Source organism: Mesorhizobium sp. PUT5, from assembly GCF_052216645.1.
Classification (GTDB): Bacteria; Pseudomonadota; Alphaproteobacteria; order Rhizobiales; family Rhizobiaceae; genus Mesorhizobium.
In genome coordinates this window covers 3,957,874-4,002,500 of record NZ_JBQOSO010000003.1, presented here as the reverse complement: position 1 = coordinate 4,002,500, position 44,627 = coordinate 3,957,874, and the positions used below count along the sequence as shown (strand labels likewise).

At 67.0% G+C, this 44,627-nt stretch carries 41 protein-coding genes, 1 tRNA gene, 2 rRNA genes and 1 riboswitch (2 of these 45 only partly in view); of the genes, 23 read left to right on the top strand and 21 right to left on the bottom strand.

Annotated features, from left to right (window positions below; translation table 11 throughout):
• The 3 genes from ACTDI4_RS21085 to ACTDI4_RS21075 form a co-directional block, all read left to right on the top strand.
• Window positions 1–1,026, top strand: a 23S ribosomal RNA gene (locus tag ACTDI4_RS21085) (it extends 1,772 nt beyond the left edge of the window).
• Window positions 1,027–1,371: 345 nt separating this feature from the next.
• A 5S ribosomal RNA gene (gene rrf / locus ACTDI4_RS21080) occupies window positions 1,372–1,486 on the top strand.
• Window positions 1,487–1,633: 147 nt separating this feature from the next.
• A tRNA-Met gene (locus ACTDI4_RS21075) sits at window positions 1,634–1,710 on the top strand.
• A gap of 123 nt (window positions 1,711–1,833) precedes the next feature.
• Here the strand turns inward: ACTDI4_RS21075 and ACTDI4_RS21070 are convergent.
• A protein-coding gene (locus tag ACTDI4_RS21070) for an IS630 family transposase (RefSeq protein ID WP_442839650.1) occupies window positions 1,834–2,780 on the bottom strand; the annotation gives its coding sequence in 2 pieces (ribosomal slippage) (window positions 1,834–2,444 and window positions 2,444–2,780; 948 coding nt in all).
• Window positions 2,781–3,087: 307 nt separating this feature from the next.
• On the opposite strand from ACTDI4_RS21070, the gene ACTDI4_RS21065 reads away from it, so the two are divergent.
• The 3 genes from ACTDI4_RS21065 (at window position 3,088) to ACTDI4_RS21055 (ending at window position 5,152) form a co-directional block, all read left to right on the top strand.
• Entirely contained in the window at window positions 3,088–4,392 is a 1,305-nt protein-coding gene (locus tag ACTDI4_RS21065; protein WP_442843013.1) for a glucoamylase family protein, read from the top strand.
• A 126-nt stretch (window positions 4,393–4,518) separates the two neighbouring features.
• A complete protein-coding gene (locus tag ACTDI4_RS21060; RefSeq protein ID WP_442843012.1) occupies window positions 4,519–4,959 on the top strand; it encodes a hypothetical protein in 441 nt (146 codons plus the stop codon).
• Between the two features lie 4 nt (window positions 4,960–4,963).
• Complete coding sequence (locus tag ACTDI4_RS21055) at window positions 4,964–5,152, top strand: hypothetical protein (protein ID WP_442843011.1); 189 nt, start codon at window positions 4,964–4,966, stop codon at window positions 5,150–5,152.
• 29 nt (window positions 5,153–5,181) lie between these two features.
• On the opposite strand, the gene ACTDI4_RS21050 is transcribed toward ACTDI4_RS21055, so the two are convergent.
• Window positions 5,182–5,868 (bottom strand): winged helix-turn-helix domain-containing protein, encoded by a 687-nt coding sequence (locus ACTDI4_RS21050; RefSeq protein WP_442843010.1) that lies wholly within the window; start codon window positions 5,866–5,868, stop codon window positions 5,182–5,184.
• 42 nt (window positions 5,869–5,910) lie between these two features.
• Here ACTDI4_RS21050 and ACTDI4_RS21045 point away from each other — a divergent pair, with 42 nt between their 5' ends.
• From ACTDI4_RS21045 to ybaK, 5 genes are all read left to right on the top strand, one after another.
• Complete coding sequence (locus tag ACTDI4_RS21045) at window positions 5,911–6,708, top strand: response regulator transcription factor (RefSeq protein ID WP_442843009.1); 798 nt, start codon at window positions 5,911–5,913, stop codon at window positions 6,706–6,708.
• Between the two features lie 22 nt (window positions 6,709–6,730).
• On the top strand, window positions 6,731–8,845 hold the full coding sequence (locus ACTDI4_RS21040) for a hybrid sensor histidine kinase/response regulator (RefSeq protein WP_442843008.1): 2,115 nt from the start codon (window positions 6,731–6,733) through the stop codon (window positions 8,843–8,845).
• Between the two features lie 159 nt (window positions 8,846–9,004).
• Window positions 9,005–10,207: an aromatic ring-hydroxylating oxygenase subunit alpha gene (locus ACTDI4_RS21035; RefSeq protein ID WP_442843007.1), complete on the top strand. Its 1,203-nt coding sequence runs from the start codon at window positions 9,005–9,007 to the stop codon at window positions 10,205–10,207.
• 92 nt (window positions 10,208–10,299) lie between these two features.
• On the top strand, window positions 10,300–10,698 hold the full coding sequence (locus ACTDI4_RS21030) for a DUF1801 domain-containing protein (protein ID WP_442843006.1): 399 nt from the start codon (window positions 10,300–10,302) through the stop codon (window positions 10,696–10,698).
• Window positions 10,699–10,790: 92 nt separating this feature from the next.
• The gene (gene ybaK, locus ACTDI4_RS21025) at window positions 10,791–11,264 is read left to right on the top strand and encodes a Cys-tRNA(Pro) deacylase (RefSeq protein ID WP_442843005.1); all 474 of its coding nucleotides are present in this window, start codon (window positions 10,791–10,793) and stop codon (window positions 11,262–11,264) included.
• A 12-nt stretch (window positions 11,265–11,276) separates the two neighbouring features.
• On the opposite strand, the gene ACTDI4_RS21020 is transcribed toward ybaK, so the two are convergent.
• Complete coding sequence (locus tag ACTDI4_RS21020) at window positions 11,277–12,704, bottom strand: aminotransferase (protein ID WP_442843004.1); 1,428 nt, start codon at window positions 12,702–12,704, stop codon at window positions 11,277–11,279.
• 451 nt (window positions 12,705–13,155) lie between these two features.
• On the opposite strand from ACTDI4_RS21020, the gene ACTDI4_RS21015 reads away from it, so the two are divergent.
• The 3 genes from ACTDI4_RS21015 to ACTDI4_RS21005 all read left to right on the top strand — a co-directional run bounded on the left by ACTDI4_RS21015 (window position 13,156) and on the right by ACTDI4_RS21005 (window position 16,041).
• Window positions 13,156–14,076, top strand: coding sequence for an ABC transporter permease (locus tag ACTDI4_RS21015; RefSeq protein ID WP_442843003.1), 921 nt, complete (start codon window positions 13,156–13,158; stop codon window positions 14,074–14,076).
• Window positions 14,073–14,906, top strand: a complete 834-nt coding sequence (locus tag ACTDI4_RS21010; RefSeq protein ID WP_442843002.1) for an ABC transporter permease — start codon at window positions 14,073–14,075, stop codon at window positions 14,904–14,906. The genes ACTDI4_RS21015 and ACTDI4_RS21010 overlap by 4 nt, the downstream gene beginning before the upstream one ends.
• A 61-nt stretch (window positions 14,907–14,967) precedes the next feature.
• Window positions 14,968–16,041 carry an ABC transporter ATP-binding protein gene (locus ACTDI4_RS21005; protein WP_442843422.1) on the top strand — a complete coding sequence of 358 codons (1,074 nt, stop codon included), beginning with the start codon at window positions 14,968–14,970 and terminating at the stop codon, window positions 16,039–16,041.
• Here the strand turns inward: ACTDI4_RS21005 and ACTDI4_RS21000 are convergent, their stop codons facing one another.
• From ACTDI4_RS21000 to thiB, 4 genes are all read right to left on the bottom strand, one after another.
• Entirely contained in the window at window positions 16,042–17,511 is a 1,470-nt protein-coding gene (locus ACTDI4_RS21000) for a M48 family metalloprotease (protein WP_442843421.1), read from the bottom strand.
• Between the two features lie 159 nt (window positions 17,512–17,670).
• Window positions 17,671–18,459: a thiamine ABC transporter ATP-binding protein gene (thiQ, locus tag ACTDI4_RS20995; RefSeq protein WP_442843001.1), complete on the bottom strand. Its 789-nt coding sequence runs from the start codon at window positions 18,457–18,459 to the stop codon at window positions 17,671–17,673.
• A complete protein-coding gene (gene thiP / locus ACTDI4_RS20990) occupies window positions 18,456–20,087 on the bottom strand; it encodes a thiamine/thiamine pyrophosphate ABC transporter permease (protein ID WP_442843000.1) in 1,632 nt (543 codons plus the stop codon). The genes thiQ and thiP overlap by 4 nt, the downstream gene beginning before the upstream one ends.
• Window positions 20,088–20,185: 98 nt before the next feature.
• A complete protein-coding gene (gene thiB / locus ACTDI4_RS20985; RefSeq protein ID WP_442842999.1) occupies window positions 20,186–21,187 on the bottom strand; it encodes a thiamine ABC transporter substrate binding subunit in 1,002 nt (333 codons plus the stop codon).
• 41 nt (window positions 21,188–21,228) lie between these two features.
• A riboswitch (TPP riboswitch) is annotated at window positions 21,229–21,341 on the bottom strand.
• Between the two features lie 94 nt (window positions 21,342–21,435).
• Here thiB and ACTDI4_RS20980 point away from each other — a divergent pair.
• The 5 genes from ACTDI4_RS20980 to ACTDI4_RS20960 all read left to right on the top strand — a co-directional run bounded on the left by ACTDI4_RS20980 (window position 21,436) and on the right by ACTDI4_RS20960 (window position 25,333).
• Window positions 21,436–22,080 (top strand): thiamine diphosphokinase, encoded by a 645-nt coding sequence (locus tag ACTDI4_RS20980; RefSeq protein WP_442842998.1) that lies wholly within the window; start codon window positions 21,436–21,438, stop codon window positions 22,078–22,080.
• Window positions 22,081–22,182: 102 nt separating this feature from the next.
• The gene (locus ACTDI4_RS20975) at window positions 22,183–23,994 is read left to right on the top strand and encodes an ABC-F family ATP-binding cassette domain-containing protein (protein WP_442842997.1); all 1,812 of its coding nucleotides are present in this window, start codon (window positions 22,183–22,185) and stop codon (window positions 23,992–23,994) included.
• Window positions 23,995–24,082: 88 nt separating this feature from the next.
• Window positions 24,083–24,325, top strand: a complete 243-nt coding sequence (locus ACTDI4_RS20970; RefSeq protein WP_442842996.1) for a type II toxin-antitoxin system CcdA family antitoxin — start codon at window positions 24,083–24,085, stop codon at window positions 24,323–24,325.
• The gene (locus ACTDI4_RS20965) at window positions 24,325–24,624 is read left to right on the top strand and encodes a CcdB family protein (RefSeq protein WP_442842995.1); all 300 of its coding nucleotides are present in this window, start codon (window positions 24,325–24,327) and stop codon (window positions 24,622–24,624) included. The genes ACTDI4_RS20970 and ACTDI4_RS20965 overlap by 1 nt, the downstream gene beginning before the upstream one ends.
• Window positions 24,625–24,718: 94 nt before the next feature.
• Window positions 24,719–25,333, top strand: coding sequence for a DUF2239 family protein (locus tag ACTDI4_RS20960; RefSeq protein ID WP_442842994.1), 615 nt, complete (start codon window positions 24,719–24,721; stop codon window positions 25,331–25,333).
• Between the two features lie 30 nt (window positions 25,334–25,363).
• Here the strand turns inward: ACTDI4_RS20960 and ACTDI4_RS20955 are convergent, their stop codons facing one another.
• Both ACTDI4_RS20955 and ACTDI4_RS20950 read right to left on the bottom strand, forming a co-directional pair.
• Complete coding sequence (locus ACTDI4_RS20955) at window positions 25,364–27,043, bottom strand: hypothetical protein (protein ID WP_442842993.1); 1,680 nt, start codon at window positions 27,041–27,043, stop codon at window positions 25,364–25,366.
• A 70-nt stretch (window positions 27,044–27,113) separates the two neighbouring features.
• Window positions 27,114–28,412 (bottom strand): adenylosuccinate synthase, encoded by a 1,299-nt coding sequence (locus ACTDI4_RS20950; protein ID WP_442842992.1) that lies wholly within the window; start codon window positions 28,410–28,412, stop codon window positions 27,114–27,116.
• 263 nt (window positions 28,413–28,675) lie between these two features.
• Here ACTDI4_RS20950 and ACTDI4_RS20945 point away from each other — a divergent pair, with 263 nt between their 5' ends.
• On the top strand, window positions 28,676–29,575 hold the full coding sequence (locus tag ACTDI4_RS20945; protein ID WP_442842991.1) for a DMT family transporter: 900 nt from the start codon (window positions 28,676–28,678) through the stop codon (window positions 29,573–29,575).
• An 18-nt stretch (window positions 29,576–29,593) separates the two neighbouring features.
• Here ACTDI4_RS20945 and ACTDI4_RS20940 read toward each other — a convergent pair whose 3' ends face one another.
• The 8 genes from ACTDI4_RS20940 to ACTDI4_RS20905 all read right to left on the bottom strand — a co-directional run bounded on the left by ACTDI4_RS20940 (window position 29,594) and on the right by ACTDI4_RS20905 (window position 39,117).
• Entirely contained in the window at window positions 29,594–30,754 is a 1,161-nt protein-coding gene (locus tag ACTDI4_RS20940) for a fumarylacetoacetate hydrolase family protein (protein WP_442842990.1), read from the bottom strand.
• A 236-nt stretch (window positions 30,755–30,990) separates the two neighbouring features.
• Window positions 30,991–32,589 carry a phosphoglycerate dehydrogenase gene (gene serA, locus ACTDI4_RS20935; protein ID WP_442842989.1) on the bottom strand — a complete coding sequence of 533 codons (1,599 nt, stop codon included), beginning with the start codon at window positions 32,587–32,589 and terminating at the stop codon, window positions 30,991–30,993.
• Window positions 32,590–32,731: 142 nt separating this feature from the next.
• Complete coding sequence (locus ACTDI4_RS20930; protein ID WP_442842988.1) at window positions 32,732–33,907, bottom strand: phosphoserine transaminase; 1,176 nt, start codon at window positions 33,905–33,907, stop codon at window positions 32,732–32,734.
• 207 nt (window positions 33,908–34,114) lie between these two features.
• A complete protein-coding gene (locus tag ACTDI4_RS20925) occupies window positions 34,115–35,182 on the bottom strand; it encodes an outer membrane protein (protein WP_442842987.1) in 1,068 nt (355 codons plus the stop codon).
• 145 nt (window positions 35,183–35,327) lie between these two features.
• Entirely contained in the window at window positions 35,328–36,359 is a 1,032-nt protein-coding gene (locus ACTDI4_RS20920; RefSeq protein WP_442842986.1) for a peptidoglycan -binding protein, read from the bottom strand.
• A complete protein-coding gene (locus tag ACTDI4_RS20915) occupies window positions 36,359–37,381 on the bottom strand; it encodes a MotA/TolQ/ExbB proton channel family protein (protein WP_442842985.1) in 1,023 nt (340 codons plus the stop codon). Before ACTDI4_RS20915 ends, ACTDI4_RS20920 begins: the two co-directional genes overlap by 1 nt.
• Window positions 37,382–37,475: 94 nt before the next feature.
• Window positions 37,476–38,177, bottom strand: a complete 702-nt coding sequence (gene trhA / locus ACTDI4_RS20910) for a PAQR family membrane homeostasis protein TrhA (RefSeq protein WP_442842984.1) — start codon at window positions 38,175–38,177, stop codon at window positions 37,476–37,478.
• Between the two features lie 64 nt (window positions 38,178–38,241).
• Entirely contained in the window at window positions 38,242–39,117 is an 876-nt protein-coding gene (locus ACTDI4_RS20905; RefSeq protein WP_442842983.1) for a hypothetical protein, read from the bottom strand.
• 20 nt (window positions 39,118–39,137) lie between these two features.
• Between ACTDI4_RS20905 and ACTDI4_RS20900 the strand changes: the two genes are divergently transcribed.
• On the top strand, window positions 39,138–40,211 hold the full coding sequence (locus ACTDI4_RS20900) for a helix-turn-helix domain-containing protein (protein ID WP_442842982.1): 1,074 nt from the start codon (window positions 39,138–39,140) through the stop codon (window positions 40,209–40,211).
• Here the strand turns inward: ACTDI4_RS20900 and ACTDI4_RS20895 are convergent.
• The 4 genes from ACTDI4_RS20895 to ACTDI4_RS20880 form a co-directional block, all read right to left on the bottom strand.
• A complete protein-coding gene (locus ACTDI4_RS20895; protein ID WP_442842981.1) occupies window positions 40,177–40,977 on the bottom strand; it encodes an inositol monophosphatase family protein in 801 nt (266 codons plus the stop codon). The two genes, ACTDI4_RS20900 and ACTDI4_RS20895, sit on opposite strands and share 35 nt — an antisense overlap.
• A gap of 64 nt (window positions 40,978–41,041) precedes the next feature.
• Window positions 41,042–41,608 carry an elongation factor P gene (gene efp, locus ACTDI4_RS20890; protein ID WP_442842980.1) on the bottom strand — a complete coding sequence of 189 codons (567 nt, stop codon included), beginning with the start codon at window positions 41,606–41,608 and terminating at the stop codon, window positions 41,042–41,044.
• Between the two features lie 119 nt (window positions 41,609–41,727).
• Complete coding sequence (locus ACTDI4_RS20885; protein ID WP_442842979.1) at window positions 41,728–42,753, bottom strand: tetratricopeptide repeat protein; 1,026 nt, start codon at window positions 42,751–42,753, stop codon at window positions 41,728–41,730.
• 2 nt (window positions 42,754–42,755) lie between these two features.
• Window positions 42,756–43,403, bottom strand: a complete 648-nt coding sequence (locus tag ACTDI4_RS20880) for a thiamine phosphate synthase (RefSeq protein WP_442842978.1) — start codon at window positions 43,401–43,403, stop codon at window positions 42,756–42,758.
• A gap of 175 nt (window positions 43,404–43,578) precedes the next feature.
• Here ACTDI4_RS20880 and ACTDI4_RS20875 point away from each other — a divergent pair, with 175 nt between their 5' ends.
• Complete coding sequence (locus ACTDI4_RS20875; protein ID WP_442842977.1) at window positions 43,579–44,349, top strand: sulfite exporter TauE/SafE family protein; 771 nt, start codon at window positions 43,579–43,581, stop codon at window positions 44,347–44,349.
• Window positions 44,350–44,423: 74 nt separating this feature from the next.
• Window positions 44,424–44,627 carry the start of an acyl-CoA synthetase gene (locus ACTDI4_RS20870; RefSeq protein ID WP_442842976.1) on the top strand. The gene runs 1,449 nt beyond the window's last position, so only the first 204 of its 1,653 coding nucleotides appear in the window; it begins with the start codon at window positions 44,424–44,426; its stop codon lies beyond the right edge, outside the window.

The window sequence follows — 44,627 nt, the reverse complement described above, 5'->3', positions numbered from 1 at the left end:
TAAGAGGAGAGGTGCAAGCTTTGAATCGAAGCCCCAGTAAACGGCGGCCGTAACTATAACGGTCCTAAGGTAGCGAAATTCCTTGTCGGGTAAGTTCCGACCTGCACGAATGGCGTAACGACTTCCCCGCTGTCTCCAGCATAGACTCAGTGAAATTGAATTCCCCGTGAAGATGCGGGGTTCCTGCGGTTAGACGGAAAGACCCCGTGCACCTTTACTATAGCTTTACATTGGCATTCGTATCGGCATGTGTAGGATAGGTGGTAGGCTTTGAAGCAGGGACGCCAGTTTCTGTGGAGCCACCCTTGAAATACCACCCTTATCGTTATGGATGTCTAACCGCGGCCCGTCATCCGGGTCCGGGACAATGTATGGTGGGTAGTTTGACTGGGGCGGTCGCCTCCTAAAGAGTAACGGAGGCGCGCGATGGTGGGCTCAGAACGGTCGGAAATCGTTCGCTGAGTGCAATGGCATAAGCCTGCCTGACTGCGAGACTGACAAGTCGAGCAGAGACGAAAGTCGGTCATAGTGATCCGGTGGTCCCGCGTGGAAGGGCCATCGCTCAACGGATAAAAGGTACGCCGGGGATAACAGGCTGATGACCCCCAAGAGTCCATATCGACGGGGTTGTTTGGCACCTCGATGTCGACTCATCGCATCCTGGGGCTGGAGCAGGTCCCAAGGGTATGGCTGTTCGCCATTTAAAGCGGTACGTGAGTTGGGTTCAGAACGTCGTGAGACAGTTCGGTCCCTATCTGCCGTGGGTGTAGGAATATTGAAAGGATCTGTCCCTAGTACGAGAGGACCGGGATGGACGTATCTCTGGTGGACCTGTTGTGGCGCCAGCCGCATAGCAGGGTAGCTATATACGGACGGGATAACCGCTGAAGGCATCTAAGCGGGAAACCCACCTTGAAACGAGTATTCCCTGAGAACCGTGGAAGACGACCACGTTGATAGGCCGGGTGTGGAAGAGCGGCAACGCTTGAAGCTTACCGGTACTAATAGTTCGATCGGCTTGATCGTTCTCATTCTCAATGCTCATCGAAGATGAGCGTCCAGCTTTCCTGTCCTCACGGCCGTACCGGCTGGCATGCGCCAGCCTGGCCTCCGGACAGGGCGCGCCAAAAGGCGCGACGGCCCGTCGGCCTTGCGAAGCTGCGCTTCGTAGGCCGCAAGCCGGATGAAACAGGCGCAAACCAGCGCTCACGCATGAGCGGGCCTGACGGCCCTATGCTCCGCGAGGGCGCCGGAAAACCGGCGACACGCAGTCGCGCTTGCGGGCATTGGCCCGACGCGCAGGCTCCTTCGCCGAGGCACATAAGACAACTGGCTATGCCGGCAGCTTCTCGAAAACGTGCGCTTCGCCGACCTGGTGGTTATGGCGGGGCGGCTGCACCCGTTCCCATTCCGAACACGGCCGTGAAACGCCCCAGCGCTGATGGTACTTCGTCTCAAGACGCGGGAGAGTAAGTCGCTGCCAGGTCTGCAAAGCGCACGTTGTCAAATCTTCTCTTTTCGATAAAAGGCCCGCCAAACGGGAGCCCGGGCCGCGCATGCGGCCCTTTCGTTTGGCGGTCGTCATTTTGGCGGTTGTCATCAGGTCGGCGAATGCCTGCCTGCAAAACGGTGACGCGGGATGGAGCAGCCCGGTAGCTCGTCAGGCTCATAACCTGAAGGTCGCAGGTTCAAATCCTGCTCCCGCAACCAAATGTAAATACTCCCGGATGCCCAGATCCGGGAGTTTTTTCGTTTTAGAGCAATTCCAGCAAAAGTGCGAAGCGGTTTTGCGTTCAGAATTGCGTCAAAACAAAGGGTTAGAGCGGTTTTCGATCAGTCTGGCTCATAACCACATGAAGTGAAGTAGTTGGCGCATTCGTTAGGCTGGAAGATATCGACGAGCTTGCCGATCAGGCTCCAGAGGCCGCCGACGGTTCGCTCTCCCGCCTTGCGCAGCATGGCCTTGAGGCGGGAGAAGGCTTTCTCAATGGGGTTGAAGTCCGGGCTGTAGGGCGGAAGGAAGCGCAGTGTCGCGCCCGCTGCCTGGATGTGTTCGCGCACCGAGGCCCGCTTGTGGCTCGACAGATTATCCATGACGACAACGTCACCGGGGCGCAGTTCCGGCACGAGAACCTGAGTGACATAGGCTTCAAACCAGTCGCCGTTGATCGGCCGATCCAGCACCATCGGTGCGACCATGCCACTCATGCGCAGCCCGGCCACGAGCGTGGTGGTCTTGCGGTGGCCATGCGGGAAGCCCATCCGCAGCCGCTCGCCTTTTGGGCAGCGTCCATGGCTGCGGGTCATGTTGGTGGTGGTCCATGTTTCGTCGATGAACACAAGACGCTCCGGTTCCAGATCGATCTGGCCGTCGAACCAGGCCCGGCGCTGCTTCAGGATATCGGGACGGTCTTGCTCGACGGCATGGCCAGTCTTTTTTTGCGCGTCATGCCACGGCGCGCGAAGAAGCGGTGGAGCCCGGCGATCGAGACGTGCAAGCCGATCTCGATCAGCGCCAGGCGCAGTTCCTCAAGCGAGGTGTCCCTGCGCGCTTCCCAAATCGCCAGGATGTCCGCCCCACGCTCCTCGATCCGGCGTGACCGCATATCGCCGCCCTGTGGTTTGGGAGAAAAGTCGCCAGTTTCCCGGCGCTGCGCCTGCCAGCGGATCGCCGTCGATGGTGCAACGCCAAAGCGAGCGGCTGCCGCACGGCAGCTCATACCATCATCAACCGCCGCCAGAAGCCGCGAACGCAAATCCATCGAAAGAGGTTGGCCCATCCATGCCGGCCTCCATCACCAGCACGGATCCTGAATCAGAAATTACGCTCCGAGGGAATCCACTCTCGATTCATAACGGTCGAAATCCGCTCTAGAGCAATTCCGCGGCTCGGAGAAAAGCGGAAACCTCTAGCGCATCCAAAATCGCCGGGCCCGCCGAAGCCGAAAAGCCGCTCGCAAGGCAAGCGCCCGGTTCCTGCCCGGCCAACTGCGGCATCGACATCCGGCATTCGCGGCTGGTATCGCACCCGCTCCACAACTACCGTCAGGCTCCGATTCCGATCTTCCCGGCATGGTCGCGCAGCACATGAATGCACATACGAACCCGGCGCCGCTCGACGACGATCTGGTTGCGGCGCTCCAGCGCCGAAGTTTCGACTATTTCGTTCACGAGGCCAATCCGCACAACGGCCTCATCGCCGACCGCTCGGCAAGGGGATCGCCGGCGAGCATAGCGGCGGTCGGGCTTGCGCTGACGGCCTATCCGGTCGGCGTGGCCCGAGGCTTCGTGACACGCGAGCAGGCAAGGGCGCGCACGCTGGCCACGCTGCGCTTCTTCTGGAACAGCAGGCAGGGACCCGAACCCGACGCGACCGGCTACAAGGGCTTCTACTATCATTTCCTGGACATGGAGACCGGCCGGCGCGTGTGGCGAAGCGAATTGTCGACCATCGACACGGCGCTTTTGATGGCGGGGGTGCTGGTCGCCGGGGCCTATTTCCGCGAAGACGACGAGGACGAGCAGGAGATCCGCACGCTGTCCGAGGCGCTTTACCGGCGCGTCGACTGGGACTGGGCGCGCAACGGCGGCGCCGCGATCACGCATGGCTGGCGGCCGGAGCGCGGTTTTCTGCGGTATCGCTGGCAGGGCTACGACGAAGCGCTGATCCTTTATGTGCTCGGGCTCGGCTCGCCGACCCATCCGCTGCCGCCGGAAAGCTATGCCGCATGGCTGTCGTCCTATCGCTGGAAGAAGATCTACGGCCTGGAGTTCGCCTATGCCGGGCCGCTCTTCATCCACCAGCTCTCGCATGTCTGGCTCGATTTCCGCGGTATCCGGGACGCCTTCATGCGGGTCCGCGGCATCGACTATTTCGAGAACAGCCGCAGGGCGACGCTGATCCAGCGCGAATACGCGATCCGCAACCCGAAGGAGTTTGCCGGCTATGACGGCACGAGCTGGGGCATCACCGCCAGCGACGGGCCGGGCCGGCAGACCCTGCGCATCGACGGCACCGAGCGGCGCTTCTACGGCTATAGAGCGCGCGGGGTTCCCTACGGCCCGGACGACGGCACGCTGTCGCCCTGGGCGGCGGCGGCCTCGCTGCCCTTCGCGCCCGAGATCGTGCTGCCGGCGCTGCGCCATTTCCATGACCTGAAGCTGCATCTCGACAATCCGTACGGCTTCAAGGCCAGCTTCAATCCGACGCTGGCGCAGCCCGGCGGCGATCCCGCCGGCTGGGTCGCGTCCGACCATCTCGGGCTCGATCAGGGGCCGATCGTGCTGATGATCGAAAACCACCGTTCCGACTTCCTCTGGCGGCTGATGCGCGAATGCCCGCATATCTTAAGCGGGCTGCGCAGGGCCGGTTTTTCCGGCGGATGGCTTTGAGGCGCGTTTCGATATAAACCGAACGTAAAACGATAATAAACGAAACTGAATTGCAACATGAACCGCGCTGCGACGGCATGAAGCCGAAACAGGCGCGCGGCATATTCGCGGCAACGAAAACAGCCGATGTCGAAGTTCATGTCCATCCATCCGAAAACAGGCCGACTCATTCTCCTGGCGGGCGTTGCCGCCGCAGCCCTGGCGCTGGGCACCTGCAGCGGGGCTGCAGGCGCAACCGCAGCCCTGGCCATGACGGCTGCCGGGCGGATGACGAGCGGCGAGGCGTTGACATTGCACGCCGCATTGTTCTTCGTGTCGGTCTGGATCGTGTCCAGCCTGCGCATCCGCCGTCTGCGGGCCTTGTGGCGTGTCGGCCCCTGGCGGCTGGCGATGCGGGGCGCCTCGGGCGGCTTGCCGCCGCGGGGACCGAAGGCCCGCGCCGCGACGGGGGGCTCCGTCGCCGGCGCGGGTTTTTCGGGAGCTGTGCCGAATGGAACCGGCGGCAGGGCCGAGCTTGCGTGGGACGCGGGCCTGACGGGTCCTCTGTCGGAAAATTTCAGGAGTTGAGGAAATGGACAGGAAGCTTGCCGCAGCGATCCTATCGGCGCTGCTCTATGCGCACGGGCTGCTGGGCTTTGCCGCACTGGCCAGCGCGCTGCTGCACGGGCACGCAAACGACATCGCCGTTGCGCGTCACATGACCGCCGGCACCGGCGTTCCGGCCGCCACCGCGGACCGTGCTCCTCCGGCGTGGGGTTGAGGCCATGACCACCGGCTTTTCGAGCGGTTTTAGGCGGAAGCCGGTTCCGGCGGATCGAACCGGTAGCCGGTGCCCCGAATGGTCGCGATGCTTGCCGTGTTCAGCTTGCGGCGCAGGCGAACGATGCGCGAATCGATGGAGCGGTCGAAGGCTTCCGCATTCTCGGCCGGAGCGGCGGCGATGATGTCGTCACGCGTCAGCACCTTGCGGGGGCTCGTCACGAACAGACGCAGGAGAGCCACCTGGCCGGGCGAAAGCTGTTCTTCCTTGCCGCAATCGTGCATGACCATGGCCGACCTCAGATCGACGGTGGCGTTTTCCAGCACCACCAGCTCCAGCGCCTGGCGGCCGCGGCGCGCCAGGAGCCGGCCGATCCGCGCGGCCAGTTCGCGCACCACCAGCGGGCTTTCGACGGCGTCGGCGGCGCCCAGTTCCAGCGCCAGCACCTTGTCGAGCAGGTCGCGCGGGCGGCAGATCAGGATGAAATCGGCCCCGCTCCGGCCGCCATGGCGCCTGAGCAGGGCGCGGCCGTCCGCAGGGCTGAGTTCGTCGCCGATCACCACGACGTCGATGCCGCCGGCGCCAAGCAGCGGCTCGGCCTCCCAGGCCGTGCGCAGGTTGCGCACCTCGTTGCCGCGCCGCTCCAGATGGCCGGCCAGGTCGTCCGCCACCACATCGGCCACGCAGATCAGCGCGACGACCGGCCTCGCCGCCATTTTCCTTCTCCCCCTCCGCGCCGGAAACAGGCACTGGACATCATGTTTACACCCAATCTACCTTGTACGGAAAGCGGGGGCGAGACGACGCTGCGCGCGCGCATACTCATCGTGGAGGACGAGCCGGACCTCAGGGAGGCGGTGGCCGAGTATCTCGGCGCCAACGGCTATGACGTGTCTGCCGCCGAAAATGCCGCCATGGCGCGGCCGCTGCTGGAAACGCAATCCTTCCATCTGGCGATCCTCGACATCGCCATGCCGGGCGAGGACGGGCTTTCGCTCGGCCGCTGGCTGCGCGGCAGGATGCAGACCGGCATCATCTACGCCACCGCCGCCGGCACGGCGCTCGACCGCATCGTGGGGCTGGAGCTGGGCGCCGACGACTATGTCGTGAAGCCCTATGAATTGCGCGAGCTGCTGGCGCGCACGCGCAGCGTCCTGCGCCGCGTGCCGCCACCCGCAGCCGCAATGCCGCCGGGAGTTGCCGATGCAGGGGCCGGCACGGGCCGCCGCACATTGCGCTTCGGCGGCTTCAGCGCCGATCTCGACGGCCGCACCGTGAGCGGCCCGGACGGCGCGGCGGTGGAGATGACCAAGAGCGAGTTCGACGTGCTGGAGGTTTTCCTGACGCGGGCCAACCGGCTGCTGACCCGCGCCGCGATCTCGGAAGCGATCGGCGCCGCCGCGGACGCGGACGATTCCTCGCGCGCTGTCGACATCCGCGTCATGCGGCTGCGCAAGAAGATCGAGGCCGACCCTGCCAATCCGAAATTCCTGCGCACGGTGCGCGGCGAAGGCTATATCTTCTCGCTGCCGGCGGCGGATGCCGGCCGGGAATGACCACGGCGGAACGGGCTTTTTGATGGAAGCTCCCCTGCGCAGAACCGAAACCTCGCTGCCCAGCAGCGGCACGGCGCCGAGGGAGGCGAGCCTGGCGGTCGCGGCCGCGCGCATCGCGCGGCGCCTGCGCGAGGCGGCGGACTGGCGTCAGGAGATCGGCGAGCTGCTGGAACTGCTCGCCCGCTCCTGCATGGGGCACCGCGCCATCCTGTTCAGGCTGGAGGACGCGCCCGGCCAGGGCCTCACCCAGTCGGTGGCGGCCTATTGGGTCGACCGCTCCATCGCAGGCATCGCAGCCGCGCCCTCCATCATCCCGCAGGCCGTGGTGCATATGGACCCGCTGCTCGGCAAGGTCGCGCAGGAGGGGCGGCAGGGCAAGATGTTCGCAGGGCTCACCCGCGACATCGAAGGCTTCCTGCGGCAGGATTTCGAAAAGCAGCGCATCGTCTCCTTCCTCTCCGTGCCCGTGTGGGCCAACGGCACGCCCTGGGGCTCGCTCGCCGTCAACGATTGCGTCGACGAGCGCGTCTGGACCGACGAGGTCAGGGCGGCGATGGAGATCGTGGCGCTTGCGGTGGGCGATGCGATCGAGCGTTCGCAGTCGGAAGCGCATGTCAGCGAGGTCGTGCGCCGCACCATGATCCAGGCTTCGCTCGACGCCATCATCGTCATCGACGAGACCGGCTCGGTCATGGAATTCAACCCGGCGGCCGAGAAGATGTTCGGCTACCGGCGCAGCGAGATACTGGGCCGCGACCTGCTGCACATGATCGTGCCGCACTATTACCGCAAGGGCTATGCGACCGGGGCCGAATACATGGCCGGGCGCGGCGCGCCGATGATCGGTCAGCGGCTGGAGACGGTGACGCAGAACGCAGCCGGCGAGGTGTTCCCGATCGAGCTGACCGCGACCGAGATCAAGGTGGCCGACCGGCGGCTGATCTTCGGCTCGATCCGCGACCTGCGCGAGAGGCTGCGCGCGGAGGAGGAGATCCACCGCCAGCGCGAGAAGCTGCACCAGAACGAAAAGATGGCGGCGATGGGCTCGCTGCTGGCCGGCGTCTCGCACGAGCTGAACAATCCGCTGGCGGTGGTGGTGGCGCAATCGACGCTGCTGCACGAGTTCGCGCCCGACCAGCAGACCAAGGTCCGGGCCGAGAAGGTGCGTGCGGCGGCGGAACGCTGCGGGCGCATCGTCAAGAGCTTCCTGTCGATGGTGCGGCTGCATCCGGCGGCGGAGGCCGAGACGGACCTCAACCAGATGGTGCGGGCGGCGCTGGAACTGACCGCCTACGGCGCCCGTTCCAACGGCATCATCATCGACAGCGACTTTGCGGCCGGGCCGCTGCTGGTGCTGGCCGATGCCGACCACATCACCCAGGTCGCGGCCAATTTCCTCATCAACAGCCAGCATGCGCTGGCCGGCGTCGGCGGCGACAGGCTGATCAGGGTGCGCACCTACCGGGCCGCCGGCGGCGATCCCGGCTTCTTCGTGGAGGACAACGGGCCGGGCATCGACAAGGCGATCCGCCCGCGCATCTTCGAATCCTACTTCACCACCAAGCCGGCGGGCGCCGGCACCGGCATCGGCCTGTCGATCTCGAAATCGATCGTCGAGCGGCTGCGCGGCCGCATCTGGTTCGAGGAGGCGGTTCCGCGCGGCGCGCGCTTTCTGGTGGAGCTGCCTGCGATCGCCGCCGGCGCCGGCCATGTGCCGGCCGCGCAGGGCAGGGCGAAGCCGAGCGGGCTGCGCCGCGCGCTCATCGTCGACGACGAGCCGGACGTCGCCGCCTCGCTGTCGGACATATTGGAGCTGATGGGCATCAGGTCGCGCATCGTCGCGGGCTGGCAGTCGCCTGCCGTCACGCTCGCCGGTCACCGCGAGCCGGATATCGTGTTCTGCGACCTGCGCATGCCCGGCGTCAGCGGCATGGAGGTCCACCGGCAATTGCTCGCCGAACGGCCGGCCCTGGCACGGCGCTTCGTGCTGGTCACCGGCGACCTTGTCGGCGCCAGGGCCGAGGTGGAGGCGCTGCCGGCGGAGCGGCGGCCGCTCATGCTGGAAAAGCCGTTCTCGACGCTGGACGTGCGCGGCGCGCTGGCCGCGGTGGCCGAGCGCGGCGCACGGGAGGAATGAGCCGGCTTCCGGCTCTGCGGCAGGCAGCCCTAAGCGCCGGAAAAGATGGCGAAAATCGCTGCCGCAGCAGAGTCGAATCCCGTCAAATTTCGTCAAGCCGTTGCATTTGAATGGAAAATATGCTTTTATTGAATGTATATTCAATAAATGAGACCGTTCATGAACCCGCATTTTCGTGATGTGGCCGTCCCCAACGATTGGGACCGGCGGGGGCTGCCGGCTTGGAGCTACCACAGCGCGGCGCTGCTCGAACTGGAGAAGGAGCACCTGTTCCGCAGCCATTGGCAGATCGCGGGCCATGTTTCGGATATCCCGAACGAGGGCGATTATCTCGCCATGGACGCGGTGGGCGAGCGGGCGCTGATCCTGCGCGGCAAGGACGGCGTGGTGCGCGGCTTCCACAACATCTGCCGCCATCGCGGCGGCCGCGTCGTGGCCGACGACAAGGGCACCTGCAGGAACGCGCTGGTGTGCCCGTTCCACGGCTGGGTCTACAATCTCGACGGCACGCTGCGGGGCGCGGCCCGCCCGCGCACCTTCCCCGAACTCGACAAGGCCGAGTTCGGCCTGATGCCGCTCGACCTGGAAATCTGGATGGGTTTCATCTTCGTGCGCTTCCGCAGCGGCGGGCCGCAGCCTTCCGTGGCCGAACTGCTGGAGCCGATCGCGGCGGAGCTTTCGCACTACAATGCCGGGGCGATGGTGCCGGCCTGGGGCGTCTGGACCCAGACGACGCCGGTCAACTGGAAGTCGGTGCGCGACGTCGACAATGAAGGCTACCATGTCGCCATGGCGCATCCGGCGCTGCAGGATCTCTATGGCGCGACCTATTATGACGAGCCCTTCGTCAACGGGGTTTCGCGCTCCTTCGCCACCTACAATCCGCATGCTGGCCGCCGCTGGAGCGTGCGCAACTATATGCGCATCGCGCCGGAGGCGCGGCATCTGCCGGAAAATCTGCGGCGGGCCTGGGTCTATTACGGCATCTTCCCCAATGCGGTGATCGCCGCGACGCCGGAAACGGTGCAATTCTACCAGGAATTCCCGCTTTCGACCGGGCAGACGCTGCTGCGCGGCGCCATCTACCGCCACGCCGACGAGACGCGCGAGCAGGCGGCGGCGCGGTATCTGGCCCTACGCATCGACCGCGACACGCAGGCCGAGGATGTGCAGCTTTCGGTATGGTCGAACGAATCCATGCAGTCGAAAGCCTTTGCCGGCTTCTATCTGTCCGACCTCGAATATGGCGTGCGCACCCACCACGACCACCTGCGGGCGCAACTGCCGGTGCTGGCGCTGGAAACCGCCCCGGGCGAGGGGGAGATGGCCGGCGTCAACGCGGCGATGCGGGCGCAGGCATAGAACATTTGGCGCTCTGCAGGATCGCTATGCCGAAGCCGCATGTTTGGTGCTAGCATCGACTGCGCGAAGCGATCAGGCGAACAGGAACCGGCATGGCGGAAAGCACGACGAACGAGCAAAAATCCCCGTCCCAACTGATCGACGCCAGGATCGGCGAACTGGGCGACTGGCGGGGCAGGACGCTTGCGCATATGCGCGCCCTCATCAGGCAGGCGGATCCGGACGTGGTCGAGGAATGGAAGTGGCGAGGCGTTCCGGTGTGGTCCCATGACGGGATCATCTGCACCGGCGAGACCTACAAGAGCGTGGTCAAGCTGACCTTCGCCAGGGGGGCTTCGCTGGAAGACCCCTCGGGACTGTTCAACTCCAGCCTCGAAGGCAATGTGCGGCGCGCGATCGATCTGCATGAGGGGGACGAACTGGACGAGGGTGCGTTCAAGGCCCTCATAGGGGCTGCGGTGGCGCTGAACGGGACCAAGAGGAAGCGGTAGGCCAATGCCTGCCGCGCCCCCGGCGGCAACGGACATGGCGCTCCGCAAAGCATCCGCCTTGCAGGACGAAACGGCTCTGCTACAGGAAGGGCATGTCCAGGACCACGCCCGCCATGCTCGCGCTGACCAGAGCCGGCATCGCCTTTTCGCTTGCGACCTACGACTACGATCCCGGCGCCGAACGCGTCGGGCTGCAGGCGGCCGAGGCGATCGGGGTGCCGGCTTCCATCGTGTTCAAGACGCTGATGGTGGAGGTCGACGGCAAGCCGGCCTGCGTGGTCGTTCCCTCCGACCAGGAGATCAACATGAAGAAGGTGGCGAGCGCCTTCGGGGGCAAGTCGGCGCAGATGATGAAGCCGGCCGATGCCGAGCGGCTGACCGGCTACAAGGTCGGCGGCATCAGCCCCTTCGGGCAGCGCAAGCCGGTGCCAGCGGCCGTCGAGGAAATGGCGGTGCTGGAAGACGAGATCTACCTCAACGGCGGCCAGAGGGGATTGCAGATACGCATGCGTCCGGACGATCTCGTCCGGGCCCTGGGCGCCAGGGTGGCCGACCTCATTCGATAGAGCCCTTCGCGGTTATCCGCGCCACACGCCTTCGCTGCGCAGGTCGTCCATGGTGCGCGAGATGCCTTCGCGCAGGATCGCCACCATGTCGTCGATCTGGTCCTTGGTGATGGTGAGCGGCGGCGACATCACGCACATATTGATGAGTGGCCGCACCAGCAGGCCGAGGTCCTGGCAATGGGCATCGATGCGCTTGCCGACGTCCTTGTCGAGCTGCAGCGGGTTCTTGCTGTCGCGGTCGGCCACGCAGTCCACGCAGGCCATCAGGCCGAGCCCACGCACTTCGCCGACCAGCGGCAGTTCCTCCAGCGTCTTCAGCCGTGCCTGAAAATAGGGCGCCATCGCGCGGGCATGGGCGAGCACGCCGTCTTCCAGCAGGTCCAGGTTCTTCAGCGCCACCGCGCAGCCCACGGGATGGCTGGTGTAGGTCAGCCCATGCGCGAACATGGCCTCGGGATGGTTGGAGCGGCGCAGCGTCTCCAGCAGCCGGCCGGAGACGACGACCCCGCCGAGCGGGAAGTAGCCGGAGGTGACGCCCTTGGCGAAGGTGATCATGTCCGGGTCCAGCCCGAACACCTCGCCCGAGGCAAAGACATGGCCGAGCCGGCCGAAAGCGGTGACCACCTCATCGGAAACGTAGAGGATGTCGTTGGCGCGGCAGATCTCGCGGATGCGCGTCAGATAGGTGTCGGGCGGCACGATGACGCCGCCGGAGGCCTGCACCGGCTCGCCGACGAAGGCGCCTATGCGGTCGGCGCCGATCCTCTCGACCGTGGCGCGGAATTCCTCCACAAGCATGTCGGCGAAGGCTTCGAGGCCCATGCCTTGCGGCCTGCGGAAGGGATCGGGCGAGGAAAGCTTGACGACCAGCGCATCGGCGCCATCCATCCAGTCGCGGTCGCGCGGGCGGCCGTTCAGCGACGCCGACAGATAGGTCGAGCCGTGATAGGCGCCGCCCCGCGACAGGATCAGCTTCTTGTCCGGCCGGCCGCGCACATTGTTGTAGAACTGCATGAAGCGCAGCGCCGTCTCCACCGCCGACGAGCCGCCGGTGGTGAAGAAGACATGGGAAAGGTCGCCTCCCGCGTGGCCGGCGATGCGCCGGGCAAGCTCGGCCGAAGGCGCGTTCATCGTGTACCACGGGGTGTTGTAGGACAGCGCCATGGCCTGGTCGTACATGACCTGCGCGAGTTCCGCGCGGCGGTGGCCGACATTGACGCACCACATGCCGGCCGGCCCGTCGATCAGGCGCTTGCCGTCGGCGCCGGTGATGTAGATGCCGTCGCCCTCGCCGATCAGCATGCGCGCCTCGGCGCCGGCCTCGCCGGCCACCGGCCAGGGCTGCACCAGGTGCCGCTCGGCCAGCGCCGCCGCATCGGCGGCGTCCCGGGCAGGCGCCGCAGCCGTTTCCGCCGTCTTCAGGTCCTTGACCGCCGCCATGGTTCGCTTCGTCCTTCCCTGTCTGCCCGTGCAGTGCCCCGGGGTCGCTCCCCGGACCTTCCGTGTCAGGCCGTGCCGTTGCGGCAGCGGGCCTTTTCGCCGCGGGTCCGGGCGCCCTGCCACTGTGTCGCCGGTCGCCCGATCGCGCTTCATTTTGAATATCTGTTCAATCAATATCGCAGAAATAGCGCTTGCTTTCAATCCGCACATGCGCGCATGATGATGAAAGCCGGCAAGCGGAAAACGCCCGGCGCAAAGCTCGCGATCGCCGGGTGCGGCGGTGGCCGCTGCCGGGCGTTCCGGCGCAGGGCCGTGGCGTCGGGGGAACGGCGCCGGCCTGGAAACGGGATGGCAGCATGGCGGGATATTCCAGGCCAGCGACCGACATCGCCCCTGCAATCTTGCGAGGCACCCCGGGCCGGGGCATGCCGCGGCGATGCGGACCGGGACAATGACGGCGGCAGCGGAAGGAGCGGCTCCGCTTTCCGCGCGGCGCGGCCGCAACGGAAAGGCTCTTCTGCAGTCGGAATCCTTCCAGGGGCTGGCCCTGATCAGCCCAACACTGCTCTATGCGCTGGTGCTGCTGGTGACGCCGATCCTGGTGGTGATCGCGCATTCCTTCTGGACGCAGCACTATCTGACCATCGACCGCACCTTCACGCTGGAGAACTACCGCATCGCGCTGACCGAGCCGATCTATCGCGACCTGCTCTGGCGTTCGCTCACCATTTCGCTGCTGGTCAGCCTTTTCACCGTGGTGCTGGCCTATCCGATCGCCTATTTCATCTCCTTCCACGGCGGCCGCCGCAAGGGGCTGTGGCTGTTCCTCATCACCATCCCGTTCTGGACCAGCTATCTGCTGAGGGTGATGTCGTGGAAGGTGATCCTGGGCTACAACGGCGTGCTGAATTCGGCGCTCATGGGGCTCGGCATCACCAGCGAGCCGTCCACGGCGCTGCTTTACAATTCCAGCGCCGTCATCATCACGCTCACCCATGCCTGGGCGGCCTTCGCCATCCTGCCGATCTTCGTATCGCTGGAGAAGGTCGACCGCACGCTGGTCGAGGCCGCGACCGACCTGGGCGACGGGCCGCTGCGCTCCTTCCTGCGCGTGACGCTGCCGCTGTCGGTGCCCGGTGTCATCGCGGCGCTGCTGATCGTCATGATCCCGACCGTGGGCGACTACGTCACGCCCAAGCTGGTGGGCGGCAAGGACGGCGTCATGATCGCCAACGCCATACAGGCGCAGTTCGGCAAGGCGGCCAACTGGCCGCTGGGTGCCGCCCTTTCGGTCGCCACCATGGTGGTGGTGAGCCTGATGGCGGGGGCGGCCGTCTTCATCATCCGCTCGGCGGCGAGGCTGGCGCGATGAGCGGGCTCGGCCTGAAGCGGCTGCTGCCCGGCGGAAGCTGGCTGGCCACCTACGCCTTCGTCTATGTCGGCTTCCTGTACCTGCCAGTGGTGTTCCTGCCGATCTTTTCCGTCAACGTCGCCGCGACGCCGAAATTCCCGCTCTCCGGCTATACGCTGAAATGGTACGCGGGCCTGCCGCACACGCCCGAACTGCTCAGCGCGGCCTGGAACAGCCTCGTCGTCGGCGTCTCGGCCTCGGTGCTCTCGACCGCGTTCGGCATATTGGCCGCGCGCGCCATCACCCGCTACCGCTTCCCCGGCCGGCGGCCGATCAACGGCCTCATCATGGCGCCGCTGGTGCTGCCGGAAATCATCGTGGCCATCTCCATGCTGCTGGTGATGCTGCAACTGGGCCTGTCGCTGTCGCTGTTCACCGTGGTGCTCGGCCATGTGCTGGTGTGCATCCCCTATTCGATGACCGTGCTGACCTCGGGCTTCGAGGGCTTCGACCGCAGCCTGGAGGAGGCTTCCGCCGACCTCGGCGAGACCGCCTTCGGCACCTTCCGGCGGGTGACGCTGCCGATGATGACGCCGGCCATCATCTCCAGCCTGCTGGTGTCCTTCACCATCTCGCTGGACGAGTTCATCATCGCCTTCTTCCTCACCGGGACCGAAGCCACGCTGCCGATCTACATCTGGGGGCAGTTGCGCTTCGCCGCCAAGCTGCCCGGCGTGCTGGCGCTCGGCACGCTGCTTCTGGTCGGCTCCTTCCTCCTGCTGTCGCTCGCCGAAATCCTGCGCCGTCGCGCCGCGCGGCGCACGCAATCCGAAGGGGGTCTCTATGCCTGATGATTTGGGGCCTGATGATGTCGGACCTGATGATGTGGAGCCGGCGCGCTCCGGCCGGCCGATGATCGAGATCCGCGACGTCACGCGCAGCTACGGCGCCTTCAAGGCGCTGGACGATGCCAATGTGACGATCAACGAGGGCGAGTTCTTTTCGCTGCTCGGCCCTTCCGGCTGCGGCAAGACTACGCTCCTGCGCATGATCGCCGGCTTCGACAATCCCACCAGCGGCACGATCGCGGTGGACGGCCAGCCCATGGCGGGCATTGCAGCCAACCGGCGGCCGACCAACATGGTGTTCCAGAGCTACGCCATCTTCCCGCATCTCAATGTCGAGCAGAATGTCGGCTACGGGCTGAAGCGGCTGAAGCTGGGCGCTGCCGAGGAAAAGCGCCGGGTCGAGGAAGCGCTCGCGCAGGTGTCGCTCACGGGGCTCGGCAGGCGCGGCGCCACCGAACTGTCGGGCGGGCAGCGGCAGCGTGTGGCGCTGGCGCGCGCGCTGGTGATGCGGCCCAAGGTCCTGCTGCTCGACGAGCCGCTGTCGGCGCTGGACAAGAAGCTGCGCGAGCAGATGCAGGTCGAACTGCGCCGGCTGCAGCAGGCGGTGGGCATCACCTTCATCCTGGTCACCCACGACCAGTACGAGGCGCTGGCCATGTCCGACCGCATCGCGGTGATGTTCGGCGGTCGCATCGCGCAGGTGGCCTCGCCCAAGGAAATCTACCAGCGGCCGGTGAACCGGCAGGTGGCCGACTTTCTGGGCGGCATGAATTTCGTGCGGGCCGAGATCGTGGAGGAGAGCGGTGCCTCCATCACCGTCGACACGCTGGGCTTCGGCCGCGTGCGCACCGACAAGCCGAGCGCCTTCGTGCGCAGTGGCGGCGCGGCCACGCTGGGCATCCGGCCGGAACGGCTGCGCGTGCTGTGGGACGACGAGACCTCCGAGTTCCAGGTCGCCGGCAAGGTGGTGGAGCGCCATTATTTCGGCGAGATCACCCACCTCGTCGTGGAGATACCGGGGCTGGAAAAGCCGCTTTCGGTGACCGAGACCAACGATTTCGGCGCCGACGACATCCCGCTGGGCGCACGCATCCGGCTGGCCTACGACCCCGACGCGCTGGTGGCGCTGGCCGACTGACTATTTGTCGGTGACGATCTTGACCTTGTCGCCGGCCGAGACCGTGGCCACGGGAGCGAGCGCGTTCAACACCCGGAACAGATCGAGCTTGCGGTCGACCCCCACCATCATGGCGGCGAGCGAGCCGACCGTCTGGCCGGGCTGCACGGAGACCACGCGGATGTGCAGCGGCTTCAGCGCCGCCTTCTCCGATGCGCTGAGGAGGCGGAAGGAGCCGCTCACCGTGCGGGCGACCGAATCGAGGGCGTTGCTGGCCGCGGGCGCCGCGGTGAGCAGGCGGTAGACCCGGTCGCCGGCGCGAACGACGGCGATGTCGAACTGCCAGCCGTCGGCGCGGGCGTGGGCGACGGCCGCCTCGTTGCCGCTGATGGTTTCCTGGCGCACGCTGGCGTCGTCAAGCCCCGCCACCCAGCCGCTGCGGATGTAGTCGGTCAGCGAGCGCTTGCGGTCGAGGTCGACGCCGTCGAAGCGCACCGCCATGTCGCCGGGGCCGGTGGCGGTGACGGCGGCGCTCGAATTGTCGATGATGAAGCCGTCCGGCACGGAGAAGGACACGCCGAGCTTCGGATGCAGGAAGGTGTTGCCGCGCACATAGCCTTCCTCCGGCGTGTCGCCGTAGAGGATGCCGTCTATGCCGGCCAGGAAGGAATCGCGGTCGCGCGTGCCGACGCCGGGCGGGCCGAACTGGCGCGCCAGGCGCTGGGCCAGTTCGATGCGCTGGGGCGTGTTGGGGTGGGTGGCCAGGAAATCCAGGCTGGCGTCGGTGGCGCCGCTGATGGAGCGGAAGTCCGTATAGGCGGACATGGATTGCAGGAAGCGGCTGGCCGCATAAGGATCATAGCCGGCTTCGCCGACCGACTTGATGCCGATGGCGTCGGCTTCCAGTTCCTGGTTGCGCGAGAACTGTGCGAGCCTGAGCTTGCCGCGGATGAGCGCGACGCGCGCGGTCGGGCTGTCGCCCAGCACGTCCGACACCACCTTGGTCGCCAGCCCCTCCTCGGCCTCCAGCTTCTGGCGCGCCAGCCCGTGGTTGGCGGTGACGTGGCCCATCTCGTGGGCGATGACGGCGGCGACCTCGGAGGAATCATTGGCCAGCGCCAAAAGGCCCCGTGTGATGTAGAGATAGCCGCCCGGCAGCGCGAAGGCGTTGACGTTGGGCGAGTTCAGGATGGTGATGCGGTAGGCCTGCGTCGGGTTGGCCGACACGGTGGTCAGGTTGCCGACCACCTTGGCGACCATGCGCTCCAGTTTGGGATCGGAATATTCGCCGCCATAGGTGGCCAGGATGCGCGGATGCTGCGCCCGGGCAAGCTCGGCCAGCTTGTTGTTGGCGGTGACGGTGTCGACCGTGACCGGCTTGTCGGAGGGCTGGAAGCCGGATTCCTCCACGCTGCCCGGCATGACCGACTGGCAGGCGGCCAGCGACACGGCAAGGCCGGCCAGCGCGACAAGGCGCGCCAGCGGCTTCAGGGCGGCAATGTGCAGGCCGTCGAGCAGGTCGGCATCCTTTCAGTTTCGCCGGGGGCGAATCAGCCCGTAGCGATCATACCCTTCACCGTTCGAACCGAAAGCAGCCAACCCATGATGCCAAGCAAGCGCCCCGTTCAATGGAGAGGGTTTGACCGTAAATTATGTCCGCTTGCGGGCAACATCGCGTGATCCACCGTCATCGGCGCCGATATAGCGCCGAAATGCCGCCGGTCCAGCACCGGCGAAGAAATCGCCCGCAGGTCCGGCGGCGACAACCTTGCCGTCCTCCAGGAACACGACGCGGTGGGCGATGCGGCGCGCATCGTCGGGCTGGTGGGTGACGAACAGCACCGTCATGCCCTGCTCGGCCTGAAGGGCGTCCACCAGGTCCAGCATGTCGTCGCGCAGGGCCGGGCCCAGCGAGGCGAAAGGCTCGTCGAGCAGCAGCACCGGCCGGTCACGCACCAGCGCCCTTGCCAGGGCGACACGCTGGCGCTCGCCGCCGGAAAGCTCGCGCGGCAGGCGCTGCTCCTTGCCGGCCAGGCCGGTGCGGTGAAGCGCGTCGGCGATCGCGGCGCGATCGCCATGGGTGAGCTTCAGGGCGGGCGACCGGCCGAGGCCGACATTGTCGGCCACCGTCAGGTGGGCGAAGAGATTGTTTTCCTGAAACACCATGGACACGGGGCGTGCCGAAGGCGGCGCGGCGGTAAGGTCCCGGCCGCCGATCAGCACGCGGCCGGCGGCCGGCGTCTCGAAGCCGGCGACGAGATTGAGCAGGGTGGACTTGCCGGAGCCGCTGGCGCCCATCACCGCCGTTATCTCGCCCGCGGCGAAGGCCGTATCATAGACGAATTCGGTCGCGCCGTAGAGGAAGCGCACATCGTCCAGCCGCACCGGCAGGCCGGCGGTCGCACCTGTGGCGGCAGCGTCGGTCGGCATCTGGTTCATTCGGCTTTCTCCCTTCCCAGACGCCCCGCGGCCAGCATCAGGGCCAGGCAGACGGTGCCCAGAAGCAACGCCAGCCCGGCCGCGTCGGCGGTGCGGTAGCTGCCCATGCGTGCCAGAAGCAGATAGGGCAGTGTCTGCACCTGGTCGCTGCCGAACAGGGCGATGACGCCGAGGTCGCCCAGCGACAGCGCCATGGCGAAGGCGAAGGCGGTGCCGAGCGGGCGCCTGAGCGCCGGCCAGTCGACCAGCTGCAGCCGGGTCCAGCCCGAAATGCCGAGCTGGGCGCACAGCCGCTCGTGGCGCTCGCTGGAGGCGTCGTAGGCGGGCCGCACCGCGCGGATGGCGAAAGGCATGGCCATGACGGCATTGACGGTCACCACCATGATCGGGGCCACGGCAAAGACATCGCCGAAATGCCGCAGCAGCATGAACCAGCCGGCGCCGACGACGATGGGCGGCACCACCAGCACGAAGCCGGCGCCGGTATCGGTCAGCGTCTCCAGCAAGGACTTGCGCCGGCCGCGGCGGCCAAGCTCCAGCGCGCGCCGGGCCATTGCCAGCGCCAGCGAAAGAGCCGCTGCCAGCAAGGCGGACAGGAAGGCCAGAACGATGCTGGTCAGCGCCGCCTGGCGAACAGGTGCCTCGCCGGCCAGCCGCACCAGGTCGGCCTGAAGCCCGGCCGCGACCGTGGCGACCATCGGGCCGGCGACGAAGGCGAGCGCGAGCAGGATGAGCGACGCGTTCAGGGCGGTTTCGGCCCGGCCCGGCGACAGGAAACGGCGGGGGGCCACCGGCAGGCCGGCGTCGCCGGTCATTGTGGCGCCGAGCCGGGCGAGCCCCGTCACGACGATGGCGGTCAGCGCCACCTGCAGCAGCGTCAGCGCAACGGCGCGCGCAGGATCGAAATCGAAGCGCAGCGCCTGGTAGATGGCGACCTCGAGCGTCGAGGCGGCCGGCCCGCCGCCCAGCGTCAGCACGATGGTGAAGGAGGTGATGCACAGCATGAAGACAAGCCCGGCGACGCCCGGCAGCGCCTGCCGCAGCGCCGGCCACTCGATCAGCCGGAAGGTGGCGCGCGCATCCATGCCGAGCTGGCTGGCCAGCCGCCACTGGTCGGCCGGCACGGTTTGCAGCGCTTCCAGGAAAAGGCGCGCGCAAAGCGGCATGTTGAAGAAGACATGCGCCACGAGAATGCCGGACAGGCCGTAGATACCGGGCCATGTGCCGCCCGAGGCCGCTGTCAGGAGATCGGCGAAATAGCCGGCGCGGCCATAGAGCGCCAGCACGCCGAGCACTGCGACGATGGCGGGCAGCGCCAGCGGCACGGCGAACAGTTGCAGCAGGAGCGTGCGGCCGAAGAAGCGCGGGTGGCGCGACAGCGCGCGGGCCACCAGCAGCCCCGGCAGCACCGACAGAAGCGTGGAAAGCGCGGCCTGCCAGAGCGTGAAGCGCGCCACGCGCAGCAGATAGGCGTCGAAGGCCAGGATCGCATTGCCGAAATCGCCCGCGCCCTCGGCGACAAGGCCGGCAAAGGCGCCGCCGATCAGGATGCCGACGAAGGCCAGCGCGAAAATGCCGGCGCAGATGCGCGGCTCCGCCTTCGCCGCGAGAGCAACGCGAGCGCCCATGAGTTTCGGCGCAACAGCACCTCCATCCTTAACCCCTCCCCGCAAGGGGGAGGGGGTATCTTCATGTGCGCTCACCCCGCTCGCGGGCGGGGGGCGTTTCACTTGCTCATGACGGAAAGCCATTCGTCCACCCAGGCCTTGCGGTTCTCGGCCACCTCCTCGGGGCTGAGGATGAGCGTCTTTGCCGGCTTCACCAGCCTGTCGAAGACCGGGTCGAGCGGCTTGTCGGTCCTGCCGGCCGGGAACATCCAGTTGGTCTCGGGAATGGCGTCCTGGAAGCCGGGACCGGTCATGAAGGCGAGGAACTTCTGCGACAGCGGGTTTTTCGCCCCGGTGGTGGTGATGCCGGCCACCTCGACCTGGAGGTAGTGGCCTTCCGAGAAGGCGGCCGCTTGGTAGCGCTCGGTCTTCTCCTCGATCATGTGATAGGCCGGCGAGGTGGTGTAGGACAGCACCATCGGCGCCTCGCCCTTGGTGAACAGGCCGTAGGCCTCGCTCCAGCCGGGGGTCACCGTCAGCACCCTGTCTTTCAGCTTCGCCCAGGCGCCTGCGGCCTCGTCGCCATAGACCGACTTGACCCAGAGCAGCAGGCCGAGGCCCGGCGTGGAGGTGCGCGGGTCCTGGATGGCGATTTTCTGGCTCGGGTCGCCCTCGACCAGCTCCTTGAGGCTCGTTGGCGGGGTCTTGAGCTTATCGGTGTCGTAGACGACGGCGAAATAGCCGTAGTCATACGGGACGAAAATGTCGTCGCTCCAGCCGCCGGGCACGTTGACGTCGCCGACCGGGCCGTGCGGGGCAAACAGGCCGGTAGCCCTGGCGTCCGCGGTCAGGTTGGTGTCGAGGCCGAGGACCACGTCGGCCTTGGTGGCGGCCCCTTCCAGCTTGACGCGGTTGAGCAGCGCCACGCCGTCGGCGACCGAGACGAAATCGACCTCGCAGCCGCATTCGGCCTCGAAGTTCTTCTTCACTGCCGGGCCGGGACCCCAGTCGGCGGTGAAGCTTTCATAGGTGTAGACGGTGAGCCTGTCCTTGGCCGCGGCGGGCAGGGCCGTGGCGGCCAGCGCCAGGGCGGGCAGAAGGATCGACAATATCTTGCGCATGGGCGCCTCCTTGCAAGTGTTGCGGGAATCGAGGCGCCGGATCTTCCGAGGCATCTAATCCCTCCGCCGGTACAAACCGGATCAGGTTCAGCGGGTTGGCGATCACGCCTCTCAGCCGGTCCGCGCGCAGCGTCCGGCACCCCGTTAGAGCGCCTGCACACATAGGCCGGGCCGCCGCGCCACGCAAGTGCCGTCGGGACCCGAGGCGCGGCCTTCCGTTTGCCCGATCGGACTGGTAAGGCGAGCCCATGAGCCTTTTCACCCTCCTGCTCGGCGGCGACCTGGTGCGCACGCCCCGCCTCGACCGCCAGATTGCGGGCAGCCGCGTCATCGCTGCCGATTCCGGCATGCTGCATGCCGCGCTGCTCGGCGTGCGGCCGGAACTGTGGGTGGGCGATTTCGATTCCACGCCGCCGCATCTGCCGGGCGAGCTTGCCGCCGTGCCCCGGCGCGAATTCCCGGCCGACAAGGACATGACCGATGGCGAACTGGCCGTCGCCATTGCGCTTGAGCAAGGGGCGACGTCGCTGGTGCTGGCCGGCGCCTTCGGCGGCCAGCGCGCCGATCACGCCTTCCTGCACATGGCGCTGGCGCTCAGGCTGGCGCAAGCCGGCACGCCGGTGCTGCTGACCAGCGGCGCGCAGGAAGGGGTGCCGCTGCTGCCCGGCCGCGGCCGCTTCGACTATGAGGCCGGAACGCTGTTTTCGGTGCTGGCCTTTTCCGGCCTTTCCGGGCTCACCGTCGAGGGTGCCAAGTGGCCGCTTTTCGAGGTGGAGGTGCCGTTCGGCTCCTCGCTCACCCTTTCCAACGAAGTGAAGGGCAGGCTGGAGATCGGCCTCGGCCAGGGCCGGGCCGTGCTGCTCGCCCATCCGCGCCTCGATCCGGGTACGTGAGCGTGGCAATGCCGGTACATCTGTCGTCTGATATATCAATAGATATATCATCGTTGTTTCAATGCCTTGCCCCTGCGGTCCCAATATGGAGACGCGACTGAAATGGCTCCGCCGCTTCTCAATCTCGCCGGTATCAGGCTGACCTTCGGCGGCACGCCGCTGCTCGACGGCGCCGACCTCGCCGCCGGGCCGGGCGACAAGATCGCGCTGGTGGGCCGCAACGGCTCCGGCAAATCGACGCTGCTGAAGATCGCTGCCGGCATGGTGGAGCCGCAGGAGGGCGAGCTCTTTCGCCAGCCTTCCGCCACGATCCGCTACCTGCCGCAGATGCCCGACATGGACGGTTTCGCCAGCGTGCGCGCCTATGTCGAGGCCGGACTGGGGCCGGCGGACGATCCGCATCGCGCCACCTATCTGATGGAGCATCTGGAACTGACCGGGCAGGAGTGCCCGGACGACCTTTCCGGTGGCGAGGCGCGGCGGGCCGCGCTTGCCCGGGTGATGGCGCCGGAGCCTGATATATTGCTGCTCGACGAGCCCACCAACCATCTGGACCTGTCGGTCATCGAGTGGCTGGAGGAGGAGCTGATCCGCACCTCTTCGGCGCTGGTGGTCATCTCGCACGACCGCCGCTTCCTGGAGCGGGTCTCGCGCGCCACCGTGTGGCTCGACCGCGGGCGCACGCGCCGGCTGGACCGGGGGTTTTCGCATTTCGAGGAATGGCGCGACCAGGTGCTGGAGGAAGAGGAGCGCGAGCAGCACAAGCTCGGCCGCCAGATCGTGCGCGAGGAGCACTGGCTGCGCTACGGCGTGACCGCGCGGCGCAAGCGCAACATGCGCCGGCTCGGCGAATTGCAGGTCATGCGCCAGCGCTTCCGCAACCATCGCGGTGCGGAGGGCACGGCCACCCTGGTCGCCAGCGACGCGGCCGAATCCGGCAAGCTGGTGATCGAGGCCAAGGCCATCGACAAGAGTTTCGGCGATCTCGCGGTGGTGAAGGGGTTTTCCACGCGCATCCAGCGCGGCGACCGCGTCGGCCTCGTCGGGCCCAACGGTGCCGGCAAGACCACGCTGCTGAAGATGCTGACCGGCGAGTTGGCGCCGGATGCCGGCACGGTCAGGCTGGGCGTCAACCTGGAGATCGCCACGCTCGACCAGAAGCGCGAGGCGGCGCATCCCGACGAAACGCTGGCGCACTACCTCACCGACGGGCGCGGCGAGAACCTCGTCGTCAACGGCGAGCAGCGCCATGTCGTCTCCTACATGAAGGACTTCCTGTTCAAGCCGGAGCAGGCGCGCACGCCGGTGCGCGAGCTTTCCGGCGGCGAGCGGGCGCGGCTGCTGCTGGCGCGCGTGCTGGCGCGGCCGGCGAACCTTCTGGTGCTGGACGAGCCGACCAACGACCTCGACATGGAGACGCTGGACCTTCTGCAGGAACTGATCGCCGGCTTTGCCGGCACCGTGCTGCTGGTCAGCCACGACCGCGACTTCCTCGACCGCACCGTCACCAGCATCATCGCGCCGGACGGGGGCGGGCGCTGGGTGGAATATGCCGGCGGCTATTCCGACATGCTCGCCCAGCGCGGCGGCAAGCGGCTGGAGGAACGCAGGGCGCGCGACAAGGCAGTGGGTCCCGATGCCGAAAGGGCCTCGGCGGCCAAGCCGAAGGAGCAGTCGAAAAAGCTGTCCTACAAGCAGAAATTCGCGCTGGAGACATTGCCGAAGAAGATCGAGGCGGTGACGGCCTCCATCGCCCGGCTGGAGGATGCGATCGCCGATCCGGCCTATTACGAGCGCGATCCGGCCGACTTCCAGAAGACCATCGCAGCGCTCGACGGCGAGCGCGTGACGCTGGCGGCGCTGGAGGAGGAATGGCTGGAACTGGAGATGCTGCGCGAGGAACTGGAGGGGTAGGCGACGGTATTGGCGCGGCGACTTCGCTGCGTGTCGTTGTCCCGGCGGCGAAATGCGCATAAATTATGCGCATGAATGGAGTCCGAATATGCGCAAGCTGGTTTCGAACGCTGTCCGCCAGCCGACAAACCTGTCCATCGATGCCAATCTGCTGAAGCAAGCCAGGGGCCTCGATGTCAATGTCTCGCGCGCGGCGGAAGCCGGCATTGCCGAAGCCGTCGCGGCCGAAAAGACCCGGCTGTGGAAGATGGAGAACCGCGCAACGATCGAGGCGTGGAACGACTACATCGAAAAGCACGGGCTGCCGCTGGAAGAATACCGGCAGTTCTGATGGGGCGCTACGACGTCTTCGCGGGCAGATCGGGAGGCGGCTATCTACTCGATGTGCAGGCAGGATTGCTGGATCATTTTCAAACGCGGGTCGTGGTTCCGCTCATTCCTGCGGCGGCTGCGCCGCCGGCCATGCGCCGGCTTCATCCCGTCTTTGAGATCGAAGGGCGCAGGCTGGTCATGGCCACGCACCTGATCGCCACGGTTCCGGTTCGCGACCTCGGCGAAGTCCGGTTCAATCTGGCGCGACATCGCGACGACATCGTCGGCGCGCTGGACATGCTGTTCCAGGGCTTCTGAGCCGCTCTGGCCGGTATCGGTTTGAGTCGAGGGTTACGGTGCAAATTTAACCCGGGTAAATTGACAAGTCATTTTACCCTGGTATAATTCCGACATGAACACCCCTCAGCCCACCGCCTCCGCCGCCTTGTCCTGCACCGCGTTCGACCATGCCCGCCGCGTGGCGTCGGGCTCCTATGTCGATGTCGCGATCGCTGTGAAGGAGCACCTGCGCCAAAGGCCCGACGCCTCCGTGCTCATCTTCGACGACGGTTCGGGCGGGCAGGTCGACTTCGACCTGCGCGGCACGGATCGGGATATCGCCGAGCGGCTCCGGAAGCGGTTTCCGGCCGGCGGCGGATCGGCGGCGCGCTCGGTCGGGCGGCCGAAACTGGGCGTCGTCAGCCGGGAGGTGACGCTGCTGCCCAGTCAGTGGGAATGGCTGGCCGCGCAGTCGGGCGGGGCTTCTGCGACGCTGCGCAGGCTGGTCGAGGAGGCGCGTCGTGCCGGGCCGAGCGCAAAGGCGCGGCAGCGCGCGGCCCAGGACCGCACCTACAATTTCATGTCGGCTATGGCGGGCAACCTGCCGAATTTCGAGGAAGCGTCGCGCGCGCTGTTTGCCGGCGACCTGACGGCCCTGGAAAGGCTCATCGCCGGCTGGCCCGCCGATATTCGCAGCCATATCGCCCGTCTCGGAAGCGGTGCCGCCCCTTCGGAACAGCCGAACTGAACCCTGTGGCAGGGGTGGTCCGAACCAGGCCTATCCCGCGGTCTTGGCTTGCCAGACCTTGAGCGCCTCGTCGAACACCTTCTCGCCGGGAATGCCCTTTTCCATGGTCAGCAGCGCCCGGCGGCCGGATTTGTAGACGACCGGGATGTCGATCCAGTCCTGCTTCCTCAGCAGGGTCAGGTTGGCGTCCTCGTCGGCCTTGGTGTCGTTGAGCGCCACCAGGAAGAAGCCGTCGGCGATCTTGGCCGGGATGCCGATCAGCGGGTTGCCGGCCTCCTGCTCGGTGCCCTTCATGGCGATGCGCAGCACGTTTTCGATGCCGCCGCCCTCGAACCCGTCGGGGGTCAGGAAGATCATCTCGATGATATGGCTGGCCGGCAGCGTCTGGTCGGCGTTGCGCCGGATGGTCATGCGCAGTTGCACGTTCTTGCCCGGAATGGTCGCTTCGGCGCGGATCGCCGGCTCCGGCGGCGCATCGCCCCCGGGCGATTCCTGCACCAGCGACCACACGATGCTGCCGGGCTCGGCCGAACCTTCGGCGGCGCTCGTGCGCTCCTCGTAGAAGATCGCCTTCTGCCCGACGGGCAGCGCCTGCTGCGCCTGGGCCGCGGGCGGCGCGGCTGCGGTTCCTCCGGGCGCGGCGGCCTGGCCTTCCTGCGGCGCGGCGGGGTCCTGCTGGGCCGGGGTGGCGGGCGGAGGCTGCGTGGTCAGGGCCACGATCGAGGTGCCCTCGCCGATGCTGCTTTCGCCGCCGGCAGGACCGGGATCGACCTCCTTGCCGTCGGGAAGAAGGCGCTGGGTGAACTTTGCCGGCTGCTCCGGCTCGGAAGCGGCATCGTTGGACGGCGCGGCGGGCGGCGCAGCCGCCGTTTCCTTGGCGGGCTCGGGTTCGGGTGCCGGTTCGGGCCTGGTCTCGGGAGCCGGGGTGCCGGCCGCAGTGTCGACGGTGGCGGCCGGTTCCTTCTGGCCGTCCCGGGCCAGCCACAAATAGCCGCCGCCCGCAACCAGCAGCACGGCGATCGCCGCGGCCGCCAGGCGGCCATAGCCGCGCTTGCGCTCCGGGGCGTCGTCGTCGCGGAACGGATCGGCGTTCGTGCCCATGTCGCCCGCCAGCGGGCCCGGCTCGGTTTCGTCCACGGGCTCGCCGGCCGCAGGCTGCGGCTGCGCATGTCCGGCAGTCATATGGTCGGGAGCCACCCATTCGGACGCCGCTTGTTCGGGCACCTTGGGTGCTTCGGGCGCGGGCGCTTCCTGGCGTACGGGCGCTGCTGCGTCGGCCTGCTTGTCGGCAACGTCGTCGGGCAGCAGGGGAGAAAAGGCCTCGTCGCGGACAGGCTCCTCGCGCCTGGCCACAGGCGGGGCCGGCGGCGCGGGCGGAGGCGGCGTGGGGGGCGCCGGTTCGGCGCGGGCCGGGGGCCGGCTGTGGCTGGTCTGGGTGCGGTTGCGGTCGATGGAGGAGAAGATGTTCTCCAGCTCCGCCAGCGGGTCGGGGGCCGGCCCCTTGGCGTAGCCGCGCTCGACGGTCGCAATGGCATCCTCGAGCGCGCGCTTCTGGCGCTCGGCCATGGCGGCCGGCGGCGGCGGGTCGATCGCAGCCAGCTTGGCCGCGATGGTCGCGCGCGCCTTGTCGTAGACCCTGGAGCGTATTTCCGGCGTCGTCTCGCCGAGACCGTCCAGCGTCTTTTTCAGAACCGCAACGAAATCTGCCATGCTTCCCAAACGACCTGCATTGCCCGGCCGATCCTCCGGAATCGGCAACTCCCGGGAAATATTCGAAAAACTAGTCCTGGAACGGATCGGTCACAAGTATGGTGTCGTCGCGTTCCGGGCTGGTGGAGAGCAGCGCGACCGGCGCGCCGATCAGCTCCTCGATATGCCTTACATATTTCACCGCCTGCGCCGGCAGGTCGTTCCAGCTCCGCGCGCCGGCGGTGGTGCCCTTCCAGCCCTCCAGCGTCTCGTAGATGGGCTCCACCCGCGCCTGGGCGGCCTGGCTGGCCGGCAGGTAGTCGATCTCCTCGCCGTCGAGCCTGTAGCCGGTGCAGACCTTGATCTCGTCCAGCCCGTCCAGCACGTCGAGCTTGGTCAGCGCAATGCCGTCGATGCCGTTGACGGCCACGGCCTGGCGCACCAGCACCGCGTCGAACCAGCCGCAGCGGCGCTTGCGCCCGGTGACGACGCCGAATTCGCGGCCCTTGGTGCCGAGATATTCGCCGATCTCGTTCTGCTGCTCGGTCGGGAAGGGGCCTTCGCCCACCCGGGTGGTGTAGGCCTTGGTGATGCCCAGCACATAGCCGATGGCGCTCGGACCCATGCCGGAGCCGGCGGCGGCCTGGCCGGCCACCGTGTTGGAGGAGGTGACGAAGGGATAGGTGCCGTGGTCGATGTCGAGAAGGGTGCCCTGCGCGCCTTCGAACAGGATGCGCTCGCCGGCGCGCCGGCTGTCGTCGAGCACCTTCCAGACGCGGTCCATATAGGGAAGGATGTCGCCGGCCACCGAGGTCAGCTCGGCCATGATCGTCTCGTGCTCGACCTCCGGCTGGCCCAGCCCGCGCCGCAGCGCGTTGTGGTGGGTGAGCAGCCTGTCGACCTTCAGGGCAAGCGTGTCCAAATCCGCCAAATCCATCACCCGGACCGCGCGCCGGCCCACCTTGTCCTCATAGGCGGGGCCGATGCCGCGGCGGGTCGTGCCGATCTTCGTGCCGGAATTGGAGGCGGCGTCCTCGCGGAATCCGTCCAGTTCCCGATGTACGGACAGGATAAGCGCGGTATTTTCGGCGATTTTCAGGCGGGCCGGCGTCACCTCCACGCCCTGTGCCTTCAGCTTGGCCACCTCGGCCACGAAGGCGTGCGGGTCGAACACCACGCCGTTGCCGATGACGGACAGCTTGCCGTCGCGCACCACGCCGGAGGGAAGCAGCGAGAGCTTGTAGACCTTGCCGTCGACGACCAGCGTGTGGCCGGCATTGTGGCCGCCCTGGAAGCGCACCACCACGTCGGCGCGCTCCGACAGCCAGTCGACGATCTTGCCCTTGCCTTCGTCGCCCCATTGCGAGCCGACGACCACCACATTGGCCATGTCTTCATCCCTTGAATTGCGTGCAACCCGGACGCGCGGCGCGCGCCGCTGGCCTCTATAGAACATAGGAGACAAAAGTGCGAACCGCTTTTCGGACAAATCCGCCGCCGTGGCGAAAGGCGCCGCCGCCCGGATTCCGGTCTCCCTCAAGGCCGGGCCGGCGATGCCGGTATCGTCGCCGAGGTACAACGGTTCCTGGCAGCCGGCTCATTTACTTGTCCGCCCCCGCCGCGCAGGTTGTCGTCACCCGACGCGGGATCGACATGCACGGCAAAGCCTACATCATGCTGCTGGGAGCGACGCTTTTCTGGGCGGGCAACGCCGTGGCCGGCAAGCTGGCGATCGGCCATGTGTCGCCCATGCTGCTTTCGGCGCTGCGCTGGGGGCTCGCCATGGCGGTGCTGGCGGCGATCGGCAGGCGTCGCCTGGCGGCGGACTGGGCGGTGCTGCGCCGGCATATGCGGCTGCTGCTGTTCCTGGGCGCGCTCGGCTTCACCGTGTTCAGCGTAGCCATGTATTGCGCGCTGCTCTACACCTCGGCCACCAATGCCAGCATCGAGCAGGGCGGCATGCCGCTGTTCGTCTTCGCGGCTTCCTTCGTCCTGTTCGGCAAACGCACCATGCCGGCGCAGGCGTTCGGCTTCCTGCTTTCCTTCGCCGGCGTGGTGGTGACCGCCACCCATGGCGAAATCCGGCGGCTCGTGCATCTCGACGTGAATTTCGGGGATGCGCTGATGCTGCTCGCTATCGTGTGCTACGGGATCTATACGGCCGCGCTGCAGTTGCGGCCGCAGGTTCACTGGATGAGCCTGATGACGGTGCTGTGCCTGGGGGGCACGCTGGGCACCGTGCCTTTCGTGATCGCGGAGGCCGCCTTCGGCAAGCTGATCCTGCCGGATGCGGCGGGCCTTGTCGTGATCTTCTACGTCGTGGTGTTTCCTTCCCTGGTGGGGCAGGTCCTGTATATCCGCGCGGTGGAACTGATCGGCGCAAACCGCGCCGGCCTGTTCATCAACTTCCTGCCGCTGTGGGGCGCATTCCTGGCCGTGCTGATCCTCGGCGAGGCCTTCCAGCCCTATCACGCGCTGGCGCTGGCGCTGGTTCTGGGGGGCGTGCTCCTGGCCGAATACAGCGGCCGCAGGGCGGCGTTGCCGCCGCCCTGAAAAAACCGGCGCTGGGGGTTAGATCAGCCCGGCCCTGGCCAGATCGCGCATCAAATGGCTGGTGCCGTAGTTCCAGGGCGGGCACTCGGTGGAGAGCAACACCCGATTGGTGAGCGCGCCGAGCGCGTCCGAGGCGATGGTGACCAGGTCGTTCGGGTGGTGGGTGAAGCCCTGGCCGGCCTCGCCGCGATCCAGCACCGGCGCGAACATGGTGCCGAGATAGAGCGCCATGCCGTCGGGATACTGGTGGTGCGGCCCGAGCGCCGCGGCGACAAGCTCCTCCGGCGTGCGGCTGATCTCGGCCATGGAGCTTTCGCCTTCCAGCACGAAGCCGTCCTCGCCCTCGACCCTGAGCCGGACGACGGCCTTCTTCACGTCGTCCAGCGAGAAGGAGCCGTCGAACAGGCGGATGAAGGGGCCCAGCGCGGCGGAGGCGTTGTTGTCCTTGGCCTTGCCCAGCAGCAGCGCCGAACGGCCTTCCACGTCGCGCAGGTTGACGTCGTTGCCGAGCGTGGCGCCGACGATGCGGCCGCGGCTGGAGGCGATGACGGCCACTTCCGGCTCGGGGTTGTTCCAGTTGGACACCGGGTGCAGGCCGACATCGGCGCCGTAGCCCACCGATGCCATCGGCTGGCACTTGGTGAAGATCTCGGCGTCCGGGCCGATGCCCACTTCCAGATATTGCGACCACACGCCGCGTGCGATCAGCCGCTCCTTGACCTCTGCCGCCTCGGCCGAGCCCGGCTTGAGCCTGGACAGGTCGTGGCCGATCAGCGCGGCGATGTCGGCGCGGATGGCATCGGCCTTGTCGGCCGAGCCGCGCGCCTGCTCCTCGATGACGCGCTCCAGCAGCGACACCACGAAGGTGACGCCCGACGCCTTCACCGCCTGCAGGTCGACCGGCGAAAGCAGATACGGCTTCTCGCGGTCGCGGCTGGCGGCCATGCTGTTTTCCAGGATGTCGGCCAGCGAGCCGATGGGCCGGCCGGCCGCATCGGCGACATGGGCGGCCGGATCGTCCAGCTCGCAGATGTCGCGCGAGGTCGGCGCGGCCTTCGCGGTGATGTCGAAGACGGTGCCGTCGCGCACCGTCACCACCGCCGGATGCGCCCAGCCCTCGGCATGGGCGCGGCCGAGAAAGGTACCCTTGGTGGGCAAGGTCGTTTCAATGGCTGTCATGAACGGTCTCCAAACATTGCCACGGCGGCGGCCAAAAACCTGTCGGGACGCCCGGGGAAGGCCGGCATCCCTGAATCGCATTCGCCAGATGCCCTGATTTCAGGAAAGTTGCCACCGCAATTCGTGAACGCCTCGCGCACGATACCACACTTCAGGACCGCCCGGAGCGCGCGGGCGATAAAGCGGGAAGGGCGCGGCATGGCCGCGCCCTTGCGTCGTTCACGTCGAAAGAGGTGTCACATGCCGTTGACGTCGAACTGCAGCCGCTTGGCCGAATCGATCGCCTGGTGGGCGCGCACCTTGGCCAGCACGTCCTCGGGGAAGGGCGCGTCGAGATAGAGTAGCGCGATCGCATTGCCGCCGGGCCGGTCGCGGCCGAGCTGGAAATTGGCGATGTTGACGCCGTTCTCGCCGCAGACCGTGCCCAGAAGGCCGATGATGCCGGGCGCATCCGCATTGGTGGTGTAGAGCATGTGCTGGCCCACCTCGGCGTCGAGATTGATGCCCTTGATCTGGATGAAGCGCGGCTTGTGGTCGGAAAAGCAGGTGCCGGCGATGGAACGGGTCTGCTTCTCGGTCTTGACCGTCAGCTTGATGTAGCCGTCGAACACGCCCGACTTGTCGCGCTTGACCTCGGCGACGATGATGCCGCGCTCCTTCACCATGATCGGCGCCGACACCATGTTGACGTCGGCCACCTGCGGGCGGATCAGGCCGGCAAGGGCCGCGCTGATGAGCGCCCGGGTGTTCATCTGCGCGGTCGAGCCGTCGAACAGGATCTCGACTTCCTTGATCGGGTCGTCGGTCACCTGGCCGACAAAGGCGCCCAGCACCTCGGCCAGCTTGACGAAGGGCTTCAGCCGCGGCGCCTCTTCCGCGGTGATCGACGGCATGTTGATGGCGTTGGAGACGGCGCCCTTGACGAGGTAGTCCGACATCTGCTCGGCCACCTGAAGGGCGACGTTTTCCTGCGCCTCGGAGGTGGAGGCGCCCAGATGCGGCGTGCATACCACGTTTTCCATGCCGAACAGCGGATTCTCCGTCGCCGGCTCCACCTCGAACACGTCGATGCCGGCTCCGGCCACCTTGCCGCTCTTCAGCGCGGCGATGAGGTCGGCCTCGACGATCAGGCCGCCGCGCGCGCAGTTGATGATGCGCACGCCGTCCTTCATCTTCGCAATGGATTCGGCGTTGATGATGTGGCGGGTCTTGTCGGTCAGCGGCGTGTGCAGGGTGATGAAGTCGGCGCGCGAGAACAACTCGTCCAGCTCGACCTTCTCCACGCCCAGTTCCTCGGCGCGCGTCTCCGACAGGAACGGATCGAACGCCACCACATGCATCTTCAGCCCCACGCCGCGCGTCGCCACGATGGAGCCGATATTGCCGCAGCCGATCACCCCCAGCGTCTTGCCGGTGATCTCGACGCCCATGAAGCGGTTCTTCTCCCACTTGCCGGCCTGGGTGGAGGCGTCGGCTTCCGGGAGCTGGCGCGCCACCGCGAACATCAGCGCGATCGCGTGCTCGGCCGTGGTGATGGAATTGCCGAAGGGCGTGTTCATGACGATGATGCCGCGCCGCGAGGCCGCCGGGATATCGACATTGTCGACGCCGATGCCGGCGCGGCCGACGACCTTGAGGTTGGTCGCGGCGGCGATCAGCTTCTCTGTCACCTTGGTGGCGGAGCGGATGGCCAGGCCGTCATACCGGCCGATGACTTCGAGGAGCTTTTCCTTGTCCTTGCCGAGGTCTGGCAGATAGTCGACCTCGACGCCGCGGTCCTTGAATATCTGCACGGCGGTGGGGGAAAGTTTGTCGGAAACGAGTACGCGGGGCATTTTTCAATCCTGTCAGGTTGCCGACCCCTCATCCGTCGCCTCCGGCGACACCTTCTCCCGCAAGGGGAGAAGGGAGGGCGCCTGTCCTTCTCCCCTTGCGGGAGAAGGTGGCCGAGCGAAGCGAGGTCGGATGAGGGGTTACTCAGGCCGCCGCCTTGAGCGCGGCCTTCTGAGCGGAGAACGCCCAGTCGAGCCAGGGCATCAGCGCCTGTAGGTCGGAGGTCTCGACCGTGGCGCCGCACCAGATGCGCAGGCCGGGCGGGGCATCGCGATAGGCGCCGATGTCGAAGGCCACGCCTTCCTTGTCCAGCGCCGCCGCCAGCCCCTTGGCGAAGGCGGCCTGGCCGTCTGCGTCGAGGGCCGCCACGTCGGCGTCGACGATGGACAGGCACACGGAGGTGTTGGAGCGGGTCGCTGGATCGGCCGCGAGATGGCCGAGCCAGGGCGATTTCGCGACGAAGGCGTTGACCACGCCGAAATTGGCGTCGGCGCGGGCGACGAGGGCGTCGAGGCCGCCGATGGACTTCGCCCATTTGAGCGCGTCGAGGTAATCTTCCACGGCCAGCATGGAAGGCGTGTTGATGGTCTCGCCCTTGAAGATGCCCTCGATCAGCTTGCCGCCCTTGGTCATCCGGAAGATCTTCGGCAGCGGCCAGGCGGGAGCGTATGTTTCAAGCCGCTCGACGGCGCGGGGCGACAGGATCAGCATGCCGTGCGCGCCTTCGCCGCCCAGCACCTTCTGCCAGGAGAAGGTGACGACATCGAGCTTGTCGAAGTCGAGCCGCTGCGCGAAGGCCGCGGAGGTGGCGTCGCAGATGGTCAGGCCCTTGCGGTCCGCCGGGATGAAATCGCCGTTCGGCACGCGCACGCCGGACGTGGTGCCGTTCCAGGTGAAGACGACGTCGCGGTCGAAATCGAGCCGGGCGAGATCGGGCAGCGCGCCGTAGGGCGCCTCGAATTTGCGCACGTCAGGCAACTTGAGCTGCTTGACCACATCGGTAACCCAGCCGGCGCCGAAGCTTTCCCAGGCGACCATGTCGACGCCGCGGGCGCCGAGCAGCGACCACAGGGCCATCTCGACGGCGCCGGTGTCGGAGGCGGGCACGATGCCGATGCGATAGCCGGCCGGCACCTGCAGCACTTCACGGGTGAGGTCGATGGCCTCGGCCAGCTTGGACTTGCCGAGCTTGGCGCGGTGGGAGCGGCCGAGGGCTGCGCCCTTAAGCGCCTCGACCGACCAGCCGGGGCGTTTCGCACAAGGACCAGATGAAAAATGGGGATTGGCCGGACGCAGGTCCGGCTTGGTAAAAGTCGTCATGATGTTCCTATCCTTCCAGATAGCTCGCCCTTCGGTGGGGAAGGGTGGCCCACGGACGGCGATATGCGCTCGGCCCCTCGGCGTCAAGGGCAAAGTTTTTGTCGCATGGGAAACATCCTGGCGCCGCGCGCGCCTCCCGGCCGGGGCACGAACGGAAAGGGCGGGCCGTGTGGCCCGCCCTCGAAACACGGTTGCTATCGGCTGCCTCTACCAGAGGTCGTAGCGCAGCCCCACCTTGACCTGATGGGCGTCGATGCCCTTGCGCTGGGTGATGCCGTCGTCGCTGACGGCGTAGTATTTGATGCCCGGCGCGCTGAGATACTGGTAGCCGACGTCGAGCGAGGTGTTCTTGGACAGTTGATACGACAGGCCGGCCGAGAGGCCATACATGAAGTCGTAGTCGGTCGCACGATACGAGGCCACGGTCGTGTAGTCCTGGCCGCTGGGGGCGCGGCAATTGAAATCCACGGACCGCATGAGATTGCCCTCCGTTTCGCTGACGGAGCTGTTCTCGCATTTCGCGCCCACCGACACGCTCTTGCGCGTCATTAGCAGGCCGACGCCGGCGCCGACATAAGGCGTGATGCCGGAATAGGTGCCGAGATCGACATAGCCGTTCAGCAGGCCGTTCCACGCGCTGGTCTTGGCGGTTGCGTTGACCATGCAGTCGCGGCGCCAGTCATTTTCGACCGACACCTGCGGCGTGCCCGTCGGGTTGCCGTCGGCATCGAGCGTCGTTTCGGTCACCGTGCGCGTGCCGAGGCAGCCGAAGTCGGGAAGCAGGCGATTTCCGCCAAGGCTGAACCGGTCGAGATCGGGCTGCAACGTGTTGGAGATGTCGTAGGGGGCGAGATATCCGGCAAACAGGTGGGCCGTGCCGCTGTATTTGTCGTTGGCAAGGATGCCGACATTCAGGTCGGCACGAAACCAGTCGTTTAAATGGTAGCCGAAGCCGACGCTGCCGGTCAGCGTGGGCCGGCTCTGGCTGACGGAAAACACGTCGAGAGGACCGATCTGGCCCAGACCGAGAAAGCTCCCGATCAGTTCGTTGTCGAACAGCGAATCATCGATCGCGATCGAACTGTTCTTGTAGTCGCGCTTGAAGGCATAGCCGACGTCGCCGCGCAGGTACCAGCCCGAACCCACCTCGACGGGCACGTATTCGGGCGCCTGGTCGACATAGATCGGCGGCTCGTAGTCGGCGGCAAGCGCCGGTGCCAGCGGGACCATTGCCGTTGCCGCAAGGGCCAGCCCCAAGACTTTCGTGAGCTTCATCTTCGCAAACTCCCCAGCTTCAGCCGGTCGCGCCGGAAAAGCACAGCCGCCCATCGGGGAGCATTGTTAACCATAGTGGTTAAGTGGCGGTTAAGGATAACACCCGGTTAGCGGATAGCCGGCCGCCGGGCATGGCCGGCGCCGCTCAGCGCTCGGTCAGCTTCAGCTCGATGCGGCGGTTCCTGGTGCGGGCCTCGTCGGTGCCGGAGGTGTCGAGAGGCTGGTATTCGCCGAAGCCGGCGGCGACCAGCCGGTTGGGCGGCACGCCGTTGGCGATCAGGAATTTCACCACCGAGGTGGCGCGCGCGGTCGAAAGCTCCCAATTGTCCTTGTAGCGCCCGGTGCCGGAAAGCGGCACGTCGTCGGTGTGGCCGTCGACGCGCAGCACCCAGTTGATCTCGGGCGGGATTTCCTTCTGCAATTCGATGATCGCGTCGGCGAGCTTCTTCATCTCCACCTTGCCGGCATCGTTGATGATGTCCGAGCCGGTGGGAAACAGCACCTCCGACTGGAACACGAAGCGGTCGCCGACGATGCGGATGTTCTCGCGGTCGGACAGGATCTCGCGCAGCCGGCCGAAGAAGTCGGAGCGGTAGCGGTTCAGTTCCTGCACGCGCTGGGCCAGCGCCACGTTGAGGCGCCGGCCGAGATCGGCGATCTTGGTGTTGGATTCCTTGTCGCGCTGCTCGGAGGCGTCGAGCGCATCCTCCAGGGCCGCGATCTGCTTGCGCAGCGCGGCGATCTGCTGGTTCAGCAGTTCGACCTGGGAAAGCGCGCGCTGGCTGATCTGGCGCTCGCTGTCCAGCTCGCCGGAGAGCTTTTCGGCGCGCGCATTGGCGGCGTCGCCGGCGCCGGCGCCCTGCGCCAGCAGCCGTTCCAGCCGGCTCTTCTCGGCCTCGGCCGCCGAAAGCGACGCCTGCAGGTTGGAGAGCGCGTCCTGCGCGTCCTGGGTGTTGCCCTTTTCCAGCGCCAGAAGCTGGGTCAGTTCGTTGATCTGCGAGTTCAGGCGGTTCAGCACCTCGTCCTTGCCGGAAATCTCGCGCGTCAGCAGGAACTGCGCCAGCACGAAGACCGAAAGCAGGAACATGAAGGTGAGCAGCAGCGTCGACAGCGCATCGACGAAGCCCGGCCAGTAGTCGATGCGGCGGTCGGCGCGCCGCGCGCGGGCGAGCGCCATCAGCTATGCTCCCGCTTCTTCAGCGCGTCGGCGATCTTCTCCAGCGTGGCGCGCATGGCCCGCTGCTCGTCCGACTGGGCCTCCACCCAGTCGCGCATGATCTGCTGCTCGGAGCGCATGTTCTTGACCAGGCCGGAAATGCCGTCGGCAAGGTTGGCCATGGCTGCGGCCACGCGCGGGTTGGAGCCGCCGTTCTCCTGCAGGTTGCGCAGCCGCTCGGAAAGCTGGCGGATGTCGTCGGCCGAGCCGTTGCGGGTCGTCTCGGGCACCGCGATGTCGGAGGACAGGTCCGTGACGGAGGAAAGCCAGTTCTCCAGTTCGGTGTAGAAGCGGGTCTGCGCCCTGCCGGCCTGAAGGTCCAGGAACCCCAGCACCAGCGAGCCCGACAGGCCGAACAGCGAGGACGAGAAGGCGGTGCCCATGCCGGACAGCGGCGCGGACAGGCCCTGCTTCAGCGAATCGAGCACGGCGGCCGCGTCGCCGCTGCCCGGATCGAGCGCCTGGATGGTGTCGCTGATCGAGCCGATGGTCTTCAGCAGGCCCCAGAAGGTGCCGAGCAGGCCGAGGAAGATCAGGAGGCCCACGAGATAGCGCGAGGTGTCGCGGCTTTCGTCCAGCCGCGTACCGATCGAATCCAGCATGGTGCGCATGGACGAGGTGGAGAACGCCATGGAGGAGGAGCGGCCGAGCATGGCCTTCATCGGCGCCAGCAGCACCGGCTCCGTCGTCTCCGAGCCGGCGCGGAAGGAATTGACCCAGCGCACCTCGCGGAACAGCCGCCCCACCTGCACGAAGGCCAGCAGGATGCCGACCAGCAGCACGCCGACGATCAGGCCGTTGAGGCCCGGATTAGTGGTGAAGGCCGACGAGATCTGTCGCGTCAGGATGATGGCTATGAAGGCGACGATGGCCAGGAAGATCAGCATGGTCAGCACGAAGACCTGCGGGCTCGACAGCTTGTGTGGATCATAGTCCAGCACATCCGAGCGCCGGCCAAATGCGAACGATCTGAAAAAAGCCATTCGTGCCCCGTTTTGCGATGCGGCCGATCCTGTGCGCGCGACTCTAAACGGAAATGTGACGAAATTGAAAGGCGGTTGACGCCCGGCGGCGGGTTCAGAGGCGGCTGACCACCAGGCAGTCGAGCAGCGCGGCCAGATGCAGGCCGGCCCCGGTGACCACGCAGCCGTGCCACAGCGCGTTGTGGAAGCGCAGCCCCTTCCAGGCAAAGAAGACGACGCCGCAGGAATAAACCACGCCGCCGGCCACGATCAGGGCCAGCGAGGCGGCGGGCAGCGCTTCCACCAGCGGCCGGGCGAGCACCAGCCCGCTCCAGCCGATGGCCAGATAGAAGGCGATGGCCAGCCGGTCGAAACGGCCGGGCCACAGCACCTTGAGCGCGATGCCGGCGGCCGCCGCGCCCCAGACGGCGAAGATCATCCAGGCGGCCAGAGGCTCGCCCTGGAGCTGGACCAGGAAAGGCGTGTAGGTGGCGGCGATGAGCAGATAGATGGCCGAATGATCGAAGCGGCGCAGCACCCATTTCGCGGGCGAGCCCACCGGCCACAGATTGTAGGCCAGCGACACCGAAAGCACGGTGAGCAGGGACACCACGTAGAAGACGGCGGCGACATATTCGCCCGGGCCGGCGTGGAAGACGGCGAGCGTCAGCATGGACGAGCCGGCGGCGATCGCCAGCACGATGCCCACCGCATGGACGATGCCGTCGGCGATCAGTTCGGCGCGCGAATAGTGCCAGCGCCCCATGAAGGGAATGCCGGCGCCCTCATGCGACAGACGCTGCAAATGCTGTTCCATGTCAAAACCCGGTCCGGTCTATCTGGGCATCCGGGCGGCATCATGGCAAGGCCTGATTGCGGTTTCATGGCGCGCCGTCCGGTCCCCGGCGAATGGTCGTCCGAACGAACTTTCCGGCAAGGCTCACCTGCGGCCCGGTGCCCGGCGTGCTGGGTATGGCGCTGTCGACGAAGGAGGCCGTCGCCTCGACGGAATAGCCGATGGGGACGTCCTTGCCGAATTCCAGATGGGTGTCGAGGGCGTCCGCCCGGATGGCGATCGTCTCGTCCCGCCCGGTGCCGCTGAAGGCGATGTGTGCCCTGACGGCATCACCGTCTATCGTTACGGTTCTGGCGCGGCCGTCCATGGTGAAATCGGCCGCCCGGCCCGCCACCGCAATGCGCTCGAACAGACCCGTCAGCTTAGCCATGAAGGCCTGCTGCTCGATCGAAACGCTGCCGCGCGCGAGCATGTTGATGTCGATGCGGACCGAGCAATCCGAGGGATCGAGCCAAGACGCCGGGACGGTCTGGACCCGCAGCACGCCGCCGTCGATCTGCATGCGGGTGGATGCCGCGCAATCGTTCGCCAGCCAGCTCGAATACCATTTCGCGAACCAGCCGGTGCGCACGCTCACGGCGCTGGCGCGGTAGGGCCTGCCGGGGTCGGTCGACAGGCGCACCGAAGCCGCCTCTCCGGTGATCGCCACTTCTGTGACGGCCGAGATGTCGAGGGGCTGGGCGGTGGTTTCCTGACCATGGGCCGGCATGGCCTGGAAGAGCGCGAGGCCGCCTGCGATCATCAGTTCGGGAAGGAATGACGCCATGCCGATGTCTCCGGTTTGTGGACGGGAAAAGACTGCGCCTGTCCCGGCCCGGCGGCGACCTCGATCGCGTTCCGGGTCGACCGCGACCGCGATCGAGGTCATTGTGCCCGAGAACCGACAGACGATCCGCGCCAACCAATGATTCCCGTCCGCCGATGATCTTCGTGCCCCTGCCTTTCGTGGTCGCGTTGCTGCTCGTGATCGTCCTTGCCCAGATGCTGCGCCGGCACGAGTGGGATCTGCGGGCCGTCGCGCCAATTTCGCTGCTGATCGCGGCCTATGCCGTCCAATCCGTCCTGATCGGGCTGCGCTGGGGCTACGGCCTGATGACGCTCATGCCCGTGCAGGCAGTGCTTGCCACCTTGATCGCGGGGCTGGCCTGGATCGGCTTCCGCCGGCTGACGGTCGAGGACCCGCCGCCATTGCTTCGCGACGGCTGGCCGCACGTCCTGCCGGCCGTGGCCGTGGCGCTGCTGCTGGCCTTCTGGCGTGATCCGGTCGGGCCCGTCATCATGGCGGCGTTCCTGGGCTACGGCGGCGCGCTGCTGTGGCTCTCGCGCGGCGGTCCCGACATGCTGGTCGCCTCGCGGCTCGACGGTTCAACCGTTTCATACCGTTCGCTGCAGGTCACCGGGCTTGCGCTTGTCGGTTCGGCGTTGACGGACCTGCTGATCAGCTTCGATCTGATCGCCAACGGCGGCGCGCGTTCGGGCGCGATGGTGGCGGTCGGCAATGTCGCGGCGCTGCTGGTGCTCGGCTGGGTGGCGTCCGTTGCCGGGACCGCCCAGGTCGGGGAAGAGGCGGGCGAGGGACCGCTGGACAGATGCGTCCCGGAAGCGACCGACGCCGACGAGTTCGTGGTGGAAAGAGTGGGCGCCCTCATGCGCGAGGGGCTCTACAAGGAAAGCGAACTCAACCTGCGGCGCATCGCGCGCAGGCTGAGCCTGCCGGCACGGCGCGTTTCGCAGGCCGTCAACCGGGTCTGCCGCAAGAGCGTGTCGCAATATGTCAACAACTACCGCATCGCCGAGGCCTGCCGGCTGCTGGAGACGACGCAGGGCAGCGTCACGCATGCCATGCTGGAAGCGGGCTTCCTCAGCAAGTCGAACTTCAACCGCGAATTCCTGCGGGTCATGGGCGAAAGCCCGACGGCCTGGCGGGACCATCGCCGACGATCCTGCGGATCCCAGCGGGTCAGCGCGCCGAGATCGGCTTCTTCAGCACCTTGAGCAGGGAACGCTGGATGGTCTCGTTGCCGGCGACGACGGAACCGGTGTCCAGCATGTCCTGGCCGCCGGAGGCGTCCGACACGAAGCCCCCGGCCTCGCGGATCAGCAGCATGCCGGCGGCGATGTCCCAGGCCGAGAGCTGGTTCTCCCAGAAGCCGTCCATGCGGCCCGCCGCGACATAGGCAAGGTCGAGCGCGGCCGAGCCCAGGCGGCGGATGCCGGACACCTCGCCCATGACGTTGCGCAGCTCGATGAGGAAATTGCCGTGCTGGCCGCGCCCGAGATGCGGCACGCCGCAGCCGATGACGGCATCGGCAAGCTTGGTGCGGGCCGCCACGCGCAGCCGCCTGTCGTTCATGAAGGCGCCGCCGCCGCGCTCGGCGGTGTAAAGCTCGTCCATGGCCGGATTGTAGACGACGCCGGCGACAAGCTGGCCCTGCCGCTCCAGGGCGATCGAGATGGAGAAGATCGGGATGCCGTGCAGGAAGTTCGTGGTGCCGTCCAGCGGATCGACGATCCAGCGGTGCTGGTCGTCGCTGCCCTCGACCGCGCCGCGCTCCTCCATCAGGAAGGCGTAGCCGGGCCGTGCCTTCGACAATTCGGTGAAGATGATGTCCTCGGCGCGGCGATCGGCCTGGCTGACATAGTCGCCCGGTCCCTTCATCGACACCTGCAGGTTTTGCACCTCGCCGAAGTCGCGCGACAGCGAGCGTCCGGCCTTCATGGCGGCCTGGACCATGACGTTGAGAAGAGCGGAACGGGCCATGCGGGGTTACTCCGGTTGGAGGGCGCACCGGCCTGACGGGAAGGGGCCGTCGCGGCCCCGCCGGTCAGTCGGCGCGGCGCAGATAGGTGATCTCGTTGGTGTCGACGAGGATCTTCTCGCCGGCCTCGATGAAGGGCGGCACCATGACGCGGACGCCGTTTTCCAGTATCGCCGGCTTGTAGGAGGAAGCGGCGGTCTGGCCCTTCACCACCGGGTCGGCCTCGGTGATGGCGAGGACGACCTGGTCGGGCAGGGAGATGCCGATCGGCTTCTCGCCGTAGAGGCGTACCGTCACCATCATGCCATCCTGAAGGAAGGCGGCACGGTCGCCGACGAAGTCCTTGTCCAGCTCGAGCTGCTCGTAGCTCTCGGTGTCCATGAAGACGAGCGCGTCGCCCTGCTCGTAAAGGAAGGAGAAGTCCTTGTATTCCAGGTTGACCTGCTCGACCGTTTCGGCGGAGCGGAAGCGCTCGTTGAGCTTGGTGCCGGTGATGAGGTTCTTCAGCTCGACCTGGTTGTAGGCGCCGCCCTTGCCAGGCTTCACCGAATTGGTCTTCACCGCCACCCACAGGCCGCCGTCATGCTCGATGACGTTGCCGGGACGGATTTCGTTGCCACTGATCTTGGCCATGGTTGAAACGATCCGGAAAGAGGAAAAGAACGCCGAGAAGGCCGTTCCGGCGCTTCCAAGACCACAAAACGCCCCAAGAGGCAAGAGAGGCGCCGATGCGATCGCGGCGCGCGGCCCCGTCAGGGCTTGAGCCTGTTGGCCTTCTGCAGCGCCTGCCTGGTCTGCGCCTCGTCCAGCCCGCGCATGAAGTCTTCCATCTGCTGGTCGATCAGGCCGGCGCGGCGGGCCACGATGTACCAGGCGGCGCCGGCGACGATGTCCGGCTCGATCCCGATGCCGCCCATATAGAGCTTGGCCAGCCGGTTCTGGGCGGCGACGTTGCCGCCCTCGGCCGCGCGCTTCATCCAGGCGAAACCGCCCTTGAGGTCGCGCGGGCCGCCGCGGCCGTCGATCATCCATTGGCCGAGGTCGAGCTGGGCGGTGTCGTAATTCTGGCGCGCGGCCTGCGCCAGCAGGCGCCGCGCCGCGCCGTCGTCCTTCTTCTTGCCGCCGATGCCGTTGGCATAGAACTGCGCCATGGCATATTGCGCATCGGCAAGGCCCGTGGCGGCGGCGCGCTCGTAATAGGGCACGGCGCGGACAAAGCCGGCCTCGCCGGGGTCCTGGCCGACCAGGAGTTGCGCGAAATTGAACTGCGCCAGCGGATTGCCCGCCTCGGCCGCCGCCTGCAACAGTGCGTAGGCCCCCTTCTCGTCCTTCTTCACGTAGCGGCCGTCGAGCAGCATCAGCGCATACTGGAACTGCGCCTCCGGTGCGCCCTGCTCGGCGGCGCGGGCATACCATCTTGCGGCCTCGGCCTGGTCCACCGGCATGCCGAGCCCGCGCGACAGGATTTCCGCCACGAGCACCTGGGCGGCCGGGTCGCCGTTCTTCGCGCGCTCGATCGCCAGGTTGTAGGCGGTCTTGTAGAGGCCGCGCTGATAGGCGCCATAGGCGGCATCGGCCGGCCGCGCGCCGAAGCGTGCGGGATCGACGGCCTCGGCGGAAGGCGGCGGCGCGTCCATCGTGGCCGGCTGCGGCAGCGGATTGGCGATCGGCCGGTCCATGCGCGGGGCTGCGGAATGCGGCGCCTCGCCGCCGTCGTCGGCGGCAAGCGCGCCTCCGGGCGCCATCAGCAACGCGAGCAGGACGGGCCAGCGCCGCATCGTCAGGCCCCGAAGCGCGGCGCGGTGCGGTCGAGCAGCGCGTTGGCCTCGGCCACGGCCGCCGCCGGATCGACCCCTTCGGAGAAGACCGCCGCCGACAGAGCCACGAATTCCGCGCCGGTCGCGGCCACGGCCTCGGCCGAGGCCAGATCGGCGCCGGCCATGACGATGCAGGGGATCTCGATCATCTCGGACCACCAGGCGCCCAAGGCCAGGTTGCGCGCGTGCGGCTCCGGCTTCGTATCGTAGCCGAAACGGCCGAAAAAGATGTAGTCGGGGCGTTCCTCGCCCAGTTCCAGCGCATCGTCGCGCGTCTTGGCGCCGCCGGTGCCCACCATCATCCTGGCCTGGTGCCGTTCGATCGCGTCGGCAAGCTCGTCCTTGCCCGCTTCCATGTGCAGGCCGTCGGCATGGACGCGGCCGGCGATGCGGCTGTCGCCGGCGATTACCACGGCCACGCCCGCCGCCTGCGCGGCCGGCACGACCTGTTCGGCGAAAGCCTGGAAGGCGGCCTCGTCCAGGCCGCCGGCATCGAGGATGAGCGAGGCGACATCGCCGCCCGACAGGGCGGCGCGGACGCGGCTTTCGGGCACGCGGGGCGACGCGATCAGCACGATGCGGCAGCGATTGGGGGCGGGGGTCTGGTTCATGCGGGCGTATCCGGTCCGGTCCCGCCTATGCGGGGCGAAGATGGTTGCATTGCGGCATAGACCAAAGCGCGAGGCTTGAACAGCGCCGCGCCGCGGCGGGCGAAAGCGATGCGGCGCCTCTCGTCAAGCGCGCCCAAAACGTTTATCCGACAAATGCAAGAGAGGCCTCCCCCGCATGCAACTTCTGCTCGTCGACCCCTGGTTCTATGCCGCGGCGGTGCCCGCCGTGCTGCTCGTCGGCCTCTCCAAGGGCGGCCTGGGCGGCGGGGTCGGTTTCGTCGGCGTGCCGCTGATGGCGCTGGTCATGCCGCCGGTACAGGCGGCGGCCATTCTGCTGCCGATCCTGTGCCTGATGGACGTGGCGGCGCTGTGGACATGGCGGGGCGTCTACGACCGCCGGACGCTGATCGACACTCTGCCCGGCTCCATCGCCGGCATCGGGATCGGATGGCTGTTCGCCGCCATGGTCACCGAGGAGATGGTGCGGCTGATCATAGGGACGATCGCGCTGGCCTTCGTGCTGCGCTGGCTCTATCTGCGGCTCCGCCACGGCGCCGAGCACACGGCCAAGCCGAACCGTGCCGCCGCTGCCGTCTGGGGCGCCATCGCCGGTTTTACGTCCTTCGTGGCCCATCTCGGCGGCCCGCCGTTTCAGATCTATACGCTGCCGCTTCGTCTCGATCCGAAGATATTGTCGGGCACGACGGCGATCTTCTTCGCCGTCACCAATGCACTGAAGCTCGTCCCCTATTTCGCGCTCGGCCAGTTCGACACCACCAATCTGACGGCCTCGCTGGTGCTGATGCCGCTGGCGCCGCTGGCCACGCTCGCCGGTGCCTGGATCGTGCGCCGCATGCATCCGGAAATCTTCTATCCCCTCACCTATGCCACCGTGGCCATGGTCGGCGTCAAGCTGCTGTGGGACAGCCTCGCCGGCGTGCTCTAGCTTTTTCGTAGCAGGTGACGGCCCGCGCGCTCTATGCTTAGAAGCGGGGAAAGAATGTCATCCTGGAGGGCCGCATGGCCAATCCCTACGATCTCGACCTGGACAAGAATCCGGCCAACTACCAGCCGCTGACGCCGATCTCGTATCTGGAGCGGGCGGCCAGGACCTTTCCCGAGCACGTCGCCATCATCCACGGCGACAGCTGCACGAGCTACCGCGACTTCTGGCGCCGTTCGTGCCGGCTCGCCTCGGCGCTGGCGAAGCACGGCATCGGCAAG

What these genes read in the sequence shown, in the direction of transcription:
- thiB (WP_442842999.1), bottom strand. Translation starts at nt 21,187, where the DNA reads ATGCGCAAGATATTGTCGATCCTTCTGCCCGCCCTGGCGCTGGCCGCC.
- ACTDI4_RS20970 (WP_442842996.1), top strand. Translation starts at nt 24,083, where the DNA reads ATGCGCAAGCTGGTTTCGAACGCTGTCCGCCAGCCGACAAACCTGTCC.
- ACTDI4_RS20895 (WP_442842981.1), bottom strand. Translation starts at nt 40,977, where the DNA reads ATGGCCCGTTCCGCTCTTCTCAACGTCATGGTCCAGGCCGCCATGAAG.
- ACTDI4_RS21015 (WP_442843003.1), top strand. Translation starts at nt 13,156, where the DNA reads ATGACGGCGGCAGCGGAAGGAGCGGCTCCGCTTTCCGCGCGGCGCGGC.
- ACTDI4_RS20945 (WP_442842991.1), top strand. Translation starts at nt 28,676, where the DNA reads ATGCACGGCAAAGCCTACATCATGCTGCTGGGAGCGACGCTTTTCTGG.
- ACTDI4_RS20940 (WP_442842990.1), bottom strand. Translation starts at nt 30,754, where the DNA reads ATGACAGCCATTGAAACGACCTTGCCCACCAAGGGTACCTTTCTCGGC.
- ACTDI4_RS21040 (WP_442843008.1), top strand. Translation starts at nt 6,731, where the DNA reads ATGGAAGCTCCCCTGCGCAGAACCGAAACCTCGCTGCCCAGCAGCGGC.
- ACTDI4_RS21005 (WP_442843422.1), top strand. Translation starts at nt 14,968, where the DNA reads ATGATCGAGATCCGCGACGTCACGCGCAGCTACGGCGCCTTCAAGGCG.
- ACTDI4_RS20880 (WP_442842978.1), bottom strand. Translation starts at nt 43,403, where the DNA reads ATGAACCAGACCCCCGCCCCCAATCGCTGCCGCATCGTGCTGATCGCG.
- ACTDI4_RS20875 (WP_442842977.1), top strand. Translation starts at nt 43,579, where the DNA reads ATGCAACTTCTGCTCGTCGACCCCTGGTTCTATGCCGCGGCGGTGCCC.
- ACTDI4_RS20885 (WP_442842979.1), bottom strand. Translation starts at nt 42,753, where the DNA reads ATGCGGCGCTGGCCCGTCCTGCTCGCGTTGCTGATGGCGCCCGGAGGC.
- serA (WP_442842989.1), bottom strand. Translation starts at nt 32,589, where the DNA reads ATGCCCCGCGTACTCGTTTCCGACAAACTTTCCCCCACCGCCGTGCAG.
- ACTDI4_RS20925 (WP_442842987.1), bottom strand. Translation starts at nt 35,182, where the DNA reads ATGAAGCTCACGAAAGTCTTGGGGCTGGCCCTTGCGGCAACGGCAATG.
- efp (WP_442842980.1), bottom strand. Translation starts at nt 41,608, where the DNA reads ATGGCCAAGATCAGTGGCAACGAAATCCGTCCCGGCAACGTCATCGAG.
- ACTDI4_RS20955 (WP_442842993.1), bottom strand. Translation starts at nt 27,043, where the DNA reads ATGGCAGATTTCGTTGCGGTTCTGAAAAAGACGCTGGACGGTCTCGGC.
- ACTDI4_RS20975 (WP_442842997.1), top strand. Translation starts at nt 22,183, where the DNA reads ATGGCTCCGCCGCTTCTCAATCTCGCCGGTATCAGGCTGACCTTCGGC.
- trhA (WP_442842984.1), bottom strand. Translation starts at nt 38,177, where the DNA reads ATGGAACAGCATTTGCAGCGTCTGTCGCATGAGGGCGCCGGCATTCCC.
- ACTDI4_RS21045 (WP_442843009.1), top strand. Translation starts at nt 5,911, where the DNA reads ATGTTTACACCCAATCTACCTTGTACGGAAAGCGGGGGCGAGACGACG.
- ACTDI4_RS21030 (WP_442843006.1), top strand. Translation starts at nt 10,300, where the DNA reads ATGGCGGAAAGCACGACGAACGAGCAAAAATCCCCGTCCCAACTGATC.
- ACTDI4_RS21010 (WP_442843002.1), top strand. Translation starts at nt 14,073, where the DNA reads ATGAGCGGGCTCGGCCTGAAGCGGCTGCTGCCCGGCGGAAGCTGGCTG.
- ACTDI4_RS20980 (WP_442842998.1), top strand. Translation starts at nt 21,436, where the DNA reads ATGAGCCTTTTCACCCTCCTGCTCGGCGGCGACCTGGTGCGCACGCCC.
- thiP (WP_442843000.1), bottom strand. Translation starts at nt 20,087, where the DNA reads ATGGGCGCTCGCGTTGCTCTCGCGGCGAAGGCGGAGCCGCGCATCTGC.
- ybaK (WP_442843005.1), top strand. Translation starts at nt 10,791, where the DNA reads ATGTCCAGGACCACGCCCGCCATGCTCGCGCTGACCAGAGCCGGCATC.
- ACTDI4_RS20965 (WP_442842995.1), top strand. Translation starts at nt 24,325, where the DNA reads ATGGGGCGCTACGACGTCTTCGCGGGCAGATCGGGAGGCGGCTATCTA.
- ACTDI4_RS20960 (WP_442842994.1), top strand. Translation starts at nt 24,719, where the DNA reads ATGAACACCCCTCAGCCCACCGCCTCCGCCGCCTTGTCCTGCACCGCG.
- ACTDI4_RS21050 (WP_442843010.1), bottom strand. Translation starts at nt 5,868, where the DNA reads ATGGCGGCGAGGCCGGTCGTCGCGCTGATCTGCGTGGCCGATGTGGTG.
- ACTDI4_RS20900 (WP_442842982.1), top strand. Translation starts at nt 39,138, where the DNA reads ATGATCTTCGTGCCCCTGCCTTTCGTGGTCGCGTTGCTGCTCGTGATC.
- ACTDI4_RS21060 (WP_442843012.1), top strand. Translation starts at nt 4,519, where the DNA reads ATGTCGAAGTTCATGTCCATCCATCCGAAAACAGGCCGACTCATTCTC.
- ACTDI4_RS20930 (WP_442842988.1), bottom strand. Translation starts at nt 33,907, where the DNA reads ATGACGACTTTTACCAAGCCGGACCTGCGTCCGGCCAATCCCCATTTT.
- ACTDI4_RS21020 (WP_442843004.1), bottom strand. Translation starts at nt 12,704, where the DNA reads ATGGCGGCGGTCAAGGACCTGAAGACGGCGGAAACGGCTGCGGCGCCT.
- ACTDI4_RS21055 (WP_442843011.1), top strand. Translation starts at nt 4,964, where the DNA reads ATGGACAGGAAGCTTGCCGCAGCGATCCTATCGGCGCTGCTCTATGCG.
- ACTDI4_RS20920 (WP_442842986.1), bottom strand. Translation starts at nt 36,359, where the DNA reads ATGGCGCTCGCCCGCGCGCGGCGCGCCGACCGCCGCATCGACTACTGG.
- ACTDI4_RS21035 (WP_442843007.1), top strand. Translation starts at nt 9,005, where the DNA reads ATGAACCCGCATTTTCGTGATGTGGCCGTCCCCAACGATTGGGACCGG.
- ACTDI4_RS20915 (WP_442842985.1), bottom strand. Translation starts at nt 37,381, where the DNA reads ATGGCTTTTTTCAGATCGTTCGCATTTGGCCGGCGCTCGGATGTGCTG.
- ACTDI4_RS20950 (WP_442842992.1), bottom strand. Translation starts at nt 28,412, where the DNA reads ATGGCCAATGTGGTGGTCGTCGGCTCGCAATGGGGCGACGAAGGCAAG.
- ACTDI4_RS21065 (WP_442843013.1), top strand. Translation starts at nt 3,088, where the DNA reads ATGAATGCACATACGAACCCGGCGCCGCTCGACGACGATCTGGTTGCG.
- thiQ (WP_442843001.1), bottom strand. Translation starts at nt 18,459, where the DNA reads ATGAACCAGATGCCGACCGACGCTGCCGCCACAGGTGCGACCGCCGGC.